Origin of the sequence: Dulcicalothrix desertica PCC 7102 (assembly GCF_003991905.1) — a bacterium.
Lineage (GTDB): Bacteria > Cyanobacteriota > Cyanobacteriia > Cyanobacteriales > Nostocaceae > Dulcicalothrix > Dulcicalothrix desertica.
The window spans coordinates 225733-283403 of record NZ_RSCL01000006.1 but is presented as its reverse complement, the minus strand read 5'-3'; the positions used below and the strand labels follow the sequence as shown (position 1 = coordinate 283403).

The following is a 57671-nucleotide window of genomic DNA, read 5'->3' as shown; positions in this document are numbered from 1 at the left end:
ATAATTTAACTAAAAATCTTTATACTTCTCCGACTGTTAAATTACAACCTGCACTTTCTGAAGCAGTAAAAAGCTTCGATGGTTCAGGAGGAAGATTATATTTACTTGCTTCGGATCAACAGTCATTAGAAATTTTCACATGTGGAATTCAGCCAGATGTAATAGACACTGAAGAAAACCGGGTAATTGAAGAAAATCGACTTTGGCAAAAGTATGTGTATTCAGTTATAGAAACCGAAGTTGACCAAACTGGGTATAAACCTTGGTCAGTACAGTGGATGCGAAGCGTGTATGACATTGCTGAAGTATCAGACGAGCAAGTTACTAGTACATTATGGGCAATCAACGATTTATATCGAGAACCATTATTCCGGACTTTGGCGCCTTATTTTGAATCGACTCGAATTCGCAGCTTATTAATTATTCCCTTAGTGTTTGGCGCTACCGTTCTCGGTTGTTTAACTATTTTCCGTTCCGAAATCGATACCGAAATTAACTGGGCAGGATATCATAACCCTGATACTAGACAATTAATGCCAAGACAGTCGTTTGAAGTCTGGCGCCAAATTAAAACAAATCAAGTTCAAGCTTGGACTGAAGGTGAAGTTAAATATGCGAGTGCTTTAGGGGAAAGGTTTTCTACCGCTGTTGCACAATACCGTCTTTATCAGCAGGTACAAGGACTCAATACAAATTTAGAATTTCAGGTGCAAGAGCGCACTAACCACCTCAAGCAAACCCAAAGTCAGCTTATTCAAAGTGAGAAAATGTCGAGTTTAGGGCAGCTTGTGGCTGGAATTGCACACGAAATTAATAATCCAATTAACTTTATATATGGAAACATCAGCCATATTGATAATCATACTCAAACACTACTAAATTTACTTGCCAGGTATAAACAGCATCATCCTCAACCAACTCAAAGTTTACAAGAAGAAATCGAGCAAGCGGATATAGATTATATCATTAACGATTTGCCTAAACTGTGTCAATCTTTAAAATCAGGCGCCGAGCGGATTAGTCAATTAGTAAAATCACTGCGAACTTTTTCACGTTTTGACGAAGCTGAGGTAAAAGAAATTGATATTCACGAAGGATTAGAAAGTACACTTTTATTATTGAAGCATAAATTAGAGGACCATCCAACAGAACATCCAACAGGGCAAAGCATAGAAATTATTAGACAATACAGCACACTTCCTTTGATTGAATGTTTTGCCAGTCAATTAAATCAAGTGTTTATGAATTTGCTAATTAATGCCATTGATGAGTTGAAGGTATGTGAGAGCGCAGAGAAACATATTACTATCACTACTTCAATCTTAGATAAAAAGTTTATACAAGTAGCAATTGAAGATAACGGTAGAGGAATTCAGCAAGATATTCAAAATAAACTTTTTGACCCATTTTTTAGTACTAAACCAGTTGGTAAAGGAACTGGACTAGGGTTATCAGTTAGCTATCAAATTATTGAGCGACATGGAGGAAAGCTTTACTACATTTCACAAGCAAATCAAGGGAGTAAATTTATTTTGGAAATACCAATTACACTTTGTAAATGAACACATACGTAAGGTGGGCAATGCCCACCATACATTCAACTTTAAAAAACTTATAATTCCGTTATGATTCCATCTCAGCAGAATCAAATATTAATAGTAGATGACAGCCCCACTAATGCGGCTTTACTATTAGCGATACTTAAAAGTGCAGGTTTTGATGTTGTAATTGCTAATGATGCTGAAACTGCATTTAAAAAAGTTGAAGAGGTATTACCTAGTTTGATTTTGTTAGATGTGATGTTACCAGAAATGGATGGCTTTGAAATATGTTCGCGTCTCAAAGAAAGTGAGTCAACGCATGATATTCCAGTTATATTTATGACATCATTATCTCGAACCGAAGATAAAGTTCGAGGGTTAAGTTTAGGCGCCGTTGATTATATTACTAAACCTTTACAAAAAGAAGAAGTGATTGCACGAGTTAATGTACATGTAAAGCTAAAAAATTTAAATAAGCAATTAGAAACACAAAGTAAAGAATTAAAATCAACACTAGATAAATTACAAGAATCTCAAATTCAACTGATACAAAATGAGAAAATGTCCACACTTGGACAATTAGTAGCAGGTGTTGCTCACGAAATCAATAACCCTGTAGGCGCCATTAGTGCAAATTCGGTTTATGCTGCTACATATGTACGTGAACTAGTTCAACATTTACAGCTACATCAACAAAAAGCCACAGAAGCAGAAATTCAAAATCATGCTGAAGAAATTGAATTAGATTTTTTAACAGAAGATTTGTTGAATATAATAAATACGATGCATGAAAGTGCAACTCGAATTAAAGATATTAGTGAATCATTTAGAGTATTCTGTCGAAACGACGCACAGGAAAAAGTAGCATTTGATATTCATGAAGGAATAGATAGTACGTTAATGATTCTTAAATATAAACTTAAAGCTAATGATAAATTGCCTCAAATCGAAATTGTCAAAGATTATTGTAACATTCCTCAGATAAATTGTTATCCTGGCCCATTAAATCAAGTATTTATGAATTTATTAGTAAATGGAATTGATGCTTTGAGAGATTCTTATCAACAAGATGTAAAAAAATGTAAAAATCCACAAATTACAATCAAAACTTATTTAGATTATAAAAAAACACATGTTTTAATTAGTATTAAAGATAATGGCATGGGAATTCCAGAAGAAATATTAGAGAAGATTTTTGGATATGCTTTTACTACAAAACCTGTAGGTAAAGGAACAGGTTTAGGTTTGGCAATTGCACGCCAGATAGTTATTGAAAAACATGGAGGCTCTCTTGATGTGAAGTCTAAATATGCTGAAGGCGCTGAGTTTATTATTCAATTACCATTATAATCAAATAATATAAATATGTTACCATCACTTGATTCACTATTAAAAACTGCTAACACACAGTCACTATTTGATATTCCATTAGAAGATAATCGGCGCAGGTTACTAAGTTTCCCGATTGGTAAGTACGGTAATAGTGTTATTGCATTAGAGCAAATCACAGAAATATTGCGGGTAAATTTAGATGAAATTCTAGGTGTACCTGAAATTCCTAGCAGTGTTTTAGGAGCATATAATTGGCGAGGAGAAATGTTATGGTTAATCGATTTAGAGCAGATGATAGGAGGTGCCTCTTTATATGAGCAGGTACCTTTATCAAAACAGCCAATAGCAATAGTAATACAACTCGATAACTATTGCTTTGCGATAGTTGTAAAATCTGTAAACGAAGTCGAATTGCACGACACTACACAAATTATTCCTGCTAAACCTGGCTCGTTTTCAACGCAACTACTTCCTTTTATTACAGGATATTTACCTAACGGTTCGACGGTTTTTAATCCAAAAGCTGTGGTTCAGTTTTATGTGTAAATCCCAAAGAAACCTGGTTTCTAGCCAAGGCTGTAATATTTATTACAATTTTCATCAAGAAACCAGGTTTCTAAGATTCAATTTTTTATAAGGAATAAATAAAATGGCAACAGAATTAGATGCAACAAAGAACGGCGCCATTAAATCTGAAAGAAGCGTGCGTAAAGCATCAAGCACAACAGCAAAGTCATCAAAATTAACGACACAAGAACCACTAATTCAATCGAGTAAAATTGAACCTGTGGAGTCGGTAAAACCAAAATCGCAAAAATCGATTAGTGATTCTGAGCTTGCTATGATTAACCAGCAAGTAACTGTGATTTCTGAAAAAATGCAACAAGCTTCAACAATTGAAGAACTTTTTGAAGTTGCTGTTGATTGTGTTTTTGAAGCTATGGGCGCCGACCGGGTATTAATTTACCGTTTTGATGGCGAAATATCTGGTACTGTGGTCGGTGAAGCTGTAGCGCGCGGCTTTACGCCAGCAATGCGTAATGGTGTACCAATGGTAGTATTTGGATATGACCAAGCAACAAATTATAAAAAACATGCTGTTATTCGCTACGATGACATCAAAATATCTTATTTAACTCCAGACCAACAAAAGCTATGGGGAGATTTTCAGTTAAGAGCGAGTTTAAATTTACCTCTACGACTCGATGGTAAGGTTTGGGGAATTTTATCAATTCAACAATGTTCTAATTCACGAGTTTGGCAAGAACATGAATTTACTTTCTTATGTCAAATTGGACGTGAATTGTTATTGTGCTTGCAACCACTCAAATTTAAAGCTTTACTTGAAGAGCGTTCTGAACAAGAAAAGCTTGTTGCTCGGATTACTCATAAAATCGGTCAGTCGCTCAACTTTGAAAATTTGTTTCGCTTTGCTACCGTTGAAATTCGGCGCCTATTACAATGTGACCGTGTAGGTATTTATCATTTTCATAAAGACTGGACGGGTGAATTTATTGCTGAATCTGTAGGAGCAGGTTGGATATCGGTAGTAGATGAACAAGACCGTGATACTAGTTTGCGCGGTAACTTATCTGAACATGACCGTTGTACCGTTAAAAATTTCGCTGCTTTGTCCTCAAACCCTGAAGCGGATACTTACCTTAAACAAACGAAAGGAGGTGAATATGCGCGTGGACAAAGATATAAGCAAATCGATGATATTTATACAGAGGGGTATAGTCCTTGTTATATTGAAACACTCGAAAAGTATCAGTGTCGTGCTTATATTGTTGTGCCTTTATTTGTTGATAACAAACTTTGGGGATTGTTAGCAGCATACCAAAACTCTGGCCCGCGTGCTTGGCAACAGTCAGAAGTAGACTTTATGCTGCAACTTGCTTCACCTTTAGCTGTTGCGATACAGCAAATGGAAGCACAAATCAAAATACAAGAATCCTCCAAACAAATTGAACGTTCCGCAGCGCGTGAGCAAGCACTAGCCCGTATTACTAGCCGTTTGTCACGCACAATGGATTTAGAAGCAGTGTTCCGACTGACTGGACATATGCGCTCAAATTTAGCTTCCGAACGTATAGACACGATTTTTAAAATAGCAACTCAAGAAACTCGCCAAATGCTGAGTTGCAGTCGAGTTGCGCTATATCAATTTAACTCAGACTGGAGTGGAGTATTTGTAGCGGAGTCGGTAGTTAGTGGTTGGAGTCGCGTAGTTGAAGTTATTCCTGTTATCGAAGACTCTTATTTGCAAGAAACCCAAGGTGGTCGTTATAAAGAAAATGATTCGCTTGTTGTCGAAGACATTTACACAATCGGACATTCTCCTTGCCACGTCGAGTTATTAGAGCAGATGGAAGCAAGAGCATACATTATTGTGCCAGTGTTTGCAGGAGAAAAACTTTGGGGATTATTAGGAGCGTATCAAAACGATAAGCCTAGAGCTTGGGAAAAAGGAGAATTGAGTTCGCTTATTCAAGTAGGTATCCAGGTTGGCGTTGCGCTCAAACAAGTAAAATATCTAGAGGAAGTGAGGCAACAGTCTGAGCAACTGTCTAAGTTGGCAGAACGAGAAACCAACTTTGTGCAATTTATCTTTAAGATTGGACAGCGTATTGTTGAGCGTTTACAGCAAAAAAACTTTAACCCAGATTCACTCTTCCGTTCTATTACCCAAGAACTTCGTCAATTAATGAGTGTTGACCGTGCGGTAATTTATCGCTTTAATCCAGACTGGAGTGGTGAGTTTATTGTTGAAGATGTCGGTAGTGGTTATCTTAAGATAGCTGGGACAGAAATGGCGTTAACATCAGACCCAATTTTACAAGAAAGTTCGGGTGGTCGCTATCGTAAAAATGAACCCAGCGCTATTAATGATATTAATTTGAGTGCTGATTTAACCTTTAGTCGTGAAACTCTCGAACAATGGGGAGCTAGAGCTTATATTGCGGCGCCTTTATTTAAAGGTGAACAGCAACTCTGGGGTTTATTGTTAACCTATCAGAACACCACACCTCGTAATTGGGAAGAAGGTGAAGTTAATTTATTAATTCAAGTTTCTACTCAGCTTGGTATTGTTTTACAACAGTCTGAGTATTTGGAACAGCTTGAGGTTCAGTCGCAACAACTCAGTGAAGCTGCAAAACGTGAGAAATTAGCTAACGAAGCTTTACAGCAAGAAGTTGCACAGTTACTATCTGCGGTACAACCAGCACTGCAAGGAGATTTGACGGTACGGGCGCCTGTCACTGATGATGAAGTTGGTAAAATTGCTGATACCTACAATAATACTTTAGAAAACCTGCGTCAGTTAGTTACACAAGTACAACAAGCTTCTCAAGCAGTTGCCAGCACTTCGCAAAATAGCGAGTCTTCAATTGTAGAACTAGCAAACCAAGCACAACAGCAATTCCAAGCACTTTCTCAAGCTGTCTCACAAATCCAAGAAATGGTAGCTTCAACAGAAGCAGTTGCTACCAGTGCGAGTTTGGTTGAAGAAGCTGTACAAAAAGCCAATCAAACGGTAAAAGAAGGCGAAAGCGCCATGAATAAGACTGTAGACGGGATTACAACAATTAGAGAAACCGTAGCAGAAACGAGTAAGCGTATTAAACGTCTCTCAGAATCTGGTCAAAAAGTTTCGCGCGTTGTTAATCTTATCAGTAATTTTACTACCCAAACTCAAATTTTGGCACTCAACGCTGCTATTGAAGCAACAAAAGCAGGAGAACATGGACGTGGGTTTGCGGTAGTAGCAGATGAGGTGAGAAGTTTAGCAGGACAATCTGCGGAAGCTACAGCCGAAATTGAGGAATTGGTACAAGAAATTCAAGCTGGTACTACCGAAGTTGCAGCAGCAATGGATACAGGTATTCAGCAAGTAGTTGATGGCACTAAGTTAGTTATAGAAGTACGTCAACAGCTAAATGCAATTGTTGAAGCTACAACTCAAATTAGCGAATTGGTAGAACGCATTACTCAAACTACCCAAGTGCAAAATCAACAGTCGCAGTCAATTACTCAAACCATGACAGAAGTTGCGGGTATTGCCAATAAAACTTCGGCAGATTCTATTCAATTATCTGCTTCGTTTAAAGAGTTGTTGGAGATGGCACAAGATTTACAGTTAAGTGCTAGTCAGTTTAAGGTGGCAATGTAGTAAGAGTGGATATTGTGGAATGGGCATCCTTGCCCGTTCCAGTAAACATAGGGGCGGGCAAGGATGCCCGCTCCACAAGATAGAAAGTAATTTAAAATTCAAAATCAAATGAATGATTATCAAGAGCAATTAATTCATCATTTTTCTTTAGAGGCGCCAGAGTTACTGGCTACAATTGAGCAAGCGTTGCAAAGTCTACAGGTTGGTAAGAATAATATTGAGCAAGTACGTACTTTAATGCGTGCCACTCATACTCTTAAAAGTATTGCAGCTACGTTGGGATTGGAAACTATTAAAAATATTTCTCACTCGCTGGAAGATGTTTTTCGGGCAATTCAGGCGCCTGATGTAAAAATTGATACGCAAATGCAAGCTTTATTCTTTGAAAGTTACGAATGCTTGCGCGACCCTTTAATGGCAGAACTAAATGGTTTACCTTTTAGTGATAATAAGGTAGTTAAGCGTTTTGCTGATGTTTTTTCTAAGTTTAGAGCAAAATTGGGTGAAAAGTTAGTTGAAGAAACCCACGCAATAGAACAAGCAGATGCATCAAATGTAGATTTTGACAGTATTAAGACGCTGTTTGAGAGCTACATTGGACCCGAATTAGAGAAAACTGCTACAATTCTTGCTGGCGCCAAACCAAAAGAAGCTTCGGATGTGCTTCGTCAAACCACAGAACTATTTCAAAGTTATGCAAAAGCGATTCAACTTCAAAGCTTAGAAGCTATTGCAGAAACAACAATTACTGCCCTTGATAATAATCCTCGTTCAACTCGTAGAATTGCCAGGTTGGCAATAGAAGATTTTCGTTCTTATTATAATGCTATTGTTTCAGGCGAGAATCCTCAAACTGGATATCCTTCGTCAGCTTTACTCGCACTTGCAAAAGTAGATAATTTACCACAGCTTGATTCACTCCCAGAAGTTATCAACTTGGCGCCGAAAAATAAAGCTGTCAGTGATGTACAGCGAAATCAGCCAGTAGAATGTTCAGTAGAATGTACACTTATGTTAGAAGAAGTTAATAATGCTCCTGCTGCATTGTTTCCAAAAGTTGTTCGTGTCAATGTTGACCATTTGGAACAGCTTAATTATTTAAATGCGGAGCTTTTGACAAATCAAAATCGCCAGTTTTTGCAAGATACTAAAACGCGCAACTCTTTAAGAAAGCTTTTAAGTCGTTTGCGACAATTTCAGCAAATGTTAGGCGATTTACAAGACTGGTCAAATCCATTGATGATACATTATACTGAACATAATAATTATAAAAATCAAGGTGATAATTTTGACTATTTAGAGTTAGATTCTTATAACGAACTACAAATTTTTATTCAAAATCTTATTGAAGAAGCAGGTGAACTGGAACAAGAAATTGACTTATTAGAATTAGTAAACCGTCAAACAACACAGCTTTTAAAAAAACAACAAAAGCTTTTGACAAATTCGCGAGATGTGCTGTTAGAGGCACGAATGCTTCCTTTAGGTAGTATTTTAAATCGATTATACCCTGTACTAGAACAACTCCAAAATAAATATAATAAATCAATAAATTTAAATATCAAAGGTAACGAAGTATTAGTAGATAAAGCAATTGCCGAAAGACTATATGAACCGCTTTTACATTTAGTTCGTAACTCATTTGACCACGGTATTGAAACATCTGAAATTAGAAGTCTACGCGGAAAATTACCTGTTGGTCAGATTGAAATTCGTGCTTATTACCAAGGTAGTCAATTAATTATTGACGTTCAAGACGATGGTGAAGGTCTTGATTTTAATGCAATCCGTAAAAAAGCAGTTGCTAAAGGACTAATAACCGAAGATATTGCGCGTATACAAACAGACTCTCAGCTTGCGGAATTATTATTTGAACCAGAATTTTCTACTGCAAAACAAGTTAACGATGTTTCTGGACGTGGTGTTGGACTAGATGTGGTAAAAGTACAACTGCAAGCAATTCAAGGTTCAGTTGCTGTACATACCGAAGCGCATAAAAATACTACCTTCTCTCTGCAAATACCCTTAAGTCTCAGCATTAGTAAATTATTAGTTTGTCAAGTTGGTAAAAAAGTCTACGCATTAGCAGCAGATACTATCGACCAAATTTTATTACCAAAACCGGGGCAAATTCAAGAATCTGAACACGGTAGAATTTTACGTTTACCTAATTCCTCTACAAATAAGCGTACTCCAGAAGGCGAACTAGTACGTATTTACAGACTTGCAGAAATTCTTGACTACTCAAGTCGTCAACCAGCGCATATTACTTCTGATGCTCATGCATTTGAAGGAAATACTTTACTACCATTATTAATTGTTCGTTGCCAAGAACAATTACTTGCACTCGAAGTAGATAGAATTATTTGGGAGCAAGAGTTAGTCATCCGTCCGTTTGGTAAGTTAGTTCCAACTCCACCTTATGTTTATGGTGGAACAATTTTAGCTGATGGTGGTTTAACTTTGGTAATTAACGGCGCCGCTTTGCTCGACCATATTCTCAACCAAGAAATACAAATAATGGAACAGTCTTGGGAAGAAACAAGGACTAGTCCACAAAAAAACTTACCAACACATGGGCGCCTTCATCGTGTATTACCAACAAAGTCAGACAATCATATTAAAACTGTAGTAATCGTCGATGATTCCATAACCTTACGTCAAGCATTAGTATTTACATTACAAAAAGCAGGTTATCAAACTTTGCAAGCACGCGACGGTTACGAAGCAATATCGCATATCAAAACTCACCCAGAAATACACTTAATTATTTGTGATATAGAAATGCCACGCATGAACGGGTTTGAATTTCTTGCCCACTGTGCAGCAGAGGAACATTTATCTAATATCCCAATTCTAATTTTGAGTTCACGCACCGCTACTAAACATCGTCACTTAGCACTAAAACTAGGCGCCAGAGCTTACTTAACCAAACCTTACTCAGAAGCACAGTTACTATCTGCCGTAACTCAAGTTTTCAATTCTCATAAATTACTAAGAAACCCGGTTTCTATGTAAAATCATCGTTTTTATTACAATCTATCAACAGAAACCGGGTTTCTCAAGTTTAGGAGTATATATGGATACATCAATCGTAGTATTAGAAGAAAAGTATATTACATTCAAAATTTACGATTACCTGTTAGCACTACCAGTTAACTGCGTTTTCAAAGTCACCACCTGTCCCCCCGACTTCAGCCAAACACTACAAAACTCAAAGTTAGCTCAAATGGGTCAGCGAACCGTAATGCTGATAAATCTTCACTCATACCTTAACCCTAATTACAACCACAATCAACAAAACGATAACCTAGGACGTTTTCTAATTATATCCCAAGGTCAAAACTCTGAATTTTACGGCATCCTCGCAGATACACCCCCAAGTATGCTCTCCATCAGCGACACTAGCATCCAACCTGTACCCCAATCTTTCCACAGTATTGGACTACCAACTTGGGTAAGCAAAATTGCTATCATTGACCAAAAAGGTGAACCCACAACTATTTTAATGCTCGATATGGCGCCAAACTATAAGTAGAACTATACGTTTGAACATGTTTAAAAAAAGCCGATTAATTTCATGGCTAGTACTACTACTTAGTTTAATTGCACTATTTCTAAGTGCTTGGATTTTAATTCCTGCTCCCACAATGCCACTGTTAGTATTATCGGTCGGCGCCCGTGAAGTTTGTCCGTGGTTGCTGGTCGCTAATACTATTATATTATTAACGGCATGGCTTTTACTTCGTGATTCAGGACGGCGCCTTGCTTTAATAGCTAGTTTAATAGGACTATTAATTTGCGGATGGGAACTAGCTTCCATTGCACCAGCACAAGCGCAAATGGAAAATGCGATGCGACAAGAGTTAGGGCAAGATTATTTAAATAAAATTCCCGCTGAAGCTTTATCGCAAATGCGAAGTACACCTTTTGCCTTTATTGACTCATTTCGAGGTATTTCTCAGGGCAAAACTCGTCATCTAGAAGGTGTTATTTTTAACACTCCGGCTGGAGATGATTTAAGTATGGAAATCTATCAACCTCCAGAAAAAGGTATTTATCCAGCACTTGTAGTTATTTATGGTGGTGCATGGAGAAGTGGGAGTCCTAAATCTTATCCAGAGTTTAATCGATATATGGCAGCACGTGGATACACTGTATTTGCTATCGACTATCGTCATGCACCACGCTACCGTTACCCTGCACAGCAAGAAGATGTACTAGCAAGCTTAAATTTTATTCGTGAAAACGCAGCTAAATATGAAGCTGATGCTGAACGGGTAGTATTGTTCGGACGTTCATCAGGCGCCCATTTGGCTATGTTAGCAGCATATAACAGTAATGTATTACCCGTTCGAGGAGTAATTAGTTATTACGGGCCAGTAAATTTAACAGAAGGATATAATAACCCTCCACGTCCAGACCCTATTAATACTCGCATGGTATTAGAAGACTTTCTGGGAGGTGTACCGCAAAAGTTGCCTAAACAATATGAAGTAGCTTCACCTATCAGTTATGTAAAGAATAAAGTGGCGCCGACTTTACTAATATATGGTAGTCAAGACCATGTGGTGCAAGCTAAATATGGAAGGCAAATATATCAAGGATTGCAAAAAGAAGGTAATACAGCAGTTTTACTAGAAATTCCTTGGGCAGAACACGGGTTTGATGCTGTTTTTAATGGAGTAAGTAATCAATTAGCTTTGTATTATACAGAAAGGTTTCTGGCTTGGGCAGTGAAGACTGGCAACGGATTATAAACGGATGTAACGGATGAAAAGTTTTTGGGCGCCGTCTTTTTTATTGCCACAGTAGGGTGCTGTGATGCTACGACAAACCCCCAAATAACATTACAATTTAATAGGATCACGCACCAAATCTACAACTTAAGTATGCAACAAAGGCAAATTAATTATGCTTTTACATAAATACTTCTTTACATTTCGTAGTATTGCTTTAATAGTAAAAACATTACTTATAGCTTTTATGCAGTCCGCAGGAGCGGTTGTTATTGCTCAAAATGCTTCGTTTTGTCAATTCGGTAGTTTATACACTTTCAAATCAGGAGATACACTTTTTCGGATTGCTCAGTCTAATTTAGGTAATGGTAATCGTTGGCGTGAGATTAGGAAACTAGATGGTAGCATGTTTACAGATGCAGAAGTTGCTCTCCTTAAGCCTGATCAGCAAATTTGCATTCCTGGTTATACATCTAAAACGGAGTTTAATTTAAATCAGGCGCCTGCTGTTGGTAAGGGAAATTTTAATCAAATGCTGGAAGCTTTAGGAGCATTTGAATCTGGTTTTCCATCAGGTAACCCAAATCAATACAAGGCAGAAAATTCATTGGGTTTTATCGGTAAATATCAATTTGGAGAACCGTTATTAATTGACCTTGGTTATTACCAAGCAACTACTTTCTTTGGTACTGGCGCCGACAAGAATTATTGGCAAGGTAGTTGGACAGGAAAGAATGGTATTAATAGTAAAGAGCAATTCCAAAATTCTCCCCAAGTTCAAGAAATTGCTATTCGTGAGGCTTTTAACCTCAACTGGCAGCGTGTCAACAAAAAGCTGGCAGCAAAAGGACAGTCAATAAATGATTATTTAGGCAAACAAAAAACATTTACAGATAGAGGAACTTCTAAAACAATTACTATCAGCCTTTCTGGGATTTTAGCAGGCGCCCACTTACGTGGTTCTGGTGGAGTAGCTAACCTGCTGCTAAACAACCAAGTTAGTTACGATCAGTTTGGAACTTCGATTCTCCGTTATATGGACGCATACGGTGGTTATTACGTTACACCTGTAGATTTTTCGGGATAAACTGTCACGTTTAACCATTATAAGCATTCTGTAGTCTATCCTCAATGTATTTAGCAAAAATTAATCCCGCAGTTTCCTCTAGTTGCTTCATGAGATGAAACTGTTTTGGCATAATCATTCTTCAACTCTTCTTTTTTATTTTAAATTAATTAACCATGAGTTTCAATTATAGGAGCTTCCAATTAAGAGACAGGCAGGGATGCCTGTTCCACAAGAGTTTAGTTTAATATGGGTAGAATTATTTTTGATGCTGGATTACTGCCAGTTATTATTGTTAAGGTGATAATTTGGGTATTAATTGACCTTTGTTTGCTTATTTCTTCACCTGTTCCTGCGTTCATTGTGTAAGCGGGGAAGCAAGCTGCACTTATGCTTAATCTTAATGCGTTACCTTGTTGTATGCGCGCGCAAGTTGGTTGTAAGTTAATTTTTCTAAGTTGAAGACAGGCGCCTTCTAAACAATTTAAATAACCTTGAGTAATATTGTACACTCGTCCCGAAGGATAAACTTCAGAAAGTACGGCACATAAATCAAAGTTGGGTTTATCGGCAAAACAATAAATTTCTACTATGACGTTACCTGTAATATGTAGGTTTTCTGTCAGGGTTTCTGTTGTATAGGTTAAAACATCGGTACGACAGTCAATGTGTGACCTATCGAACATACCTGCTGGAATTCCTGCGTGACCACCTAATGATGGAACTGGGCGCCAAGGGTCATGAACGATAATATCAGATGTATTCTCATTCTCAGAATTTAAGCTTAATTTACCATCGTCTTGTTGAATGCTGGCGAGTCCGTTACTTGAGAAAAAGTATGATTTATTCTGTGATGATGGGAAGTTAGCGAAATTTTGCCATATATTACTCCCCATTTCAAATAACCAAACTGGGGGCAAGTTTAATAAACCTGTATCTTCACCTTTTAAATATTGGTCAAACCATGCTATTTGCATTTTATCTACTGAACTAATAGCATTTATACCAAAGTCTACGGCGCCTACTTTTCGTCCCCAAGGTATATGTGCCCACGGGCCTACTAGTAACTGTTGACGGTGTTGACTGCGTGCGACAATATCTTGATATAGGTTTAATGTGCCGCGTAAATATGTATCAAACCACCCACCAATATGAAACATTGGTATGTCTATATTTTTAAGGTGGGTTTTTGGAGAAAGTTCTTGCCAGTACTTATCTGATGCAGGTCGTGTTACCCAGTCATGATAATAAGAATCTACGGCATAAAATTTTAATACTTCTGGATAGTTGGGAATTGCATCGTGTAAGGGTAGGTTACGTGCGGCGCCTGATAATGCTTGGTATGCGCGTTCTACTTTTTGTAAGCGTGCGGTTTCTGCTGATAGTTGAATAGCCCAAGCAAGATTTGTTTGTAAACAAAAGGCGCCGCCTTCATATGCCCAGTCACTGTATAAATCGTAGCCAATCATTGCTGGACAAATTGCCTTGAGTGCAGATGGTTTTGCTGACGCTGCATATAATTGTGTCATTCCTTGATAGGAAAACCCGTACATGCCTACGTTGCCATTACTACCTGGTAGATTAGCTGCCCAGTTGACAGAATCTTCTCCGTCATTAATTTCATAAGCAAATAACTTAAACTCACCTTCCGAAGTACCCCGTCCCCGTACATCTTGAATAACTACAATATACCCTTGTGCAGCGTACCAGCTTGGATGTGCGTAAACTACCGTTGATGCAATAGCACGTCCATAAGGTTGACGCATTAATAGTACAGGAAATTCACCGTCGGCATCGGGACGGTAAATATCAGCATCGAGACGAATTCCATCGCGTGTGTAGGTGCAAACGGTTTGTTTCTCCGAGACTGGTAGCATAGTTAAGTTTGTCCAAGGGAAGGAATAAACCTTTCCCATTTTTCCTTATTTTTGGGCAATTTGATTTTGTAATTGTTTTAGTGTTTGATACATTTCGGGCAGTCGCTTTAAAATTGCCGACACTTTCAAAAACTGTTTATATGGCATTGCTGGATTTCCACAATATGTTTCACCACCTGGGATATCATTATGAACTCCTGCTTTTGCTGCAACTACGGCGCCGTCACCAATTTTGGATTCGTTGGCAATTCCTGTTTGTCCTGCTAAAATGACGCGGTTGCCAATTTCTACACCACCGGCAAGTCCTGTTTGTCCTGCTATCGCGCAACCAATACCAACTTTACACCCGTGACCTATTTGGACTAAGTTGTCAATTATGGTACTACGACCTATGCGGGTTTCACCTACAGCCGGACGGTCAATTGCTGAGTTACAGCCGACTTCTACATTCTCTTCTAAAATAGTACATCCAGATTGTTCGATTTTAAACCAACCTGTTGCTGTTGGCACAAATCCAAATCCCTCGGCGCCAATTACTACACCGCTATGAATTACACAATTATTACCGATTTGCGAACGTTCGTGGATTGTGCAATTGGCATGTAGTACTGTGTTATTACCAATTTTAACATCAGGATATATAACGACGTTGGGATGAATACACACTTCGTCGCCTATTTCTACATTTTGCTCAATTACTACATGGGCGCCAATGTAGACATTACTGCCAATTTTTGCAGTTGGGTCAATTACCGCACTTGGATGTATGGAGGCAATAGGGTGCCAAGGTTGATAGAATAGCTTTATCGTTTGGGCAAACATTAATCGCGGTTCACGGGCAGCAATCCAAACTATGCCACGTTCTGTTGCTTGTGCTTGTAAGGTTTCATCTTGCGGTAGAATTAATGCACTAGCCTGAGTTGTAGTCACCATCGTCGCAAATTTGGCGCCTTCAATATAGCTCAGGGTACCACTGACTGCTTCCGCAACCGCAGCAACACCTACTATTTCAGGATTATGGTCTTTATTTGAGGTATAACTGTTGGTAAGGGCGCCATCACCGAGTTTTTCAATAATTTCGCTGAATTTCATAATTTATTAATGATTACCTGGTTTTTTTGATTAACTATTGCACTGCTACAAGTTATTTATTTTAATTATGAAGTTAGGTTTTACACTAGACCTTTATTTAACTAACCGAGTTCCTATAATGCTGCACCACACGCGCACTACGCCACAAAATTTATAATTAATTTAAAATACTAAAAAATTAAGATATGCCAGTTTATGTGTATTGGGGTGAAGATGACTTTGCCTTGGAAAAAGCCGTTGTGGAATTGCGCGACAAAATCCTTGACCCACTTTGGACTAGTTTTAATTACACAGCCATTACTCCAGAGCAGCCAAACGCCATTATAGACGGTTTAAATCAAGCAATGACACCACCCTTTGGCGCCGGCAACCGTTTAGTATGGCTTGTCAATACTAGTGTATGTACTCAATGCCCAGATAATGTGTTAGCAGAATTACAGCGAACAGTATCAGTAATTCCCGAAACTTCGTATTTATTGTTAACATTTCGTAACAAACCAGATGAACGTGTGAAGTCAACAAAATTACTGAAGCAATTTGCTACCATTAAATCGTTTGCACTGATTTCACCGTGGGATGCTGAAGGGCTGGAAAGGGCAGTAAAGGAAGCTGCTCGTAATGTTGGTGTAACAATTACAGCAAACGCAGCATCCATGCTAGCTTCATCTGTAGGCAACGATACACGGCTCTTATATAATGAGTTAGAGAAAATACGGCTTTATTCAAATGGTAGCGACAAATCACAAGATGAAGATGTGGTTTTGTCTTTAGTTAGAAATACAACTCAAAATAGCCTGCAATTAGCAGCTGCGATTAGAAAAGGTGACACAGATAAGGCATTAACTTTAATTAGTGAACTGCTTGCAGCTTCTGAACCGAGTTTAAAGATTGTAGCTACACTAATCGGTCAATTCCGTACCTGGCTATGTATAAAAATGATGATTGAAAGTGGTGAACGAAATCAACAAGAAATTGCTTCATCGTGTGAAGTTGGTAATCCAAAGCGAATTTATTTTTTACAACAAGAAGTAAAATCGCTCTCACTCTCGCGACTAGTTTCTACGTTACCCTTACTTCTTGAATTAGAAGTAAGTTTAAAGCAAGGCGCCGCAGAACTACCAACATTCCAAACCAAAGTCATAGAACTTTGCCGATTGTGTCAAGCAAATTGAATAAATTGATTAACTTTAAATTTATATAGGTATCTGTGGAACTTCTGGTTCGTAAAATTATTCATTGTGATTAACACAAACGTACTGTAGTTATTTCTCACATACTCATGTTGAAATTACACTATCCCCTATTAAAACAACGAAATGCGCGAATGCTACGTCAGTCTTTAATTGTAAGTAGCTTGACCGCAGTGACTATATTTTTTAGTACATTTACACCTGGTACAAAAGCATACGCTCAAAATCCACCTATTAGCGGAACAGAAATAGTTAACTACGCCAAATCAGTCTTGGGAATGGAGGCAGGAAGGCAGATAGCATTTGATGAAATCAAAAAAAGTATGGGTAATAGTGATAACGTTCCCAAAATAGTATGCAATGACCCTAATAGCTTTAATGCGCTTCCAGGAAGGGCAAAAAACATTGCGATTGATTATTGTAATCGTTCACAAAAAATTGTCGAATCAAATGGTTTAAGCATCGACCGTTTTAATGAGATGACACTAGAAATACAAAAAAGTGAAGGTTTACAACAGCAACTTTATAACGAGTTAATAAAAATACAGCAGCAGCAACAGCAACCGGGTGCTAATAAACGAAATTTTCCTAAAAATTAAAACTTTTTTGTATTTTTTCACTAAGAGTAAATTGCCATCAGGGACTAAATTGCCATCAGGGACTAAATTGTCATTAGGGACTAAATTGTCATTAGGGACTAAATTGTCATTCTGAGCGCAGCGAAGAATCTCAGGTTCAATTGTTCTGAGATGCTTCACTACGTTCAGCATGACATGACAAAACGTTTGTTATGGCATGACAAAACTAAGTTTTTTGATTATCTGACTTGAAACGACCTGAGAAAAAATCACGCTTTTGTAGATGCTTAGTATTGCGTCCGGTTACACGCTCACGCCACATTCGGAAGCTCGAAGCTTTCATTTCACGACGCATTAGTTCAATTACTTGCTTTTCTTGCAAACCGAACTGTATTTCTATCGCTTCAAAGGGAGTTCGGTCTTCCCATGCCATTTCGACTACACGGTCTATAGTTTCAGAATCTAGCTTTGGTAACATTTGTTGTTAACGGTGGAAGTTTGATTAAGTTATGTAAACTATTTTAACTTGATCAAATTTGTTGTATACTCTGCCGCTGGTATGGGGAAAGGGAGTTAGAGGGGATTTTACCCTGGTGGGGGCGCCTGTCTTAAATTGGTGTAATATACACGTGTTCAAAATCTATGATGTTGATTGCTTGACTGATTACTACAGAGTTATCCGAAATGCAAATTCGTAATGTTGTATCTAAATTACACGTAAGTAGAATTAATTAATTTTGATACAAGGTATCACAGTTGATGATTCAAATAATTAGTAATTATTGATGAAAAATTATGATAACCATAAGTGATAAGTGTGTCGAAAATTTTATATTACAACAGCCCAGCAAACGTGAATGCAGTTGCCAGAAGGGTTTTTGGCATAATGTGTTGGATGGATTACAAGATAGTATTTTAATTTTTACCGAGTTTGGAGAACTGATTCACGCTAATTCTAATGCGTATAATATTTACCGCAAAGTAGCTCAAAATCGTGACAGTGCAAAAACGCTATTGAATTTTGTGCATACTTTGTGTAAATCATTGATTGAATATAGCTTATACGAAGATAAGTTAGTTGTTTCTGATGAAATAGCACTAAATAGTTCAGAAGTTTTTCGTGTGAGAGTACGATGGCTAAATATGGACAAATACGACTTTCGATACTTGCTCGTCACTATTGAGAATCGTTACGAATCAATCAAAAATGTAGCTATCGCAGAAGCAAAAAAATTTGATTTGACACAGCGAGAGACAGAAATTTGGTGTCTCTATCGGGCACACTCAACTTACAAGCAAATTAGTGAACAGCTTTACATAAGTTTAAATACAGTCAAGAAGCACATGAAGAATATTCATGCTAAACGACAAGGTACTTGTGGTTGTATGTAAAGTCGAATCTGTTTTCAAAACTTAAAATATGATGAGTATTTACTCAATAAAGTTGTATAGTACAAGGAGAAATATCAACTAGTGATCAACCCCAAAACTTTTATATAGCAATTGTTTGGTAGTTATGCTACATAATTTATACGAAATGTAACGGTAAAGAAAAATTACTATTTCGTTCATTGATATAAGGTGGTGATAATCTAATAATTGAAGCTAATAAAAAGCTTCCCTGGCAGATAAACAGCTATGGTTAGTAGTAAAAGAGGTAAAGACGCTGTTGAATACACATCTGTCTCGTCCGAAAAAACAACAACACCCACTTTGTACGTGTGATATTTCCTCAAAATAGCACCACAGGGGGCACTGTCGCTTACTTCTCATCACTTCTTGATTGCGTTTGATAATTAATCAAGTGGAAAGTGAATGGTATAGCACATCCCTGGCTAAACTGAACGTAGTAGAGGAAAGATTCAATCACGGCAATGCTGGGTGTTGTTGTTTTTTGTGCCAAGAAACCGGGTTTCTAGGCAAAATTCCTGTTATTATTAAAATATTGGTTAAGAAACCCAAGAAACCGGGTTTCTAGGCAAAATCCCTGTTACTATTACAATATATAAACTAAGAAACCCGGTTTCTGCGTTATGTCCATAATTGCTCTCAGGGCGTGGTATCTTCAAGATTACGAGCCAATTCCAGAGTTGGAAAAGCGTCCCCACGATATTCGCCTTAGTAAAAAGAGCCTTTTAAAATCAGCTTTACGAGCCGATTTTTTAGATGATATTGAAGATGTGAGAAACTCTACCTGGTTCGGTCGCTACCTCGAAGGTGAGAATATTGAGTTTTATATAGAAGGTAGTGGTGGGTATGTTGTGGCGAATATTGATTTAATTAGCCACGAAATTTATTTTACTAAGCAAGCTTTGTTATCGCAGTTAGAACCAACTATCTTTTTGTGTCATCAAACTGAGTACCCGACTGCTAGTGAAGCTTTACGGGAGTCTTTGCAGCAAAGTTTAGAAAAATTTAATAAAAAATCGCGTGTTCCTTTGACTTTAGCTGAGTCTTACCGCTCTAAAGATGCTCCTATGCGTCTCAACCGCACAATGATGCGAAAAATTCGCAAAAGTATGTTATTTATTGCTGATATTACTCCTATTGCCCGCTTTGATGGTGAGGCGCCTGTAGTGATTCCAAGTCCAAATGTTAGTATTGAAACTGGTTACGCAATAACTTCTAAGCGAACTGAGCATATTCTCTTAGCGAACATGCAGCGTGAAGATTTACCAGGTCAATTTCCTTTCGATTTACCGACGACACAAATTTTGCAATTTAAAGACAGCAAGGAATTAAATAAAATACTCCCTGATACACTACTTACGCTACTCGCACGGTTTAGATTATTTTAAGTTTTAATAAAGTTTTGATGAAATTAAACGTAATTTTATTCCAAAGATAGTATCTTTACCGTTTAAATCTATCTTCGTATAGATTTTTTCTATGAAAGTCTATATCAAAGTTATAGATGAGGAAAGAATTAGATTACTAAAAATCTGTTTTATTGCTTGTCGTTAAAATAGTAAACCAGAATACACATCTGCAAAATATGCACATTGGTAGATGTAAAAAAAGTCAATCTATCAAATAGAATACTGATTAAGTACATGGTATTCGTAATAAAAGCAAATGTAATTATGATTTTGATTGGGTTTATAATTTTTTCGTAATCGAAGCAAATACAGCTTTTTGCTTGATTTTGTATTGGTATGTCATCGCTCTAACACTTTTTGTCTCAATTTAAATGTAAAAAGGAGTAAAAGATAGATAATTCACAATTTGTATGATGTAAGCCATTTTGCTCTTGTTACTTTCTATACAAGTATGATGGCATCGATGATTACCGCATTCACGTTATTTGTGCTGTGTGTGGGTATACTGTGTGCTAGCTTCGGAGCAAGAGATTGATGCGATTAATCACAAGCGATAGCTACGCTGGGTATTTAGTAAGGCGGTTACTGCTAGCTGCTGTTGTAGTTCCACTCATTCTTGGATGGTGGGTATATAGGGGAATACGCGCTGGGGTTTTTGACGCAGGGTTTGCGTTTGGACTTTATGCAATTGTTTTAGTTGTAATTTTCACCATTATTATATGGCGCAGCGCAGCAAGTATCGAGAAACTAAGTCGTCAGCGAGATTGGGTGCAAGCGGCGTTGAATGCAAATGAACAAAAACTTCAAAGTTTTTTTGAATCGAATATAATTGGAATTCTGTTTGGTGATATATACGGTAACGTTAGTCTTGCCAATGATGAGTTTTTACGGATGATTGATTACGAGCGCGAAGATTTAAAAGCTCTAAGAATTCGTTGGATTGATATTACACCACCCGAATATATAGATTTAGAAACAGAACGCATTGCCGAAGCTAAAAAGTATGGCATTTGCAAGCCTTATGAAAAAGAGCTGATTCGTAAAGATGGAACTCGGATTCCAATATTGGTGGGTTATACGTTGACAGGAGAAAAACGTGAGGAGTTAGTAGCCTTTATTCTTGATTTGAGTGAGCGTAAGCAAGTTGAAGCTGCATTGCAAAAAAGCGAAGAACGCTTCCGTTTAGCTGTAGATAATATTCCTGACATGTTTGTTATTTATGACGCGCAAAGAAAACTAGAGTTTGTTAATGCCGCTGCACTGCGACTCACGAATAATAAGAGCGAAGAAGTTATAGGAAAAACTGATGAAGAAATTTTTCCATCTACTGTTACAGATACTTATTTAAAAGCGCTGATACAAGCACAGCAAACTCTGACGACACAAACTACAGAAGCAACGGTAACTTTACCTAACTGTGGAACATTTACTACGTTAATAAAATATGTGCCGATTTTGAAAGAAAATGGCGAACTTCATCAAATTCTTGCGATTAATAATGATATTACTGCGAGTAAACAAGTCGAAATTACGCTTCGTAATCAGCAAAACTGGCTTGAATATTTACTTAATTTAATGCCGGCGCCTTTACTTTTGATTGAACCAAAAACTGCCAAAGTTATTTTTGCTAACCGTGCAGCCGATGAAATTGCTGGGGGTGAATTTCCTAAAGGCAAATCAGCCGAAGAATATCATACAGTTTATTATTGTACAGATTCCACAGGGCAGCGTATTCCAGACGAACAAATGCCGGGTGTAAGAGTTGCACGTGGCGAAAGGTTGGATGGTGTCGAAATTGACTGGCATAATCCCAATGGTGAAATTCGTTCATTACTGATATTTGCTGATACATTAAGCGAAATGTATGGGCGCCCTGCAACTTGCGTGTTAATGTTTCAAGATATTAGTAAGCGCAAAGAAGTCGAAAAAGCTTTGTCTTTAGGTTACAAGCGCCTTCAACTGCTTTTTGGAACTGCGAGCGATTTGTTATCGAGTCAACAACCAATAGCATTACTCCACAGTGTTTTCCACAAGCTATCAGAACAAATAGGTTTAGATTGTTACTTTAATTATTTAGTTGATGAACCCAAACAGAAGTTACATTTAGCTTCGTATAGTGGTGTTACAGAAACAGTCGCAACAAATATTAATGTATTACATTTTAATGAAGCGATATGTGGAACTGTTGCTGCCGAACGTCAATTTATCGCCCTAGAAGATGTACAGAATAGTACTAACCCTAAAACTGAATTGATTCGAGATTTAGAAATTACAGCTTTTGCTAGTTATCCATTAATAGCTCAGGGGCAATTATATGGAACGCTAGGTTTTGGCAGTCGTTCGCGTACTAAATTTAGCCAAAACGAAATTGGCATGATGCAAGCAGTGTGTGACCAAATTGCTATTGCCATAGAACGTTCACGTTTGCTTGGTTCATTACAGCAGCAAGCTGACCAACTGCGCGATGCAAACCGGATGAAAGATGAATTTTTGGCTATTTTGTCGCATGAATTACGCTCACCCCTAAATTCTATATTAGGCTGGTCACAGTTACTTCTTGGGCGCCCAAATCTTGACCCCACAAAAAAAGCACAAGCGCTCTTAACAATTGAACGTAATGCACGCGCTCAAAAGCAACTAATTGAAGATTTGCTTGATATTTCGCGTATCATCCGTGGTAAATTACGGCTCAATGTCGCACCGTGTAATATTGTACCAATTGTAGAAGCAGCCATTGAGACAGTGCGTACTGCAGCAGAAGCAAAACACATACAAGTAATATTTACAATTCAGGATTCTAAACTTTTCGTTAAAGGTGATGCAGAGCGTTTACAGCAGGTAACTTGGAATTTACTATCCAACGCGATTAAATTTACGGGAGTTGGAGGAGAAGTCGAAATTAAATTAATTAGATTATCAACAGTCAATTGTGAGCATTGCGGCGCCTTAGAGCAAGTCTTAATTCAAGTCAAAGATAACGGTATTGGTATTCAACCTGATTTTATTCCTTATGTGTTCGACCGTTTTCGACAAGCAGACAGTTCGAGTACAAGAACACATGGGGGTTTAGGTTTAGGTTTAGCAATAGTCAAACATTTAGTAGAACTTCACGGTGGTAACGTCGCAGTTGAAAGTCAAGGAGAAGGATTGGGCGCCACATTCACAGTTAAACTACCACTGTTGAGTAATGAGCAGATTCAAACAACTTCATTAGACATCATATCCTCTTCAAATACACCTTCTTCAGCATTCAGCTTTTTACCCTCACTCGAAGGGATACGTGTACTAGTTGTGGATGATGAAGCTGATACCCGCAACTTTGTAGTAACTGTTCTCGAACAATCTTATGCACAAGTACAAGCTGCTGCTTCTGTAACTGAAGCACTTGAATTAATATCTCAGTGTAAACCAGATGTAATAGTCAGCGATATAGGAATGCCTGGTGAAGATGGATACGCGCTAATCCGTAAAATTCGTGAGTTACCATCCAACGCTGGAGGAAACATACCTGCCGCAGCACTTACAGCTTATGCTCGTACAGAAGACCGATTACGCGCAATTAGAGAAGGTTTTCAATTACACCTTCCAAAACCAATTGAAGCAGCAGAATTAACTACCGTCGTCGCTTCTTTAGTAGGAAGAACATAGACGCGATGTAGAGACGCGATGTAGAGACGCGATGTAAAGACGCGATGTAAAGACGCGATGTAAAGACGCGATGTAAAGACGCGATGTAAAGACGCGATGTAAAGACGCGATATATCGCGTCTCTACAATGTTACTGTCGGTAAAAATATTCTTCTTCTGCTCTTTTATCGCTAAACAAACCTAACAATGGCCCAAGAATGGCGCCGAACACAAAACCACCAGCATGTGCCCAATATGCAATACCACCGCTTTCCATACCTATATTAGTAGTTGTTTCCAGACTTGCCACACCATAAAATCCCTGTTGCAAGAACCAAAATCCTAAGAAAAAGTACGCAGGTACTCTAAAAGTCGGGAAAAATATACCTAAAGGTACAACACCAAGAATTTCAGCTTGAGGAAAACGTAGAATGTAGGCGCCCATAACTCCAGCAATGGCGCCGCTTGCTCCTAAATTCGGAATATTTGAACCTTGGGCAAAATACCACTGAGTCAGCGACGCCAAAACCCCACATGCTAAGTAAAAAATTAAATACTTAATATGACCAAGCTTATCTTCGACGTTATTACCAAAAATCCACAGGAACAGCATATTTCCGCCCAAATGCAATATACCCCCATGTAGAAATTGAGAAGTAATCAAAGTACTCCACTCAGGTATAGGCTGATTAATTGTCGCTCCACCAAAACTCAAACTTAACTCGCGTGGAACAACCGCGAATAAATGCATAAACCCATCCAAATACTGAGGAGGGAGACTCGACTCATATATAAAAGCTAAAACATTAATCGCAATCAGCCCAAAAGTTACATATGGGGTGATTGTCGTGGGATTATTATCGCGAATTGGAACCACAGACTTTTATCCTTAACTTTAACCAACCAGCCTCACATTACTCAATTTTTATACCGCGCGCTTCTTTCTTTAGGCTAAATTAGTGAAATGGGCATTCTAAATTAGTGGAATGGGCATCCTTGCCCGTTCTTAATATGGGCACCAAATATCTGGGCGGGCAATCAAAGTCACCCCACAAGAAAATTTATCTATCAAACGACACGATTATAAACCAGGTGAGCGTCTCTACATTCCGGCGCCGAATGCAATAATTTGCTCTACAGTTAAATTTAAATTTGGAAAGAACTGCGATTTAATAGAATCTTTACCTGTAAAACTTTCAAATTCGTATTCTCGCTCAATTAAAATACTGCGTGAAGGAACCAGTTTACCGATAGAGATGGTCGGTTCTTGAATTTTAGGATTTTTGCGTTTTGGATAACGGGCAATAGTGAACAAGGGGTCAATAATCCATAACTCGCTTACTCCAAAGGCAGCATACCAGAGGGGTTTGTTACGATAATCCTCTTCCCAATTACTGCTGACAATCTCAATTACAACACTAGGAGCTTGTTTTAATATAGCTTCACTTGAAGTTTGTTGGTTCCAGGAGTCTCGGTCAATAGCGATTAAATCAGGTTTGCGAGTGTCTCTTGGCCCTAGTTCCAACACCGGTTTAGGATGCACCAGTAACCTAAGTTGTGAGCGTCTACTTTCTAAACGTAGTTCTACAAGTAATTCAGACCTGAGATTTTCGTGTTCTCCTGAAGGTTCAGACATTGGTGTAACAATTCCATTTACCAGTTCATACTCCTGACCTTCGGGCAAGTCCAGGTTATAAAACTCTTCTACAGTATAAGTTTGATATTGAACGGCAACCATAGTCAAGCCAGTGCCTTTATGTTCTCACTTTGGAGACTAACTATTATAATATATTATTACTATAAATTGAAAAATAAAAATATATCAGTATCATAAAAAATTAAGCTGTAATCAGATTAGGAGGTAAAAATTATCTAAACATGGCGCCATCGCAGCAAGATTTTTAAATCGTTATTCCAATTGTAGAGACGCTTGGGTATCGCGTCTGTGGGAAGATTGTTTATGGGTAACACCCAGTTGAGAAAATTAATGCGCTCGTTGAGTAGTCTCCATGTTCGATTTATTAAAAACCAAACTGAAGGGCAGCCTAAAATTAGTGCTGTCGCTAACTTTAATTTTAGGTATTACTACTGGGTGGACTCCCCCTAGTTATGCTGCGCTGCCAGCAGGAAATGCCATTACTGACGGTAAAGCGCTGTTACGTTACGCACTGCCTATCGATAATAAACCTGTTCGTGAATTGCAAAAAAGTATAGAAGATATCTCTAACCAGCTACGTGCTAACAAGCGTTGGAGTGCAGTTAATAATGATGTAAAGAAAGCATCGCGTGTTCTTGATAAGCCTGATAAAATTCTCGCTGCGGTTCCTGCTTCCGGTCAAGCTGAAGCACAGCAGTTAATTGAGCAAATCAAAACAAAAGTTGAATCGCTCCGTGCTGTTGCAGAAGTTAAAGATAAAGAAAAGGTTCGTGAAGAACGTGCTGCTGTTCTAGATTTAGTCGGTGATTTAGAACAACTGATGGTAAAAGCGTTCCCTTACGAAGTTCCTAGCGAATATAGTAATTTGCCTCAACTCAAGGGTCACGCGAAAATAGCGATTCAGACGAATAAGGGTGATATGACGGTTGAAGTTGACGGTTATAGCGCACCTGTAACTGCTGGTAATTTTGTTGATTTGGTTCAACGTGGTTTTTATAACGGTTTGGAATTTACTCGTTCTGAAGAGTCTTATGTTCTTCAAACTGGTAAACCCAAAGATGCTGATGGTTTTATTGACCCTAAAACTAAGAAATACCGCGCGGTTCCGTTTGAAGTTTTGGTAGAAGGTGATAAGGCGCCTACTTATGGTACTACTTTAGAAGAAGCTGGTCGCTATACAGATATGCCTGTATTACCTTTCTCTTCGTTTGGCGCCTTAGCTCTAGCACGTCCAGAGCGTGATGTCAATGGTGGTTCGTCGCAAATTTTCTTCTTTTTGTTTGAACCAGAGTTAACACCTGCTGGACGTAATTTGTTAGATGGTCGTTATGCCATTTTTGGTTATGTCACCGAAGGTAAGGAAGTTTTAGACGAACTCAAAGCTGGTGATAAAATTGAATCGGCAAAAGTTATTGATGGTTTAGAAAATTTAGTTGAACCAACAGCGTAATTTTTTTATCTTTTTGGTTTGGGATTTCCTTATGAACAAGATTTCCGACTTATTCAATAAGTCGGAAATCTAAATAGAACCTAGTTAATACAAATAGCTTGTATAATTTCTTTAACTTTCATTACTCGTCAACTTATCTCTTCTCATAAAGACTTTATTTTGTTGTAGTTCACTCAATATTATATCTGATGCTAAATTGTTTGAATTTCAGTCATAGCATCTAATAAGTGGGTATGTATAGTAATTTTAATTCCAAAAAATGAAAGTACGCGGTATTGGGGAGCAAGGTCTTTTAAAGATTCTACAGCGTTTTTGTCCGTCAGATGTTATCGGCGATGATGCTGCTGTATTAATTACAGAACCTGAACAATCTTTAGTAGTTACAACTGATGTATTAGTTGATAACGTTCATTTTAGTGAAATTACTACATCACCTGAAGATGTTGGTTGGCGTGCTGTTGCTGCTAATTTATCTGATTTAGCGGCAATGGGCGCCTCTCCATTAGGTATTACTGTTGGTTTAGCTTTGCCAGGTGATATCGAAGTTGATTGGGTAGAGCGTTTGTATTGTGGAATGACTGAGTGCTTACAACAATATAATGCTTCGATAGTCGGTGGTGATTTAGTACGGGCGCCTGTTATAACTGTTTCTATTACTGCATTTGGACAAGCACATCCCCAAAATATTATTCGACGAAATACTGCTAGAGTCGGTGATGCGATTATTGTTACAGGTGTTCATGGCGCCTCGCGTGCGGGTTTAGAGTTATTACTATACCCAGAAATAGGAGAAAATATAAATGAAGCTGATAAACAAACTTTAATAAAAGCTCACCAACGTCCTCAACCCCGTCTCGATATTCTGCCTATACGTAAGGATATTAACTTTAGCCAAATTAGTGGAATGGATAGTAGTGACGGACTCGCGGATGCGGTGTTACAAATTTGCCGTGCTAGTAATGTCGGCGCCGTTTTAGAGTGGCAAAAAATACCCGTGCCCAAAGTTTTTAAAAATTGGCTTACACCTATACAAACTTTAGAATACGTATTATACGGGGGTGAAGATTTTGAATTAGTACTGTGCTTACCATATCTCGAAGCTGAAATATTAGTTCAAGAATTTGGTAGAAATGCAGCAATTATTGGGACAATCACATCCAACTTAAATGTAGTAGTCCATGACGATAAAAAAGAAATACCCGACCAAGTTCTTACACTTGACCGGGGATTTCAACACTTTATTGTAGAGACGTGATTAATCACGTCTCTATTTAATTATTGCCATTTAGCAGCAACTAATTCTGCTAAGTCGAGTACGCGCTGGCTGTAACCCCACTCGTTATCGTACCAAGCCATGACTTTTACCATATCGCTACCCATAACGAGTGTGAGGTTAGCGTCAACGATAGAAGATTCATCGGTACCTTGGTAGTCAGAAGATACTAAAGGTAAGTCGCTGTAACCGAGAATACCTTTTAAATCGTTTTCTGAAGCATGTTTGAGAGCTTCGTTCACTTCCTCAGTAATAGTACGCTTTTCGACTTGAACTACAAAGTCAACCATTGAAACATTAGGTGTAGGAACACGTAGTGCTACACCGTTTAGTTTTCCTTTCAAGTCTGGCAATACTAATGCTACAGCTTTTGCCGCACCAGTTGAAGTTGGTACAATATTCATAGCCGCAGCGCGCGCTCTTCTGAGGTCGCGGTGTGAAGCGTCAAGCAAGCGTTGGTCACCAGTATAACTGTGGGTGGTTGTCATGGTGCCTTTGATAATGCCGAATTTCTCGTTCAACACTTTTGCGATTGGCGCCAGACAGTTTGTGGTACAGCTAGCATTACTAATAATGTGATGCTTATTGTGGTCGTAATCATGATGATTAACGCCCATTACAAATGTACCATCTTCGTTTTTGCCTGGGGCAGTAATTAAAACCTTCTTAGCTCCTGCATTGACGTGCTTCATGGCGCCTTCTTTTGCCGTGAATACACCTGTCGCTTCGATAATAAGGTCAATTCCCCATTCTTTCCAGGGCAAGTTTTCTGGGTTGCGGTCTGACACACACTTGACAGTTTTTCCGTTGATGATAATTGAGTTGTCATCAGCAGAAATTTCAGCACCCCTTAATTTTCCAAGCATCGTGTCATACCTGAGAAGGTGTGCGTTCGTTTTTGGGTCAGACGTATCGTTAATCGCAACAAGTTCGATGTTGCTGTTTTCTCTGCCTACCCAACAACGCGCAAAGTTTCGTCCAATGCGACCGAAACCATTGATTGCAACTCTAATCACAGCGTCTTGCCCTCTGTATTTATGCCTAAAAAATGCTACTTATGACCACAATCATACCGCAAAGGGGGAGTATTTATAACTATTAAGCGTTAAATCTTAAAAAAAAATATAGAAACCTAGTTTCTTTGTGACAACTGTAATGAAAACAATGATTTTGCGTAGAAACCAGGTTTCTGTAACACTGTTGACTTGACGTACCTCTATCTAACGGTGTAGACAGGTATATTGGTTTAAATAACGCTGAACATTTTAACTTATTTATGTAGTTGTTGCATTATTTGCTTGCGTATTGGCCTGATTCTAAGTTATATTCTCACCACTTGGCGTCAACAGACAAATGGAACACGGGTTCATAAGGTAAATATCAAGAGTATTTACTTGTTTGCACTTAAAAAAGTCAGAGCGTCCTAAGTCTTAACACCCTAAGTATTAACACGCTGGAGTCAGGAGGTATCAACAGCTACTACACAATATAGAGGTACTAAGCTAGTTTTATTTATGCTTATATTCCTATATAAGTTATTGCTGTATAAAAGCCGAAGTGTAGAGTGCGGATGAAGGTAATTATAACCAGTATACATATGTAGAGCTACGCTTTAAATACTAAGGGATGGTCGTTTTCAGGTACTTCGGTTACTATTGATTGTCCGCGAATTGCCTTCTCACTTTCATCAATCATATAGATGGAGAATGCATTTACAGTCGTATGTTTCCCGATAGTGTTGGAAATATCAGAATAAACATATTATTAATTCAGTTAGAGAAAAACATGAAGAATCCATGTAAAATCGTTCTCAATAAACCAGACGTAAAGGAGGATATAGTTTAATGCACAACTGCGCTTTTGTGAATCGCGCGCCTACGAGGTAACTAGTAAAATACCTGTTATGATACCCGTGATATTTGTACTTTTAGTGTGGTGTGGTGTAAGAGGAGTTCTGTAATGAAGAAAACAGTAGATTTTAGCGGTAGACCTTTCCATTTTATTGGCATTGGCGGAATCGGAATGTCTGCACTTGCTTATGTGCTGGCAAAACGTCATCTGCCTGTGTCGGGTTCGGACTTACGTCCTAATCATATGACCCATCAATTGGAAGCAATTGGCGCCCATATATTTAGTAAGCAAGAAGCAAGTAATCTTGAATTCTTTCAGCCAAACGACAAAAACGCTGAATCTAGCTTAAGTAATGAGCATCTACCACAAGTAATATGCTCAACAGCAATTAATACAAGTAATTTGGAATACAAAGCAGCAATCGAGAAAGGTTGCCCAATTTTCCATCGAAGTGATGTACTTGCGGCGCTAATCTCTGAATATGAAAGTATTGCAGTTGCAGGAACTCATGGTAAAACTACAACTAGTAGCATGATTGGTTACATGTTACTTGAAGCAAGTCTCGACCCAACTATTTTAGTAGGTGGTGAAGTCAAAGCTTGGTCTGGTAACGCTCGACTTGGAGAAAGTCGCTATTTAGTTGCAGAAGCTGATGAGTCGGATGGTTCACTCGTAAAACATTCGCCTTATATAGGTATTATTACTAATATAGAACTTGATCATCCTGACCACTACGATTCTTTAGAGCAGGTAATTGATACTTTCCAAACTTTTACTAACAGTTGTGAAATTTTAGTTGGTTGTATTGATTGTGAAACAGTGCGTGACCGTATAAAACCAACTGTAACTTACAGCCTTTTTCCTGATACAGGCGCCGATTACTATGTTACAGATGTAGACTATCGCGCGGATGGGTCGAGAGCGTTAGTTTGGGAACGCGGCAAAGCTTTAGGTGTTTTGAATTTACGTTTATTATCTCGTCATAATCTTAGCAATGCTTTATCAGCAGTAGCTGTTGGTAGAATATTAGGATTAGAATTTGGTGAAATTGCCAAAGGTTTAGCAACGTTTGAGGGTGCTAGGCGCCGTTTTGAATTCCGAGGTGAAGTAGATGGTATCACCTTTATAGATGATTATGCTCATCACCCTAGCGAAATTCGGGCGACTTTAGCAGCAGCACGCTTACAAGCACGTCCAGGACAAAGAGTAGTAGCAATTTTCCAACCACATCGCTACAGTCGTACACTTACCTTCTTAGATGAATTTGCTGAAAGCTTCCGAAGCGCTGATTTAACGGTAATTACTGATATATATAGTGCAGGCGAACCAAATTTAGGACTAGTCAGCGGCGAAAAATTAGCACAAGAAATCAGCAAACACAACTCGCATGTTGATTATCAGCCAACATTAGACACAGTATACGAGTATTTGCTTAAATCTTTACGCCCTGGTGATTTAGCGCTATTTTTAGGAGCAGGAAACCTAAACTCTGTAATTCCTGAACTAATTACCGCTATGCGTCAGCCCGCACAAGCAACATCGTAAGCGGGAGTAAGCTATTTGAATAGAATTTTGATGCCAGAAAATTTCAGAAAACATTTTGTAAATATTCTGTAATTACTCTGGCTCATCACCTATTAGTGGTAGCTTTTTTAACCTAGCTAAGGTCAGACATGTTCGTTATTTCCAAATTATCAACCGTATATTTACGGTATTATTGGCTTCAAAAAAAATTCTAAGAAGGTGAATATGACAATCTTTTCAGCAGATACATATATCTGCGACAGTGAGAAACTTATTGCTAGTAGTAAAAAAACGGCTCAAGTTGATAATAAAGTGATTTATTTACCTGGAACTGATTGTGTTGTAAGACCAAAAGTTTCGCTGGCAGGATATACATCTTACCGTGTTGGTGGTCCCGCAGAATGGTATGTAGCACCTCGTGATATTACTGCCCTTGAAGCCAGTATTCGGTATGCTTATGAACAGTCACTTCCGGTAACCGTTTTGGGTGCTGGTTCTAATTTGTTAGTTAGCGACTGTGGTATTTCCGGTTTGGTAATTGGAACTCGCCATTTGCGTCATAGTCATTTTGAAGAAGAAACAGGTTTAGTTACAGTTGCCGCAGGTGAAGCTATTCCTGGTTTAGCTTGGCAAGCAGCAGAGCATGGTTTTCAAGGATTTGAGTGGGCTGTAGGTATTCCTGGAACAGTTGGTGGTGCAGTCGTTATGAACGCAGGCGCCCACAACGGTTGTATCGCAGATATCTTTGTTAGTGCTGAAGTTTTATGTGAAGACGGTACACTTAGAACTTTTACAAGCGAAGATTTAGGTTACACCTATCGTACATCCAAGCTTCAGGGTGGCAAAAATATTGTTACTCAGGCAACATTTCAACTTCAACCAGGCGCCGACCCCGCAGTAGTTACTGCCACTACAAAGCACCATAAAGAACACCGTTTAAATACACAGCCATACGATAAACCGAGTTGTGGTAGTGTTTTCCGCAATCCCAAACCATATTCAGCAGGGTGGTTAATTGAGCAATCGGGTTTAAAAGGCTACCAAATTGGTAAAGCACAAGTCGCACCACGTCACGCCAACTTTATTATTAACTGTGGCGGCGCCAGTGCTTGTGACATTTTTAATCTTATTCGTCACATCCAACACAATGTTAAAGAACATTGGTCAATTGCCTTAGAACCAGAAGTTAAAATGATTGGCAATTTTAAAATGGCATAAATATAAAAGTTAGGAGTTAGGAGTTAGGAGTTAGGAGTTAAAATTCCTCACTCCTCACTCCTCACTCCTAATTCCTAATTATTCTACAAGTCCGTGTTTAATTGCAAAACGCACAAGTTGGGCACGGTTATTAGTACCCGTTTTCCGAAATAAACTACTAACGTATTTTTCAATAGTACGTGGGCTAAGATGAATCTTATCGCCCATTTCCGCGTTTGAAAGTCCTTCGCTAATTAGCAGAAGTACTTCTTGTTCTCGCTTGCTTAAAGGTTCAAATAACTGATATTTTTCTTGGGGTTTTTCTAATTGTGTATGTTGATTTGAATCGTATAACTCCTCCGACTGCTGCATACGATATTCAGACTGAATAATTTTTGAACGCTCTAATAAATTACGAATCGCAGCAGCTAACTCGTCAAGTTCAAATGGTTTAGGTAAGTACAAATCACATCCAGATTGATAACCCAAAATTCGTTCTTGGGTTTTAGTCCGTGCTGTGAGCAATATTACAGGTAATAAACGGAACATTGGTTGTTGTCGCACTCGACGCACGAGTTCGTAACCATTCATTCGCGGCATTACAATATCAGTGACTATCAGGTCGGGGTGGTAGCTTTCTACCATTGTTAAAGCCTGTTCGCCATCATCAGCAGCAATCACCGAGTACCCAGATAGTTCTAGAAAATCACTGATAGATAAACGAGTGCCCAAATCATCATCCACAACTAGAATTGTCAAGGGCATGGACTCTAAACCCCGACTTACAAATTCGACATCAAATTCACTATGAGTTATCACTGTTGAAAAGGAATAGTACTCCTAATTTTCATACTATGACACTATTATCAGTTGATAACTCTCTTTGAGCATATTTATAAAGAAAATATAAAATTAATAAGTTATGTAACGATAAAGATACGTTTTGTATCATAGAGAAAAATATATAGTTAGTAAGTGTTTACGTGTTTTAGTAGACCCTCACAGGCATCAACGAGTAAATCAATAACTTGGTTAAATCCTTCGGCACCACCATAATAAGGGTCGGGGACTTCTTTAAGGGTGTGTCGTGAACAGAAGTCACACATTAATTTGACTTTATGATGATATTTTGAAGAGGTATCGACGGCTAAAATATCAGCGTAGTTGTCTTTATCCATAGCTAAAATCAAGTCAAAGTCTTCAAAATCAGACACAGAAAACTGTCTAGCTCGACCTTGGAGTTTAAAACCTAATTTTGAAAAAGCAGCAGCGCTCATGCGACGGTCGGGTGCGCTGCCAATATGGTAACTTGAGGTGCCCGCAGAATCACACACAATACTATGACTTAAACCATTCTCATTAATTAAATGGTTCATGATGTTTTCTGCTGATGGAGAGCGACAAATGTTACCAAGGCAGACAAATAGTAGCTTGTATGTCATGAAAATTGATTTTTTTTATGGTTGATGGTAATGGCGAACAATCAATTATTGTATACCCGACTAAAATAAGTCGGGTATATTATCAGACTAAAATCCAGGTAATTCCAGACCGCTAGTCAATTCTTCCATCCGCTCACGCATTGTTGTTGTGGACTTGTTGTAAGCGTCTTTCATCGCAGCAGTAACTAGGTCAGAGAGTACATCTGCTCCTTCATTTAAAGCATCAGGAGAAATTTCAACCCGTTTGGGTTCTTGGTTGCCGCTAACAACTACTTTAACCATACCACCACCAGCTTCGCCCTGAATGGACATTGCTTCCAACTCTTCTTGGAGTTTCTTGGCGCCTTCTTGAACTTGCTGTGCTTTTTTAAAGGCATCAGCCAATTCCTTCATTTTACCTAAACCGAATCCAAAACCTTGTCCTTTACCTGTCATAAATTGGGCGCTCCGCGTATCTCTTAATTATCAAATCTATTTAATTATAGATGTGGTAGGTAAATTGACCAGTTTTTATACGCAAGAAACCACTTCGTCTCTAGAACCTTTGTCCAATTCCAACTTGAAGACGACTTTCACCTTGGTCATTAAAACCGTAGTCCGCACGTAATAACCCTAAAGGAGAATCAAATCGAACACCGGCGCCATAACCAAATCCACTTCCAGGTTTACCACGTACTCCAGCAGGGTTGCCAACAACAGTATCTCCAGAACCTAAATCAGAAGCATAATCAGCAAAAAGTACACCACCTAAAGCTTGGATAATTGGAAAACGATATTCAGCAGAAGCTAATACGTAACTACGACCACTACCAACATTACCAGCGTCATATCCTCGCACGGAGGTTGGACCACCTAATGAAAATGCTTCATATGGAGGTAAGTTACCTAATACTGTACCTGCTTGGAGATTAACGGCGAAAACTTGAGGTTGCTTACTTTGATAAAGTTGGACAGGTACAAATTGGCTGTAAGTAGCTTGAAGCTTGTTCATCGAGATGTTACCGTTACCCAGAGGAACAGATTGTTCGGTGCTGAATTTGAGAATAGAACCGTTAGTAGGGTTGAGAGGATTGTCGCGACGGTCTTTTATAGCTGTCAATGAAACAGTCGCTAAGTCATCAATACCCGTTCCACTTCGAGTTAAAGAATTACCGAGTTCGTCTTTTGGAGTAATTTTGCCATCACGGTCGCGTGTACTAACACGTTCGTAGTTAAACCCTAATGAAGTATTCCAATCATCAATAGGACGTTGAAAGCTGACGCTACCACCAACTTTGCTCTCACGGATTCTGTCACCATTCGCTAACTTGACATCACCATTTAAAATGTCTGAAAGTCCATTTTTACGAAAAGCGTTGATAGTGTAACCAATGCGGTTGGGTTCAGTTTCACGGTAAGGACTGTTAAAAGTACTATCGAATAGCAAATCACGGCGCCCGACCTGAACATTTGCACTTAAAGTATCATTTATACCACCAACGTTCCGGTCTTGGTAGTTGAGTGTACCCAGAATACCTTGGTCAGCGTTATAGCTTCCCCCTAAATTTATCGAACGGGCACTTATTTCTTTGACTAAATAAACTACATCGGTTTTATTTGCATCACCGTCGAGTGTGACATTTACGCTTTCAAATAAACCCATTCCATATAAACGCATTACGTCTTGACGGACAATATCATCTTTAAATACGTCACCCGACTTTAACTTTAATTGTTTAGCGATGAAGTCAGTTTTTGTACGTCCAGTTACGGGTTTACCTTTACTGTCAACTGTTTCACCCTCGTCATTTACAAACTTAAACTTGATGTCACTTACTACCCCTTCGCCAACATTGACTGTTAATATACCTTGTCGGTCGGGTTGAATCGAGATAACACGCGCAAGACTGTAGTTATTATCTTTGTACCATTGGTTGATTTTTTGTACCGTTTGCCGTAAAGCTGATGGACTAATATCTTTATTAAGTTGTTCTTTTAATTGTTCGAGCGCAACTTGATATGTTAAAGCTTTGGCGCCAGATAACTGTATAGACCGTACAATCAAAGGCTGTACTTGGTACACAACTCTTAATCCAGTTGGTGTACTTGTACTATTTACACGTGCGCTGCTAAATAATTGTGTATTTAATATTGCTGTAACATCTTTTTGGGTTTGAGCAATACTTGTGTCTCCCCCAACTTTAGTTTTAATAGTTTGACGAATAATATCTTGTAATTCCTGACTGGCGCCGACTATTTGTACATCAACTGCTGGCACTACCAGGTTTGGGTCTTCTGATATAGGTGCTTGTATGGGTTGTTGTACAGTTGGTTTTACGGTAGGTGCAGGTGCAGGTTTTGCACTAGTTCTGACTGAAGGAACAGGAATAGAGACGGGTGCTTTTGTTTGAGTTGCTTGTATTGAGGGAACAGAAATAGGGACAGGTGCTTTTGTTTGAGTTGCTTGTATTGAGGGAACAGAAATAGGGACGGGTGCTTTTGTTTGAGTTGCTTGTATTGAGGGAACAGGAATAGGGATGGGTGCTTTTACTGTATTTGTAGCTGGCTGAGTTTTAATAACTACAGTCGAATTGTTATTAATACGACTTTGCACACTGCCAGTATTCTGGGAGAATTGTGGGGAATCATTGGTTTCTGGTTGAGCAATAGTCTCTGGTACTGCCGACAAAGTGCTTTCTATTGTTGGCACTACTATATTATTATTTGTGCTTGCAGGCGCCTTTGGGTTAGTAGGAGCAGCAATTGCTTGGTTAGAAAAATTGCCAGTAGAAACACTGGCGAGTGTTAAAATCGCAGCCTTATAAACTCGCATAAAATTTGCCTGATTTAACTGGGAGTTAGTTGTAGCGAGGTAAAGCAATGGGGACACTACTAACTTCCAGCACCAAAGAAATGCTTGTCTTCCCCATTTCTCCTCTTAACTTAATTAGACAGTTAAGTAGTGCTAAATGTTCCAATACATACACCACTTTCACTTCCTATTTCTTAAGTGATTATTAAAATATGAGTTCACAGCTACAGTTACTGGTATTGAGCAACGGTCACGGCGAGGATATAATCGCGAGTAAGGTTGTACAAGAACTACTACAGTTAGAAGATTCGCCGCAAATTTCCATTTTCCCGTTGGTAGGGGAAGGACATGCATATAAAAAATTTGATATAGAGTTTATTGGTGCTGTACAAGCAATGCCCAGTGGTGGGTTTGTGTATATGGACTCGAAGCAGTTGGTACGCGATGTTAAGGGTGGTTTGGTACAGCTAACGCTGAATCAAATTAAGACTATGAAGCAATGGGTGAAGGCACAAAAGGCTTTAGGCAAAAAAAGTGCTATTTTGGCAGTCGGTGATATTGTTCCGCTGCTGTTTGGATTCTTTAGCGGTGTCAATTATGCATTTGTAGGAACTGCAAAGTCTGAATACTACGTGCGCCTTTCGGAAGTTAAATTATTAAAGAGAAACAATAAAGGCGCCTACTGGGAAAACTTTTCAGGTTCAATTTACCATCCTTGGGAGCGCTGGTTAATGACGCGGCGCCGTTGTAAAGCTGTGTTTCCTAGAGACTCATTAACAACAGAGATTTTACAAAAAATGGGTGTAAGAGCATTTGGCTTAGGCAACCCAATGATGGATGGACTAGAACCGTCGTTCCCTACATACCGTACTTACAGTATTGACGCAGAACACAAAGAGATAATTCGTCCCTTAGTTGTGACATTACTACCCGGTTCGCGCGCTCCCGAAGCATATGCAAACTGGGAGCAAATCATGATTGGTGTATCTTCGTTATTGGAAATAATGCGCGCTGATACAGCTACACATACTTCTAGAAGCTTGGTACTATTAGGCGCCATTACTCCGAGTCTCGATTGTAATATTTTCTCTAATACTCTGACTTCACAGGGTTGGCGCCAAATTTCATTAGAAGAACTACCTTTCAAATTTTCTGATAATAAAGCTTTGACATTCAAACAAAAAAATGCATACTTCGTCTTAACACAAAACGCTTATAACGACTGCTTGCATATGGCTGATATGGCAATAGCAATGGCAGGAACAGCAACAGAACAATTTATTGGGTTAGGTAAACCAGCATTCACAATACCAGGTAAGGGTCCACAATTTACAAAAGGATTCGCCGAAGCCCAAAGTCGTCTTTTAGGAGATTCGGTAATTTTAGTTGAACAAGCTGCTGATATTGGTAAACAAGTGCAACACTTCTTCGCTTATCCCGACAAACTACACGTAATTGCTGAAAATGGTTTGCGAAGAATGGGTAGAGCAGGCGCCGCACAACGTATCGCCCAATGTATCATAGATAAATTAGGTTAGAACATACGTATATTTAAAATATAATAATGTAATGTGGTGGTCATGTAGAGACGTTACATGTAACGTCTTTACGACGGCGCCATTCAATAACAAATTTGATTTTTTATGAGGTGATGCAATGGTAATCGAAGCCAAAATAACATCTCTACCTGATCACACACAGCTACCATGTGAAGACGGCACTTTCGTGAAGAACTTTCAGGAGCATCCCCAAAGTATTTTACTTACCGATTCAATTCAACCGCGTTTGCAACAAATTCATCCCGATGGGCAATATTGTATAGGGCAAGACTGTGGCATTTACTGGCGAGTCACCCAACCTCCCGAACGCGGAGCAGAGGCGCCTGACTGGTTTTATGTGCCTAATGTACCACCAACATTGAACGGGGAACTGCGTCGTTCTTACGTGCTATATCAGGAATTTATCCCCCCTTTGATAGTATTAGAGTTTGTTTCAGGTAATGGTGAAGAAGAACGTGATAAAACTCCATATGATGGAAAGTTTTGGATTTATGAAAATGTAATTCGCCCAGCGTATTATGGCATCTACGAAGAAAAGAAGGCATCTGTTGAAGTTTATGAACTGGTTGCAGGAAAGTATCAAAGAATGCAACCCAACATCAGAGGACACTATTCTATTGCACCACTGGGTGTAGAACTAGGTATCTGGCAGGGATATTACCTGAATGCGAATTTGCCTTGGCTGCGCTGGTGGAATAATGATGGTATTTTGCTACCAACAGGTGACGAACGCGCGGAAGCTGAACATCAACGTGCGGAACAAGCAGAACAAGAAAACGCTCGTTTACGTGAGAAACTTCGCAGCTTGGGCATAGACCCAGATGCAGTGTAGGCACTTCCAAATCTAGGATACCTAGAAAAGTAATACTATTACCGTTCTCATTACCACGGTAAAACTACTGAAACGTACTGATATCTTTGTCAAATACTTCAGGATTTACCCGGAAGATTTTTCTAGAAACATCATGATAACTTACACATTAGCGTTCCTCTGCTATCGAGGGCGGTTGCAGTCCGTCCTCCAGCAGTTTTTCTCCAGTTTAGCTCACGAAGCGAGCAACTGCCCTATTTTCATGCAGAATTTGCATTATTGAATAATTATACGCGCCAAGTTTTATACTATCGAATCTTTAAAGCAATCATTATCTACTCCAGTAGTATCACGTCTTAATTTAGTAAATATGTACGATTAAGCCTTAAATATTTAAATTGCAGTTTTTATGGCGGATACATACAGTGTACTTGAGCTTCGGGATGTAAGTTCATCTCTGGCTCATCTATAATAAGCAAATCGTTTGGTTCTGCTAAGTATCTCAGGCATAAAAGTAATGGTGCGAGTTCTTTAACCATTGAAGAAGAAACTTGCATTTCAAGACTGGCGCCATTATTTAAAGGATGAAATACTATTTCATTTTGCAATTTTGATGAGTCAATCTCAATATTGCCGTATAATATATTACGTTCTAACGCTTGTGCCAAGTCAATATAATCTTGAATTTTTGAGTTTTCTTGTGCTTGCTGTTTTCTGGTAATATCTTCTATAGTAGAGGCTTTTGCTATAACTTCTATTAAGCTTTGAATAGCAGCATTTCCTTTAATTCTTGGTTTGTTATCTTTGCTTGTTTTCTGTTCATCTGCGTTTTCATTTAATAATTCGCGAAGCTTAATTAATTTAATTAATACTTTTTCTTGGTTGTGATTGACTTTTGTTTCGGATATATCTTCTTGTTCAATGTCTTGAATAAGCTTATCGATATTGAGCTTTATTTCTTTTGTATTAAAAGCGAATGGAAAGCCTGTATAAGCTGTTCTCTCAGTTGGAAATATATAAGTATATGAGTATAAGCATTTATGGATTATCTCAAAAATTGTTTCAGAGAATATCTCTTTAAAAACTTTTTCTAATACTTGAGGAGTTTTTTTGGAATCTCCCTCATAAATAATGAAAAAGTAAATGTCATTTTCTCCTTGCTGTTTTATGATTTTTACGGTAAATTGGGAACCAAATGATACGTGCTTGTCTAAAGAATAATTTTTAATTTTATCAATGATATTAATTTTTGAATTTGATAATTCAATATCTAATTTTAGGTTTTGGAAGTTAGCTCTCTCTGTATTTAAATATTCTGGTATCCAATCAGGCGCCAAACTAGATACATCATTGATATACTTATCAGCGCAGTTATTTGCAAATTCGATTAAATCTATTTGAGTACTTCCTATTTGTAGAAAAGTGTCAAAAGCGTTTTCTAATAGTTCGTATTTAATGTGGGTTTTATTATATGCTTTTATATATTTGTCAAATCCGTACTGACCAAATATTGATGCTAGTGTATAGGCAGTCCATGTTTTTCCTGTGCTGTTGGCGCCAACAAATATTGTAAGCGGTTTTAGGTTAATCTCTGCTTGCTCTATAGCTCCTAAGTTAGATATTTTTATTCTCATAATCTAAAACTAAAAATTTCTTACTTATATTTTAGGATGGGTTTACGTTATTGACCTCTCTGTGTACTCTGTGTCTCTGTGGTAAAAAAATACATTAATGCACAGGCAAGGATGCCTGTGCTACAAGATTATGGTTTTTGGACGGTGATTATTTCGCTGGTGGATATTTTAGCTTGACGTGCGGGACTTGGCAAAAGTTCGGTTGGTGAGGCTGTAGCTACACCCCATTCTGTTGTTTTTTTGGTAAGAAATGTGTCTTGCTCTTTGCGGTATTTAACTAAGTCTCCGCTTTTGTTCATTATTGCAAACCATACTGTGCCTTGGTTTTGTGTGGGTAATGCTCCAACTAGCGCACTGACGGTATCCAAACTACCTGATTTGACTACAGAGAATTTGGGAATTTTTCGCTGTTCTAATACTCCTTTATCTTGTCCTGTGACTGTAAATACATCGGCAACTGTCATGTTGTATTGTTGAAGATGTTTTTCTATGGCTCGAAACATTCCTACTGCTGCACGGGGTGATATTTTATTTTCGTAGGTTAAGCCGGAACCGTTGATAAGATAAATTTCGTTTTGTGGCACTTCTGCTGCTTCTGACGCTTTTTGTGATACTACTGAGGCGCCTCCTACTGCATCAGCAAACATGTCAGCCATTGCGTTGTTGCTATAATTGTTCATTTTTTTGAGCAATTCAGCAACGGGATAAGAGTTATGACGTACTAATAATTTGAAGTTTGGAGGTACTGTTGCATCTGTTTTGACTTTACCGTTGATTATGACTTGCGGTTTTGCTGTACCTGCTGGTAGCGTTGCGTATATATTGTTAACCTGACGATTCCAAAGACGACTGTTTAAAGCTGTTTGAAACAATCTGCCGACTGTATCTGAACTACGGCTAAAGTTCATATAGAACTTATCGACAAGTACTAAATTACCAGTTACTCGCTTAATACCCATTTGGTTAAGGGTATTACCCACACCAATAGCTTCTTCCCAAACAAAAAACGGGTCTTGACCCCCTTGAACTATTAAGTCACCCTTTAATACACCATTTTCAATTGTTCCATTTGTACCAATTTGCGTTACAAATACATGGTCGGGTCCAAAAGTCTTTAATGTTGCCAGTGTTGTGGCTACTTTAGATATGGAAGCAGCGGTAATTGGGACGGTTCCTTGATGATTTGCTAAAAGCTTATCACCCGATTGCATCCAAACTCCATGCGTTTGTTGATTGGAACCCAGTGGAGCTATGGATTTTAGATATTGCTCAACTTTTGCAGTTGTCGCTGGGTCAGGGTTTTCTGGTGCTACTATTAAGGGTATTGGCTTTTTTATTGGCGCCACTGCATTGACAACACCATTCAATGCTGAAGATGCATTCGAGTCCGAGTTAGAGGAACATCCACTTACAAGTGCGAGTAGGCTACAAGACAGCGCTGTAGTAAAACAAAGGATTTTTTGCATGATTACTGAGTTGGTGGACTCTGGCAATATTTGAAATCGCAAAGTCAACGAAACACTCTAATTAACTTTGCAGTCAAGGAAAAATCATACTCTGTAAACGAATAACATTTCAAAAAAATATTTCAAAAAATTGTTTTTTTATTGTGGAGACACGATTAATTGTAGAGACGCGATTAATCGCGTCTCTACGGGTATCAACTTTTACCATGTAATGTGTCGCAGCGCTGCATTTGGTCGATAAATACCCACCCTTGAGTACCATCAGCTAATCTAACTTGAACGAAATCGCCTTTTACCTTCATAAATAAGACTTTTTCGCCAGGATTTAATTGCTTGATGGCGCCAACTTCGGTTTGCGGTTCGGGACGAAGTTTGGCAGCATAATTACCTCCTGTAGGAGTAATGACCCTACAGAGCTTTGGTTGCTGTGAAATAAAACTCTGCTCAGAATAATTTTTGCCTGCACTACCTGTTTGAAGACAAACGAAACCACCAACTGTACTAATAGCAGCAGCCATACTCATTCCTAATATTAAAGGTTTTCGCTTTGGTGCTGAAATAACTGCTCTTGTAGATGCGTCCTTACCACTGCGGTGCGAGTAAACAAGTTTTTGCGGTGGTGCTGTTTTGGTTATGGGTTCTGATACTGGTTGACTCGATATTTCTGGTGTATGAGAAATAACATTATTAGTTGTTTGTGTTGTTTGTGTTATTTGTGAAATATCTACATTTGAAGGTCTAACTGGTTCTTCGTTTAGGACTTGCTTGACTGTAATCGCGCTTACCTTCAATTGTTGTCTACCTAAACGGATGTTACTTTTATTCGCTAATGGCATTTCGCCTGCTAATAGCAAGTTGCCATCGACAATTGGGGGATTTTGCTGGCGTAAGTTTCGCAGGTAAAATTTTTGCTTTACTGTGTTGAAAAATATTTCAGCGTGCAACCCAGATACAGAAACATCGGGTATAACGACATCACACAATTGGGGGTCGCGTCCAATCCGAATTCGACCTTGATTTTTGCTTTCGCGATTTTCTTCAATCGTACAACTTTTTAGTTCTCCATTTTCATACCACGAGAGCGTTAACTCATGCAAATCATGAGTTTGTGGTGTGGGAGAAGGCGCCTTTATTGTAACAGTTGGCGCCTCAACGAGATTTCGTAACTCTTGAAGTGCATATTTTACTTCTTGTACCGTTTGGTAACGGTCTTTGAAGTGATAGCGAGTCATTTTGTCTAATACCGCAGCTAAACCAGGTGTGACAGGGACTAAATGTTGCCATAAAGTTTCCCCTGTGTTTGGGTCGTCTTGTAAAGACCGGGGATTAACTCCTGTTAATGCTTGAATCCCCATCATTCCTAAAGCATAAATATCACTACTAGGACGCGGTAAACGTCGAATTTGCTCGGAAGGCATATAGCCAGGAGTCCCTACAGTTATAGTTACTCGCTGCTGATGCGATGCCACTGCTGTCGAACGTATTTGCTTAATGGCGCCAAAATCAATCAAAACTAATTTTTGATCTGATGCACGACGAATAATATTATCAGGCTTGATATCACGATGTATCACACCTTGCGAATGGACTACTTCAAGAATATTTAATAGTTCAAGAAGCATAGACAATACTTGCCCCTCAGTCCACATGACCCCAGGAATTAATTCATGACTAAGAGTGTGGCCAATAATTAACTCAAGAATTAGGTAAAATTCTTGATTCTCTTCAAAAAAAGCTAACAATCGAGGTATTTGGTCAAAAGTTCCCAGATGCTGAAGACAAGAAGCTTCACGTTGAAATAATTTCCTCGATGTTTCTAAAACTTGGGGGTCGGTACATGAAGGTTTGAGATGCTTGAGGACACACTGCGGATGACCGGGTAGGTGAATATCCTCAACAATATAGGTCTGTCCAAATCCTCCCTCACCCAACACTTTAATAACCCTGTAATGCCCTGCGAGTAACTGACCTATCATGTGTAAGTAGCGTGACTATCGTAAATATTACTGTAGTTAATAAACCGTCAATTCATTATAAACCTACTTTTTGCGTTCCTGACTGCCCTTTTAATTTTAAGGCGCCGTATCAGAACAACGTTTGTGCAAATTTAATCGTGAATTTTAAGATGACGGCTCAATTTCATTAATTAACAGGCGTTCTGTGGTGCGTGTTTTGAGGTCGCATCTCACAAGAGTAAATTGCGTGCGTAGATACATTAATAGTAGATACATTAATAAAATTGCCTGGTTAGTCAATCAATAACAAATCTGACCATCCACTGTTGCCAGTTTGGCAGCTTTTACAAAATTTTATATGAGTCATAAAAATCGTATCACCTACTACATTAATGAAACATGCTTAAAACTGTAGCAGCATACATTAAAATTTAAAAGTATTATTTGTATAAAAATAAAATATTCGCCTACAAATAACTGTAAAATTCAGTACTTCATAAGTTCTACTAATTACCAAAAACGACTGACGGGGCAACGCACTAGTATCCGTCTCACATTTTTCTAATCGTTTATGAGAATACAGTAATAAATACACCCAAATAAAGCTAAAAGTTTAATAATATGTTACGAACATGTAAGTTAAGCAGATTCGGCGCCTAATTTGTACATAGTTTGTAAAATATGTTCGGCTTGTGTTTCGTCGCCTAAGTCTTTATAAATTTGGTATGCTTGACGGTAGTGATGAATTGCATCACGATGTTGACGCAGTTTTTGGAAAACGGCGCCAAGTACAAACTCAACTTTGGCCCTTTCTGCATTAATTTTGAGTTCCTGGGCAAGAATTGACGCAGTGCGTAAAAAACCTATAGCTTTTGCGTACATGCGTTCGCGGTAATATATAGTACCAATATTAAAAAATAATTGCTGTTGACTTTGCTTGGCGCCGATTTCCTCTAAAATAGAAAGCGACTGTTGATAAAAAGTTAAAGCTTTATTTGTATTACCCAGATTTTGGTATGTAATGGCAATTCGAGATAAAGCAGCAGCCTCACCATATCGATTGCCAATTTCACGACTAATATCTAAAGATTCTAAATTGTATTGAATTGCTTGCTTAAACTGACTAGTTTGACTGCAAACATCGCTTAATGCCTGTAAAATGGCGCTTTTGACACGTTTTTCACCAATCGAGCAAGAAATGGATAGTGCTTTTATTAAAAAATATGAAGCCTTCACATATAAGTTTTGCCCTTTATAAGCTTGTCCCAAACTATGAAGACTAACCATCATTAAATCTTTATTATCATTCTCGTGAGCGATAGCATATGCTTCAGAGCAAAAACCGATGGCCATTTCCCAAGCACGCAGTTGGAGGTAAACACTACCAAGGTTAACGAGTGAATCACCAATACCCTTAGTGTCTTTTAGCTGACGTGCGATAGAAAGTGCTTTTTGCTCATATTCTAAAGACTTGTGAAAATCTCCCAAAAACTGATAAGCATTAGCTAGAGACGAAAGCGCGCTTTTTTCCCAGTTGCGTTCATTCATTTCGCAAGCAATAGTTAGCTGAAGTCGGAAGCACTCAATTGCTTTTTGATACTGACCCAGGTTTTGGTAGCTTGTACCTTCTCCCCAAAATCCTGCAATTTGGAGTAAGCGATTTCCCGTCTCACGTGTTATTTGTATCAAACGTGAAAAATAATTAATTGACTCATTAAACTTACTTAACTGACGAAAGCAATTTGCTGTGTTGTATAAAGAAACTTCTTGCTGACTTTTATCGTCTAGTTGTACAGCAATTTCTAAGATGTGCTGATGGTACTTCAGTGCTTCGGCAAACTCAAATGAACTTTCATGGGCAGCAGCGAATTGACTCAAGCAGTGTATTCGCGCGTTGTCGTCTTGAAACTGCCAGTTAGTAGGCATTTCGACCATGTTTAAAAGTTTCGGTTGAGAATCTTGAGTCATTAGTAGATGTATGTGTGTAGGATTTACATGCAGTCTAAACAGATAAAACGAACAAATAGATATGACTATATTGCTATGCAGCCAGAAAACGTTTTAGTTAGAAATCACTAGTTTACCTCATGTTAGTTTTACTATCGTATGCAATACAACGTTTTTAATGTTGTATATAAAACACCTGCCCTCATAACTCTGGGTAATGTATTAACAACAACATTCATGGGCTTACAGCATAGAAGTAAGTTAAGTACAAATATATTTTAGTCAGCGTATTCTTACATCCTCCACTATAAATATCTATGCTGGGTAAAAAACAGCACTTTCTTTAAAGTTTCACTCCTTTCACAGGTCTATGAAGCAATAATAATTATCTTTCTCTCAAGTCATGGCAGGGTAATGTCCCCTCACTCATGTATAAAAGCAGCGCAGACTATTTTATACTTAATGCAGCTAAGTACATTAATCATCCAATAGTCAAATAGTAGTTTGTGCATAATCTTAGAAACCGGGTTTCTTGATTAATATTGTAATAAAGACGGAATTTGCGTAGAAACCCGGTTTCTTTGAAATTACACAAAACGAGCATTACTTCTTTATTGATATTTATGGGGACTTACAGTGGTGGATAAAGCCATTGATGAAAGTACTTTTACACTTCGCTGCTGCAATTACGCTTTTTGAAGACTTGCCTTATTTGCGTGCGTTGTCAGAGCGTAATATCGAGAATTTATTCCACAGTCACAAATCCTCAAGCCATAATTCTATGTATCTATATAACCGATACATAGAATTAGGTAACACCTAGGCTGACGGCGCCGAGCTTAACTACTTTAATATTTATACTGTGGTGTTGTGATGCCATGATAAACCCTCAAATAACATCACAATCTAATAGCCGGAGCGCACCATTAACAATTTAAAATGACAGGCGCCTCCCCAACACCACCTTCAATTACAATCCGTCTTGTTGCGTTTAATAGGCATAGCAAACTTACTGCCTTCTTGGGTATTTTCTTTCGTTGCTTCAGAGTACGGCGCCGCTTCCGCTTTACGCAGTGAGAGTGCTTCAGCTTTCATTTTCTTACTAGCTTTAAGAAACTTCGGCGCCTCAAGTAATGGCATTTGAGCAAGTGACTCGAAGCCAAATGCATTTTTGTAAGGAAGGAACTTAGCTATTATAGAAACAAAGTATGGTCGTCCCTGCTCTTCTTTTGGCGCCTTGGGATTAAATCTAAATGGTGGTACAAGTGCATCCTTCCAAAATAAAGGAATATGACTTGCTTTCATGAACTTAACCCGTTTACTAACATCTGATTTTTTTATATATTCTAATCTTTGCTCTGTGAAGTTTTTGAAAACAGAAATACAAGGAGTCTGGCACACAGGGATAAATTGCCATATACCACTTAATTTAAATTGAAGGTCTTTTAGTTCTCCATACATCCCTTCATTATTTCCAGAGTCAAATGCTACAAGCTGGAATCCTATTTGATGGGGTTTATCTCGTCCTGGGAAGTGAATTATTTTGGGATAAACTATTAAACGATAATTATTATTTCCAGTATTAGCTATATGCTTTCTTAGGGCATCAAAAGCTACTGAACCTTTATTATTGGGTATGTAGAATAATGGGTATTTATTACCACTAAGTGTGACGGTGGCAGACCTTGTATCTTCTATGAACTCCACTACACCTGAAATTATACCTACTGCTGTAAATAATAATTCTGAACCAGGTTTGTCAGAATCTTTTTCTGTGGGTGTACTAGGGGGGATAACTTCTATATCCTTTTTAGGCTTGATGATTGGTGATAGCACCCGTTTATCTTGATTATCTGACATAGAATTTTTTTTATTAATTATATAACACTAGCTTACGGCGCCGTCATAAGTCACCCACGCGCATTACAAAATTTACCCCTTTACCTCAAGGTAAGGTGTATCGAATGTGGGCATATGTTGATGGGCAAAGGTTGATTGTACTCGATTTACACCAGACTCTACTGGTAAAGTTACGCAAGCAATTCCTTTAGAAAATTGGGGAACAGGTAATGACTGGTAGTGTTTCGTTGTAAGTTGCGTGAAATAATTAATACCTAGTACTTTTCTATTTACATGGATGATGTGATAAATTTTAAGGCACTTAGGGAACTGATGCCATGTGAAATTATCGAGTGCTAGTGAAATTACAATATAAAGCCTCTCCCCTTGCAGGGGAGAGGTTTGGAGAGGGGTTTTTTATCAATAGACTTAACCCAATTCACAGGCAAGGATGCTTGTGCCACAATTCTACAATTCTACAATTCTACAATTTGAGAATTAATGATGGTGATGGTGATGGTGATGTGCTGCTAGTTGAGGGTTTACACTTACAGCTTCGGTTGCTAGTAACTCACCAATATTTTTATCTGCCCAATGTGCGACCATTGCTAAGAAGTCATCATTATCATTTACACAAGGCATTTGGATATAATTTACACCCTTATGTTTTTTCTCCAATGCGTGGATGATATGGTGAACGTCTAATAATGTTTCATGGTTTTCGGTTGCAAACCCGATAGGCATAAATACTATAGCTTTGGCGCCAAGTTGAATCAAGTTTTTAGCAGCTTGGTCAGCACTAGGTTGTGTCCAATCAATCAAAGGTGTATCGTGATTGAGCCAACCAACAGATATTAGTGGGTAACGGTTGATTAACTTATCGCGAACTAAATCGTACAGTATTTGGCTTTCGGTAATTCCAGAAGTAAAACCTTTGGCTTTATGAGGACAACCGTGGTTCATCAACACAATGCCAATTTCTGAAGGTAAGTAAGCTGTACTTAAATCGGAGTGAATTTTATCTTCAACTAAACGCGCCATTAAATCAATATATTCAGGTTCGTTATAAAACGAAGGAATATACCGCAAACCTTTTACCCAATGTTCTTCTTGGGTATCTGTAAGTTCAGCTAAAGCTTTGTTAACTTGTTCAATAGCAATACCACTGGTAAAAATTGAATCAACTACCAGTAAAGGGTAAATGAGAATTTTGTCAAATCCTTGACTTTTGATTTCGGCTAAAACTTGATTGGGTAAGAAAGGAGCGCAAAAGTTAAACGCTTTAAAAACTTGGACGCCACTACCCCAATGAGATTGCAAGTGCTTTTCTATACCCGCACGTTGCTGTTCAAATATGGCGTTATGAGGTGAAATAAAATTATGGTGCTGATGTCCCCACTCATGCAGGTCAAACATCGCTAAGAGTTTAGCCAAAGGTGGATAAATCCAAGTAGGGACTGGGGCAAATTTCGCTGTCAGTAAATTTAAAGCTTGTTCGTTATAATTTGCAAAATCTTCGTAGCTCTCAACTTCTCCATAACCCATAAGTAATACAGCTAATCGCTGTTCTTTGGGTAGATGCTCATGCGTATGCTGTAACTTTTCGGGTGTTGCTACCACTATCGTTTCCTCAGTGCTATCTGTGTTCAGAATCGGTGTGATGCCCGTATTCTTTTCTTCACTTATATAATATTATCCTATCCAGGGGGATACGACAGGAACTACATCATTAGTAATATTTCTATAGATATACTCTTCGCAACCTCGCTAAACATGGAAGATGTAAAAATAATTAAAATTATTATTTTCTTTACCACAGAGACACGGAGAACGCAGAGTAAGAGAGGTTTTGAAGTTTGACTATTATTATTTGTCCAGGAATCCATCACCCAGCTTTAACTGAAAAGTTTGTTGCCTGTTTATACGACAAAATTATAAGTACAGCTAATATAAATTTACTAACTGTCCCAGCACATGGAATTTTACCTTTGTCAGGACTTCATATTTTCGAGTTTTTGCGTCATCGGTTAAAAAGTAATCTCGAATCTCCAGTTACATTTATTGGTTTCAGTGCTGGTGTAGTTGGCGCCATTGCAGCAGCACATCTATGGCAGCTACAATCTGGTAAAGTTGAAGCATTTATAGCTATAGATGGATGGGGAGTCCCTCTGTTTGGTGATTTTCCTATTTACCGAATGAGTCATGATTATTTTACTCACTGGAGTTCTTTACTTTTGGGTTCAGGTCAATACAACTTTTACGCAGACCCCCCTGTAGAGCATTTACAAATTTGGGAAAATCCCCAAGCTGTACAAGGTTGGTTGGTTGACTCAAAAATTAACCCCCCATGTCAACAGGGACTAAGTGCGGTTGAATTTCTATATAAGGTCATTTTAACTTCATGAATCGGGTCGTCTCTAGTAAGTTCTTAATGGGAAAACCTAGTTTATTAAGTCATGTCTCATCATAATAGCTTCTCGGACGTACTGAAAAATCGCAGTTTTATGTTGCTGTGGGTGCCAAAAAACTTGTATCCAGATAAATCAATATCTTGCCTCTTCGCGTAAGCTTTGAATAATTTCTATACTGTTAGTAGACGTTTGAGGTTGAGTAGCTCTTAGTGCTGCGCGTGATGGTAATGGACGACGTGTATGTGATATTGGTGATAACCGAGCAATTGGTTGACCGTGACGCAGAATTACCACTTCTTCCCCATCCTCAAATTGGTTAAGAAGTTGGTTTATTGTTATGGATGTATTATCCGCATCAACTTTCAGCATTGCAACAAAACTCTCGCGTAAAAAATTATGACTCTATTTCCTTGATTCTATCCTAGTTTTAATTCGTGTTTTGGAGTGAGGGATATAAGTTAACTTTTGTTCAAAGTCTTGACATATGTTGGGTTACGCGCTTCGCTGCACCCAACCTACACAGTGTTATGCAGTTACTATCCGTTACATCCGTTACATCCGTTGCCAAATTCCCACCAACTCATGACAAATAGAACTGACTAAAGAGTTAAATTACACTAAAATGATAAGTTAAATACAAAAAATAAAACTAATTTAGCCATTTGCGTGAGGTTTAGTCAGTGCGCGCGCGTACCCCAATCAGCCAACCCCAGTCTGTTGAACAGTCTCAGTCAAGCGTTGTTAAGATTTCTAAAGTAGTCAAGCCGCAACGTGTATCTGGCGGTTTCGCACTTCTTGACAGTTTGCAACGCCACAATGTTGATTATATTTTTGGTTATCCCGGTGGTGCAATTCTACCAATTTACGACGATTTGTACAAAGTCGAAGCGTCTGGAAGTACTATAAAGCATATTTTAGTTAGACACGAACAAGGCGCCGCTCATGCAGCGGATGGTTATGCTCGTGCTACAGGTAAAGTCGGAGTATGTTTTGGAACTTCGGGTCCTGGTGCCACAAACCTAGTAACAGGTATTGCAACGGCGTACATGGATTCCATACCGATGGTAATTGTCACGGGACAGGTATCACGTCCAGCAATTGGGACTGATGCATTTCAGGAAACTGATATTTACGGAATTACGCTACCAATAGTTAAGCACTCATATATTATTCGTGATACTGCTGATATTGCGCGCATTGTCGCCGAAGCTTTTTATATAGCTAGTACAGGTAGACCGGGGCCTGTATTAATCGACGTTCCTAAAGATGTAGCGTTAGAAGAGTTTGATTACACTCCTGTTGACCCAGGTAATGTGAATTTACCAGGTTATCGACCCACAGTAAAAGGTAATCCTCGTCAAATTAGTGCAGCGATACATCTAATTCGTGAAAGTCGGCGCCCTCTACTATATGTAGGTGGTGGTGCAATATCATCGAGTTCTCACGAAGAAGTCAAACAGCTAGCTGAGTTATTTAACATTCCCGTTACTACAACATTAATGGGTATCGGCGCCTTCGATGAGCATCACCCGTTATCATTGGGTATGCTGGGAATGCACGGTACTGCGTATGCGAACTTTGCTGTTACAGATTGCGACTTGTTGATTTGTGTCGGCGCCCGTTTCGATGACCGGGTAACTGGTAAACTTGACGAGTTTGCATCGCGTGCGAAAGTAATTCATATCGACATCGACCCAGCAGAAGTTGGTAAAAACCGCGTTCCCGAAGTTCCTATCGTCGGTGATGTTCGCACAGTTTTGAAAGAATTACTCAGACGCTGTAAGGAATCAGGTATTACCAACACCCCCAACCAAACCCAAGAATGGTTGAACTTGATAAATAAGTGGAAGGAAGATTATCCTTTAGCAGCACCTCAATATCCAGATAGTATTTCACCACAATCTGTAATCATTGAAGTCGCGAGTCAAGCACCTGATGCTTTCTACACAACCGACGTTGGACAACACCAAATGTGGGCAGCGCAGTTCTTGAAAAATGGCCCCCGTCGTTGGATTTCTAGTGCTGGTTTAGGAACAATGGGTTTTGGAGTCCCCGCAGCAATGGGCGCCAAAGCAGCATTCCCGAACGAAGATGTTATTTGTATAAGTGGTGATGCCAGCTTCCAAATGTGTTTACAAGAGCTTGGTACATTATCACAATACAACTTAGCTGTCAAGACTATTATTTTAAATAATGGTTGGCAAGGAATGGTGCGTCAATGGCAGCAAGCATTCTATGGTGAGCGCTACTCTTCTAGTAACATGGAAGTAGGAATGCCCGATATTATATTGCTGTGCCAAGCATATGGCATCAAAGGCATGGTAGTAAACAAGCCTGAAGAATTAAAAGATGCTATTGCCGAAATGCTCGCGCACGATGGCCCAGTAGTTATGGACGTTCGCGTTACCAAAGACGAGAACTGTTATCCAATGGTGGGACCAGGTAAGAGCAACGCGCAAATGGTTGGTTTACCAAAAGTGGCGCCGAAGGTAGATATTCAGCCCGTATTTTGTAGTAACTGCGGCGCCAAGAATTTACCCGGCAACAATTTCTGCCCAGAGTGTGGCACAAAGTTGTAACTTACTCTTGTGGAGCGGGCATCCTTGCCCGCCCTAAAACATGTGACGGGCAATATGGGCGCCCATCCCACAAGATGATTTACTTAATTTTTGGAAATCTTTAGTCGATACCATAAATATAAAGCGTCATAATATAGGAAAACCTGGCTCTCCAAAAATTATGAACATCCAACTTAAACCTGATTCGGAGCAATTGATTCAAATACAAATTGCCAGAGGTAAATATGGAAATGCCTTTATATGTTGTTAGTAAAGCATTAAAGCTATTAGATGAGTGGGAAAAAGGTTATCAAAATTGGGTTGAAGAAGCTCGTCATAAAGTAGAAGTTGCTGCCGAACAGTTAGATAGAGGTGAAGGTATTGATGGGGAAGTTGTAGTTGCGCGGCTGCGAGATAAACTACGTAAAGCCAAAGAAAATCAAGCATGAAACAGCACACTAGCTGCCTAATTTTTAGTATAGCTTTTTACCACAGAGGCACAGAGAACGCAGAGAGAAAGCTTTTTGGATACGGCGCCTGATTCCAGAAAAATATTGATTTTTGTATAAAAACAACTTGAACTCTGTGTATCTTCATTGTTATTAACATGACAGAAGATACAAAAAACAAACAAAATGATGCAATCACAAGTTGTTATTGGCATATTTTCCTGCACCCAAAATGCAGAGTTCGTTGTTAAAGCGTTGGTAGAAGTTGGTGGTTTCCAGCCAGAACAATTTTTTATAGTGGCTGATGAGGTTCGGCGCCACTTGGTAATAATGTCTGATTCTTTAGAATTAGTTAAGAGTGCAAAAGTTTTTCTTCAAGGTCGAGTTCCTTCTAAAGAGAGCGCAGAAAACGAACTGCTCCGTGGAACACAAAAAGCAGTCATCGCATCAGCTATATAAAAAAATTTAGATTTCCTTTAGATTTCCGATTTCTTTAAGAGTCGGGAATTTGAATAGCTTAGTTATTAATTTTTGGTAAACCGATGATGCGTTCAACTTGAACTGATATGTCAGGAAAAGCTAGGGGAGTAACGGTGCCTGTAGTTAGTGTAAGTTCAGTTGTGTATCGGTTATTTTGTATATCTCGAAATACTTTCAACTCAGTATTTTTGAGATTGGCAACCCAATATTCAGAAATACCAGCTTCTGCATAAGCATCTTTTTTATCACCTAAATCTTTGTTGAGGGTAGCATAAGAAAATTCAATAATCCAAAAAATATCTTCGGGATAGGGATGATGTTGTAAGTAGATGTCACCTAAAGGTTTAACAATAGCTATATCAGGAGCCGGTTCAGAGTTGTCGGGAAGGGTTATCGGTTTAGCATCACGTATTTTTACCCGTTCTCCAAGCAGTAACCGAAGATAGTCGGCAGTTTCAGTATTGTAGTAAGCGTGGGGTTCTCGTTCTGGAGGCATAACAATAATGTCGCCGCGCAATAGTTCAACGTGCTGGTCGTCAAAGATACCTGCTTCTATTGCTTGGTGATAACGCTGAATTGTCCACTTGTAGGTAGTTATAGTCATGATACTTTATAAGGGCAGATTGCGAACTGCATCAACGGCTTTTAAGGCTTCTGTTCCAAACGGTGTAGAATCACATAACTGTCGTAACTCTGCCTCACTCATATCCACTTCAAAGACAGAAAGCACCATGCGTAAGCAAGCAGGGACACAGGAATAAGGAGTTTCCTGTTTATGAAAAATGAGTTTGGATTGCATCCCGGTTTACTTCGTAGAGCTTAAGTCCTACCTGCTTTATTTCATCGAAAGGCGTGTGTGAGATAATTGCTTCTGATGAAGTACTGACTAATACGAATCCCACTTGTCCTAACGAACCAATCATCGGGTAAGCCAAAATTATAGGAACTTGCCATACCTCACCTGTAACGGAGAGTTGAGCTTGGTCGGCAGTAAAGCGGTCACCCACGTAATCGCTGATAAATAGATTAACTGCTGCTTGTGCCTGTTGAGCCGTAACTTGAGGAACGGTTTTCATCTGCTAAACTCTTATAGTAGTCACCTACATTGTAATGTCTTACTATACTTGACTATATTGGACTATATTTTGAGTAAAGTTTTATTACACTTATTTTTTAGGTCTAAATAAACTGTTTACATTTTAGCGCTAGAGCGCGTTCGCTAATTTTCCAGTGAAACTGCTTATTGATGAAAATTGATACAGCAACGGCGCCTAAAGGAAACAGTACTGGGTTCTAAGTGCAGTTTGCATCTCCGTACTACGGTATTAAAATAGATTATTTAATACTACTGTAGTACATTAATAGATAGGATTAAGATATTTACACATGTTAAAATAATTACTCAGAATAATAAATGACTACAGCTGATGAGTTAATTACGATACTTGACCGTATTCTTGGTGGAAGCCGAGACGAAAAGGACATTACCTTATTGCGTGAATATCTTGGAGCTTTTAAGGGTGGTCAAAATCAGACGCAGTTAGCTAAAAATATCGTTAATGCTAATGAAATTCAAGGACTTCACATTGGCGATATCATCAATTACCAAGGTTTGGATGAAGAAACAAAGGCAATTCTCCAAGACCTTCGAGAAATACTTCAGCACAGAAAAACTCAAACATTCCCTCAAACACGAGTTGACAAGTATGTAGCAAAAAATAACTCAGAAACACAATTAATTTTACCTGCTCCACCACCAGTTATTAAAAACTTTGAATTTGAAGTTGTGACTTTAGACGCTTACGGTAGAGAAACCAAGCGTTGCTGTGAACAGGGTGAGTATTTTATCGAAAGCTTAGGTGATAGGGTTGTTCTAGAAATAGTGTCCATCCCAAGTGGGAAATTTCAAATGGGAGCAGCAAAAAATGAAGAAGCATCCAAAGCAGAAACTACATCATCAATAAATCGTTTAGATTCATTACCTCGAATCCAAGGTGTGACAATTATCAGTTCTTCTTCTGCTTGATCAAGAGCTTCTTGAAAAATATTGAAATGGTCACAATCATAAACGAAAGTACTTCCAGGTTGCGGTTGAGGAATTTCTGATTCAAATTTATACTCTGAAATATCACCATGCTCTCGAATGTGTTCAACTAGCTGACGGGTAAGGTTTCCTTTCTCTAGCTTGTAAAGATTACCAACTAAAATAAATAATTCCTTAGCTCTCGATACAGCTACATTGAGAAGGTTCGGTCGTTTATTAATCCATGAAACACTATCTTGCGCTCGACATAACTTTGTAGATAGGATAATTACTCTTTTCTCGGAACCCTGAAAAGTGTGAATTGTGCCAATAGAGTTTTTAGAGAATCCAGAGAATTTTTGAGTTAAACGCTCTCTTAATGCCGTAGCATGAGCATTAAATGGTGAAATCACGCCTATGTCTTCTAAAGAGTAACCTTGAGTAAGTAAATGCTGAACGATCTCACATACCGCAGTAATTTCTTCTTCGTTGACATTATTCTGGATATTACCCTCAACATGATAAGCAATTAAATGTGATTTTAATAAAGAATCAACTGGGTTTGATTTTACCTTTAATCCGTAATTAGCAATAGCATTACAATATTGAATAATGCTAGGTTGACAGCGGTAATGTTCTATTAAACAAATCCCTTGACCTTTATCGTTATCTTCTCCTGTTGCTCCTGCCGCGCGATGATAGGTAGTAGCGCTATATTCTTCTTCAGGACTGTAGCGATGGTAATCATTGTCTGTTAAACCTCTATCTAGAAACGCTGTTTGACGATAGTTATCGCGCCTTTTGTCGCTTAAAGTGATGACAGGCTCAATTTGTAGAGGGTCTCCGACAATAATAGCTTTACGCGACCGCACTAATAAAGGAAAAGTTTTGTGCAGGTCAATCATTCCGGCTTCGTCTATAATTGTGCGGTCAACACACTCGGAAACCCACGGAAGTATATTTCGGATTGAAAGTAATGTACTAGTAATGGCAGGAAACATTAAACTCAAATTTTTAATATGCTCATCCAGATTCTCTGCCATTTTATTTTGGTCTTTCCAAGTTCCAGAAATAACGCTTGAATATAGTTCTAAAGAAGGTTTTACACGGTCTTTATAACGAAGTGCTTGCTGAGTGAGGATTTCCCGTGATAACTGAAATAATTCCTTGTGCTTATCATGAAAATCTTGATGAAAGGACAGGTAAAAATCTTTTAGGGAAGTAGCTAATAAGTTTTCTAAAACAACTGATTCTCTAAGTGCATTATCTCTTTGTTGCTCTGTTGTGGTTATGTCTCCAGAAAGTTTTTGTAATCTTGC

44 protein-coding genes and 2 pseudogenes (1 of these 46 running past the window's edge) are annotated in these 57671 nt (G+C 38.6%); 24 read left to right on the top strand and 22 right to left on the bottom strand.

Features of this window, described 5'->3' with window-relative positions:
* From DSM106972_RS14840 to DSM106972_RS14805, 8 genes are all read left to right on the top strand, one after another.
* Positions 1 to 1562, top strand: the 3' portion of a protein-coding gene (locus DSM106972_RS14840; RefSeq protein WP_127081431.1) for a GAF domain-containing sensor histidine kinase. Its footprint begins 679 nt before the window's first position; only the last 1562 of its 2241 coding nucleotides appear in the window; its start codon lies off the left edge, out of view; its stop codon occupies positions 1560 to 1562.
* 63 nt (positions 1563 to 1625) lie between these two features.
* Positions 1626 to 2891, top strand: coding sequence for a sensor histidine kinase (locus DSM106972_RS14835; protein ID WP_127081430.1), 1266 nt, complete (start codon positions 1626 to 1628; stop codon positions 2889 to 2891).
* Between the two features lie 15 nt (positions 2892 to 2906).
* On the top strand, positions 2907 to 3419 hold the full coding sequence (locus DSM106972_RS14830; RefSeq protein ID WP_127081429.1) for a chemotaxis protein CheW: 513 nt from the start codon (positions 2907 to 2909) through the stop codon (positions 3417 to 3419).
* 103 nt (positions 3420 to 3522) lie between these two features.
* Positions 3523 to 7047, top strand: a complete 3525-nt coding sequence (locus DSM106972_RS14825; RefSeq protein WP_127081428.1) for a GAF domain-containing protein — start codon at positions 3523 to 3525, stop codon at positions 7045 to 7047.
* Between the two features lie 108 nt (positions 7048 to 7155).
* A complete protein-coding gene (locus tag DSM106972_RS14820; RefSeq protein ID WP_127081427.1) occupies positions 7156 to 10065 on the top strand; it encodes a hybrid sensor histidine kinase/response regulator in 2910 nt (969 codons plus the stop codon).
* Between the two features lie 61 nt (positions 10066 to 10126).
* Positions 10127 to 10585 carry a chemotaxis protein CheW gene (locus DSM106972_RS14815; protein WP_127081426.1) on the top strand — a complete coding sequence of 153 codons (459 nt, stop codon included), beginning with the start codon at positions 10127 to 10129 and terminating at the stop codon, positions 10583 to 10585.
* Between the two features lie 16 nt (positions 10586 to 10601).
* Positions 10602 to 11807 carry an alpha/beta hydrolase gene (locus DSM106972_RS14810; protein ID WP_127081425.1) on the top strand — a complete coding sequence of 402 codons (1206 nt, stop codon included), beginning with the start codon at positions 10602 to 10604 and terminating at the stop codon, positions 11805 to 11807.
* Between the two features lie 154 nt (positions 11808 to 11961).
* Positions 11962 to 12873, top strand: a complete 912-nt coding sequence (locus DSM106972_RS14805; protein WP_233787239.1) for a LysM peptidoglycan-binding domain-containing protein — start codon at positions 11962 to 11964, stop codon at positions 12871 to 12873.
* Between the two features lie 218 nt (positions 12874 to 13091).
* On the opposite strand, the gene DSM106972_RS14800 is transcribed toward DSM106972_RS14805, so the two are convergent.
* Both DSM106972_RS14800 and lpxD read right to left on the bottom strand, forming a co-directional pair.
* The gene (locus DSM106972_RS14800; protein ID WP_127081424.1) at positions 13092 to 14729 is read right to left on the bottom strand and encodes a CocE/NonD family hydrolase; all 1638 of its coding nucleotides are present in this window, start codon (positions 14727 to 14729) and stop codon (positions 13092 to 13094) included.
* A gap of 45 nt (positions 14730 to 14774) precedes the next feature.
* Positions 14775 to 15821 (bottom strand): UDP-3-O-(3-hydroxymyristoyl)glucosamine N-acyltransferase, encoded by a 1047-nt coding sequence (gene lpxD / locus DSM106972_RS14795; RefSeq protein WP_127081423.1) that lies wholly within the window; start codon positions 15819 to 15821, stop codon positions 14775 to 14777.
* Between the two features lie 185 nt (positions 15822 to 16006).
* On the opposite strand from lpxD, the gene holA reads away from it, so the two are divergent.
* Together holA and DSM106972_RS14785 are read left to right on the top strand one after the other, a co-directional pair.
* On the top strand, positions 16007 to 16993 hold the full coding sequence (gene holA, locus DSM106972_RS14790; RefSeq protein ID WP_127081422.1) for a DNA polymerase III subunit delta: 987 nt from the start codon (positions 16007 to 16009) through the stop codon (positions 16991 to 16993).
* A gap of 107 nt (positions 16994 to 17100) precedes the next feature.
* Positions 17101 to 17610 carry a DUF4168 domain-containing protein gene (locus tag DSM106972_RS14785; protein WP_127081421.1) on the top strand — a complete coding sequence of 170 codons (510 nt, stop codon included), beginning with the start codon at positions 17101 to 17103 and terminating at the stop codon, positions 17608 to 17610.
* Positions 17611 to 17815: 205 nt separating this feature from the next.
* Here DSM106972_RS14785 and DSM106972_RS14780 read toward each other — a convergent pair whose 3' ends face one another.
* Positions 17816 to 18067 (bottom strand): TIGR03643 family protein, encoded by a 252-nt coding sequence (locus DSM106972_RS14780; RefSeq protein WP_019493006.1) that lies wholly within the window; start codon positions 18065 to 18067, stop codon positions 17816 to 17818.
* Between the two features lie 317 nt (positions 18068 to 18384).
* Between DSM106972_RS14780 and DSM106972_RS14775 the strand changes: the two genes are divergently transcribed.
* From DSM106972_RS14775 to DSM106972_RS14765, 3 genes are all read left to right on the top strand, one after another.
* Entirely contained in the window at positions 18385 to 18981 is a 597-nt protein-coding gene (locus DSM106972_RS14775) for a helix-turn-helix transcriptional regulator (RefSeq protein WP_127081420.1), read from the top strand.
* 641 nt (positions 18982 to 19622) lie between these two features.
* On the top strand, positions 19623 to 20387 hold the full coding sequence (locus DSM106972_RS14770) for a hypothetical protein (RefSeq protein ID WP_127081419.1): 765 nt from the start codon (positions 19623 to 19625) through the stop codon (positions 20385 to 20387).
* Positions 20388 to 20942: 555 nt separating this feature from the next.
* Positions 20943 to 24056: a PAS domain-containing hybrid sensor histidine kinase/response regulator gene (locus DSM106972_RS14765; RefSeq protein ID WP_127081418.1), complete on the top strand. Its 3114-nt coding sequence runs from the start codon at positions 20943 to 20945 to the stop codon at positions 24054 to 24056.
* 130 nt (positions 24057 to 24186) lie between these two features.
* Here DSM106972_RS14765 and DSM106972_RS14760 read toward each other — a convergent pair whose 3' ends face one another.
* Both DSM106972_RS14760 and DSM106972_RS14755 read right to left on the bottom strand, forming a co-directional pair.
* Positions 24187 to 24912, bottom strand: coding sequence for a rhomboid family intramembrane serine protease (locus tag DSM106972_RS14760; protein ID WP_127081417.1), 726 nt, complete (start codon positions 24910 to 24912; stop codon positions 24187 to 24189).
* A gap of 225 nt (positions 24913 to 25137) precedes the next feature.
* Positions 25138 to 25773, bottom strand: a complete 636-nt coding sequence (locus DSM106972_RS14755) for a Uma2 family endonuclease (protein WP_127081416.1) — start codon at positions 25771 to 25773, stop codon at positions 25138 to 25140.
* Between the two features lie 271 nt (positions 25774 to 26044).
* On the opposite strand from DSM106972_RS14755, the gene DSM106972_RS14750 reads away from it, so the two are divergent.
* Both DSM106972_RS14750 and thiL read left to right on the top strand, forming a co-directional pair.
* Positions 26045 to 27142 (top strand): peptidylprolyl isomerase, encoded by a 1098-nt coding sequence (locus DSM106972_RS14750; protein ID WP_127081415.1) that lies wholly within the window; start codon positions 26045 to 26047, stop codon positions 27140 to 27142.
* A gap of 259 nt (positions 27143 to 27401) precedes the next feature.
* The gene (gene thiL / locus DSM106972_RS14745) at positions 27402 to 28397 is read left to right on the top strand and encodes a thiamine-phosphate kinase (RefSeq protein ID WP_127081414.1); all 996 of its coding nucleotides are present in this window, start codon (positions 27402 to 27404) and stop codon (positions 28395 to 28397) included.
* Positions 28398 to 28417: 20 nt separating this feature from the next.
* Here the strand turns inward: thiL and DSM106972_RS14740 are convergent, their stop codons facing one another.
* Positions 28418 to 29431: a type I glyceraldehyde-3-phosphate dehydrogenase gene (locus tag DSM106972_RS14740; protein ID WP_127081413.1), complete on the bottom strand. Its 1014-nt coding sequence runs from the start codon at positions 29429 to 29431 to the stop codon at positions 28418 to 28420.
* A 943-nt stretch (positions 29432 to 30374) separates the two neighbouring features.
* Between DSM106972_RS14740 and murC the strand changes: the two genes are divergently transcribed.
* Together murC and murB are read left to right on the top strand one after the other, a co-directional pair.
* A complete protein-coding gene (gene murC / locus DSM106972_RS14735) occupies positions 30375 to 31811 on the top strand; it encodes a UDP-N-acetylmuramate--L-alanine ligase (protein WP_127081412.1) in 1437 nt (478 codons plus the stop codon).
* A 204-nt stretch (positions 31812 to 32015) separates the two neighbouring features.
* Positions 32016 to 33008, top strand: coding sequence for a UDP-N-acetylmuramate dehydrogenase (gene murB, locus DSM106972_RS14730; RefSeq protein ID WP_127081411.1), 993 nt, complete (start codon positions 32016 to 32018; stop codon positions 33006 to 33008).
* A gap of 78 nt (positions 33009 to 33086) precedes the next feature.
* Here murB and DSM106972_RS14725 read toward each other — a convergent pair whose 3' ends face one another.
* The 5 genes from DSM106972_RS14725 to DSM106972_RS54895 form a co-directional block, all read right to left on the bottom strand.
* Positions 33087 to 33752, bottom strand: a complete 666-nt coding sequence (locus tag DSM106972_RS14725) for a response regulator transcription factor (RefSeq protein WP_127081592.1) — start codon at positions 33750 to 33752, stop codon at positions 33087 to 33089.
* 203 nt (positions 33753 to 33955) lie between these two features.
* Entirely contained in the window at positions 33956 to 34429 is a 474-nt protein-coding gene (locus tag DSM106972_RS14720) for a low molecular weight protein-tyrosine-phosphatase (RefSeq protein ID WP_127081410.1), read from the bottom strand.
* Positions 34430 to 34516: 87 nt separating this feature from the next.
* Positions 34517 to 34864 carry a YbaB/EbfC family nucleoid-associated protein gene (locus tag DSM106972_RS14715; protein WP_019493019.1) on the bottom strand — a complete coding sequence of 116 codons (348 nt, stop codon included), beginning with the start codon at positions 34862 to 34864 and terminating at the stop codon, positions 34517 to 34519.
* A 100-nt stretch (positions 34865 to 34964) separates the two neighbouring features.
* Positions 34965 to 37241: a BamA/TamA family outer membrane protein gene (locus DSM106972_RS14710; RefSeq protein ID WP_127081409.1), complete on the bottom strand. Its 2277-nt coding sequence runs from the start codon at positions 37239 to 37241 to the stop codon at positions 34965 to 34967.
* Between the two features lie 25 nt (positions 37242 to 37266).
* Positions 37267 to 37398 carry a hypothetical protein gene (locus tag DSM106972_RS54895; RefSeq protein ID WP_267901112.1) on the bottom strand — a complete coding sequence of 44 codons (132 nt, stop codon included), beginning with the start codon at positions 37396 to 37398 and terminating at the stop codon, positions 37267 to 37269.
* A 34-nt stretch (positions 37399 to 37432) separates the two neighbouring features.
* Between DSM106972_RS54895 and DSM106972_RS14705 the strand changes: the two genes are divergently transcribed.
* A complete protein-coding gene (locus DSM106972_RS14705; protein ID WP_127081408.1) occupies positions 37433 to 38758 on the top strand; it encodes a lipid-A-disaccharide synthase-related protein in 1326 nt (441 codons plus the stop codon).
* A gap of 118 nt (positions 38759 to 38876) precedes the next feature.
* Entirely contained in the window at positions 38877 to 39611 is a 735-nt protein-coding gene (locus DSM106972_RS14700) for a Uma2 family endonuclease (RefSeq protein ID WP_127081407.1), read from the top strand.
* Between the two features lie 386 nt (positions 39612 to 39997).
* Here DSM106972_RS14700 and DSM106972_RS14695 read toward each other — a convergent pair whose 3' ends face one another.
* The 6 genes from DSM106972_RS14695 to DSM106972_RS14665 form a co-directional block, all read right to left on the bottom strand.
* Positions 39998 to 41224, bottom strand: a complete 1227-nt coding sequence (locus DSM106972_RS14695) for an AAA family ATPase (protein ID WP_127081406.1) — start codon at positions 41222 to 41224, stop codon at positions 39998 to 40000.
* 128 nt (positions 41225 to 41352) lie between these two features.
* Positions 41353 to 42690, bottom strand: coding sequence for a D-alanyl-D-alanine carboxypeptidase (locus DSM106972_RS14690; protein ID WP_127081405.1), 1338 nt, complete (start codon positions 42688 to 42690; stop codon positions 41353 to 41355).
* A 194-nt stretch (positions 42691 to 42884) separates the two neighbouring features.
* On the bottom strand, positions 42885 to 44666 hold the full coding sequence (locus DSM106972_RS14685) for a protein kinase domain-containing protein (RefSeq protein ID WP_127081404.1): 1782 nt from the start codon (positions 44664 to 44666) through the stop codon (positions 42885 to 42887).
* Between the two features lie 618 nt (positions 44667 to 45284).
* Positions 45285 to 46613 carry a tetratricopeptide repeat protein gene (locus tag DSM106972_RS14680; protein ID WP_127081403.1) on the bottom strand — a complete coding sequence of 443 codons (1329 nt, stop codon included), beginning with the start codon at positions 46611 to 46613 and terminating at the stop codon, positions 45285 to 45287.
* A 945-nt stretch (positions 46614 to 47558) separates the two neighbouring features.
* Positions 47559 to 48452, bottom strand: coding sequence for a hypothetical protein (locus DSM106972_RS14670; RefSeq protein WP_127081402.1), 894 nt, complete (start codon positions 48450 to 48452; stop codon positions 47559 to 47561).
* Between the two features lie 477 nt (positions 48453 to 48929).
* Positions 48930 to 50051 (bottom strand): ferrochelatase, encoded by a 1122-nt coding sequence (locus tag DSM106972_RS14665; protein WP_127081401.1) that lies wholly within the window; start codon positions 50049 to 50051, stop codon positions 48930 to 48932.
* A gap of 236 nt (positions 50052 to 50287) precedes the next feature.
* Here DSM106972_RS14665 and DSM106972_RS14660 point away from each other — a divergent pair, with 236 nt between their 5' ends.
* Positions 50288 to 50836, top strand: coding sequence for a hypothetical protein (locus DSM106972_RS14660; protein ID WP_127081400.1), 549 nt, complete (start codon positions 50288 to 50290; stop codon positions 50834 to 50836).
* A 138-nt stretch (positions 50837 to 50974) separates the two neighbouring features.
* Here the strand turns inward: DSM106972_RS14660 and DSM106972_RS14655 are convergent, their stop codons facing one another.
* Positions 50975 to 51211 (bottom strand): type II toxin-antitoxin system Phd/YefM family antitoxin, encoded by a 237-nt coding sequence (locus DSM106972_RS14655; protein ID WP_127081399.1) that lies wholly within the window; start codon positions 51209 to 51211, stop codon positions 50975 to 50977.
* 311 nt (positions 51212 to 51522) lie between these two features.
* Here DSM106972_RS14655 and ilvB point away from each other — a divergent pair, with 311 nt between their 5' ends.
* The 3 genes and pseudogenes from ilvB (at position 51523) to DSM106972_RS14640 (ending at position 54308) form a co-directional block, all read left to right on the top strand.
* Positions 51523 to 53421 carry a biosynthetic-type acetolactate synthase large subunit gene (ilvB, locus tag DSM106972_RS14650; RefSeq protein WP_127081398.1) on the top strand — a complete coding sequence of 633 codons (1899 nt, stop codon included), beginning with the start codon at positions 51523 to 51525 and terminating at the stop codon, positions 53419 to 53421.
* Positions 53422 to 53581: 160 nt separating this feature from the next.
* Positions 53582 to 53849, top strand: a pseudogene (locus DSM106972_RS14645) (ribbon-helix-helix domain-containing protein).
* 186 nt (positions 53850 to 54035) lie between these two features.
* Positions 54036 to 54308 carry a hypothetical protein gene (locus DSM106972_RS14640; RefSeq protein ID WP_127081397.1) on the top strand — a complete coding sequence of 91 codons (273 nt, stop codon included), beginning with the start codon at positions 54036 to 54038 and terminating at the stop codon, positions 54306 to 54308.
* 58 nt (positions 54309 to 54366) lie between these two features.
* Here DSM106972_RS14640 and DSM106972_RS14635 read toward each other — a convergent pair whose 3' ends face one another.
* From DSM106972_RS14635 to DSM106972_RS14625, 3 genes are read right to left on the bottom strand one after another with little or no spacing between them, the layout of a single operon-like run.
* A complete protein-coding gene (locus DSM106972_RS14635; RefSeq protein WP_127081396.1) occupies positions 54367 to 54933 on the bottom strand; it encodes a Uma2 family endonuclease in 567 nt (188 codons plus the stop codon).
* Between the two features lie 6 nt (positions 54934 to 54939).
* Positions 54940 to 55128 carry a cysteine peptidase family C39 domain-containing protein gene (locus tag DSM106972_RS14630; protein WP_127081395.1) on the bottom strand — a complete coding sequence of 63 codons (189 nt, stop codon included), beginning with the start codon at positions 55126 to 55128 and terminating at the stop codon, positions 54940 to 54942.
* Positions 55103 to 55405 carry a hypothetical protein gene (locus tag DSM106972_RS14625; protein ID WP_127081394.1) on the bottom strand — a complete coding sequence of 101 codons (303 nt, stop codon included), beginning with the start codon at positions 55403 to 55405 and terminating at the stop codon, positions 55103 to 55105. Before DSM106972_RS14625 ends, DSM106972_RS14630 begins: the two co-directional genes overlap by 26 nt.
* Positions 55406 to 55743: 338 nt before the next feature.
* Between DSM106972_RS14625 and DSM106972_RS53460 the strand changes: the two are divergent.
* A pseudogene (locus DSM106972_RS53460) lies at positions 55744 to 55959 on the top strand (hypothetical protein); the annotation flags it as partial.
* A gap of 275 nt (positions 55960 to 56234) precedes the next feature.
* Here DSM106972_RS53460 and DSM106972_RS14620 read toward each other — a convergent pair.
* The coding region (locus tag DSM106972_RS14620) for a DEAD/DEAH box helicase (RefSeq protein ID WP_233787890.1) at positions 56235 to 57671 on the bottom strand (1437 nt) is incomplete at its 5' end.

Bases quoted from the DNA above. Each gene is read 5' to 3' on its own strand.
- DSM106972_RS14640 (WP_127081397.1), top strand. From the start codon at position 54,036: ATGATGCAATCACAAGTTGTTATTGGCATATTTTCCTGCACCCAAAAT.
- DSM106972_RS14690 (WP_127081405.1), bottom strand. From the start codon at position 42,690: ATGCAAAAAATCCTTTGTTTTACTACAGCGCTGTCTTGTAGCCTACTC.
- DSM106972_RS14705 (WP_127081408.1), top strand. From the start codon at position 37,433: ATGAGTTCACAGCTACAGTTACTGGTATTGAGCAACGGTCACGGCGAG.
- murC (WP_127081412.1), top strand. From the start codon at position 30,375: ATGAAGAAAACAGTAGATTTTAGCGGTAGACCTTTCCATTTTATTGGC.
- DSM106972_RS14770 (WP_127081419.1), top strand. From the start codon at position 19,623: ATGTCCATAATTGCTCTCAGGGCGTGGTATCTTCAAGATTACGAGCCA.
- DSM106972_RS14630 (WP_127081395.1), bottom strand. From the start codon at position 55,128: ATGCAATCCAAACTCATTTTTCATAAACAGGAAACTCCTTATTCCTGT.
- DSM106972_RS14765 (WP_127081418.1), top strand. From the start codon at position 20,943: ATGCGATTAATCACAAGCGATAGCTACGCTGGGTATTTAGTAAGGCGG.
- DSM106972_RS14820 (WP_127081427.1), top strand. From the start codon at position 7,156: ATGAATGATTATCAAGAGCAATTAATTCATCATTTTTCTTTAGAGGCG.
- DSM106972_RS14685 (WP_127081404.1), bottom strand. From the start codon at position 44,666: ATGATAGGTCAGTTACTCGCAGGGCATTACAGGGTTATTAAAGTGTTG.
- DSM106972_RS14815 (WP_127081426.1), top strand. From the start codon at position 10,127: ATGGATACATCAATCGTAGTATTAGAAGAAAAGTATATTACATTCAAA.
- DSM106972_RS14715 (WP_019493019.1), bottom strand. From the start codon at position 34,864: ATGACAGGTAAAGGACAAGGTTTTGGATTCGGTTTAGGTAAAATGAAG.
- DSM106972_RS14725 (WP_127081592.1), bottom strand. From the start codon at position 33,752: ATGCCCTTGACAATTCTAGTTGTGGATGATGATTTGGGCACTCGTTTA.
- DSM106972_RS14655 (WP_127081399.1), bottom strand. From the start codon at position 51,211: ATGCTGAAAGTTGATGCGGATAATACATCCATAACAATAAACCAACTT.
- DSM106972_RS14775 (WP_127081420.1), top strand. From the start codon at position 18,385: ATGATAACCATAAGTGATAAGTGTGTCGAAAATTTTATATTACAACAG.
- DSM106972_RS14670 (WP_127081402.1), bottom strand. From the start codon at position 48,452: ATGTCAGATAATCAAGATAAACGGGTGCTATCACCAATCATCAAGCCT.
- DSM106972_RS14755 (WP_127081416.1), bottom strand. From the start codon at position 25,773: ATGGTTGCCGTTCAATATCAAACTTATACTGTAGAAGAGTTTTATAAC.
- DSM106972_RS14805 (WP_233787239.1), top strand. From the start codon at position 11,962: ATGCTTTTACATAAATACTTCTTTACATTTCGTAGTATTGCTTTAATA.
- DSM106972_RS14780 (WP_019493006.1), bottom strand. From the start codon at position 18,067: ATGTTACCAAAGCTAGATTCTGAAACTATAGACCGTGTAGTCGAAATG.
- DSM106972_RS14825 (WP_127081428.1), top strand. From the start codon at position 3,523: ATGGCAACAGAATTAGATGCAACAAAGAACGGCGCCATTAAATCTGAA.
- DSM106972_RS14750 (WP_127081415.1), top strand. From the start codon at position 26,045: ATGTTCGATTTATTAAAAACCAAACTGAAGGGCAGCCTAAAATTAGTG.
- DSM106972_RS14680 (WP_127081403.1), bottom strand. From the start codon at position 46,613: ATGACTCAAGATTCTCAACCGAAACTTTTAAACATGGTCGAAATGCCT.
- DSM106972_RS14800 (WP_127081424.1), bottom strand. From the start codon at position 14,729: ATGCTACCAGTCTCGGAGAAACAAACCGTTTGCACCTACACACGCGAT.
- DSM106972_RS14830 (WP_127081429.1), top strand. From the start codon at position 2,907: ATGTTACCATCACTTGATTCACTATTAAAAACTGCTAACACACAGTCA.
- murB (WP_127081411.1), top strand. From the start codon at position 32,016: ATGACAATCTTTTCAGCAGATACATATATCTGCGACAGTGAGAAACTT.
- lpxD (WP_127081423.1), bottom strand. From the start codon at position 15,821: ATGAAATTCAGCGAAATTATTGAAAAACTCGGTGATGGCGCCCTTACC.
- DSM106972_RS14785 (WP_127081421.1), top strand. From the start codon at position 17,101: ATGTTGAAATTACACTATCCCCTATTAAAACAACGAAATGCGCGAATG.
- DSM106972_RS14635 (WP_127081396.1), bottom strand. From the start codon at position 54,933: ATGACTATAACTACCTACAAGTGGACAATTCAGCGTTATCACCAAGCA.
- DSM106972_RS14700 (WP_127081407.1), top strand. From the start codon at position 38,877: ATGGTAATCGAAGCCAAAATAACATCTCTACCTGATCACACACAGCTA.
- holA (WP_127081422.1), top strand. From the start codon at position 16,007: ATGCCAGTTTATGTGTATTGGGGTGAAGATGACTTTGCCTTGGAAAAA.
- DSM106972_RS14625 (WP_127081394.1), bottom strand. From the start codon at position 55,405: ATGAAAACCGTTCCTCAAGTTACGGCTCAACAGGCACAAGCAGCAGTT.
- DSM106972_RS14810 (WP_127081425.1), top strand. From the start codon at position 10,602: ATGTTTAAAAAAAGCCGATTAATTTCATGGCTAGTACTACTACTTAGT.
- DSM106972_RS14695 (WP_127081406.1), bottom strand. From the start codon at position 41,224: ATGAGAATAAAAATATCTAACTTAGGAGCTATAGAGCAAGCAGAGATT.
- DSM106972_RS14710 (WP_127081409.1), bottom strand. From the start codon at position 37,241: ATGCGAGTTTATAAGGCTGCGATTTTAACACTCGCCAGTGTTTCTACT.
- DSM106972_RS14720 (WP_127081410.1), bottom strand. From the start codon at position 34,429: ATGACATACAAGCTACTATTTGTCTGCCTTGGTAACATTTGTCGCTCT.
- DSM106972_RS14835 (WP_127081430.1), top strand. From the start codon at position 1,626: ATGATTCCATCTCAGCAGAATCAAATATTAATAGTAGATGACAGCCCC.
- thiL (WP_127081414.1), top strand. From the start codon at position 27,402: ATGAAAGTACGCGGTATTGGGGAGCAAGGTCTTTTAAAGATTCTACAG.